Genomic DNA, 51,870 nt, shown 5'->3' with positions numbered 1-51,870 from the left:
ACGTGGCATATCTCCTCAATGGACGCCCGAGGAAGACCCTGGACTGGCGGACCCCAGCAGAAGCGATGAGAGACTTACTCACCACCAGTTGAAACCGCTGTTGTTGCAACGACCGCTGGAATCCGCCACCCGGAAACTCCCTCAAATCGCCCAGTAGATGAAACGCGGCGGCGCAAGGAGCGCCTGCTTCAACGGTCCAGCGTCGTGGCCAGCGGCTTCTCCTCCACGAAGAGCAGCATCACGGTGGCGATCAGCGCCAGCGGCACCATCCAGAGGAACAGCGGCACCAGCGCCTCGTTATAGGACTCCACGACCACCGCCTGGATCGAGTCCGGCAGCCCGCGCACCAGCTCCGGGGTCAGCGAGTTCGCGCCCACCCCGCCGGCGGCGTCGGCGGGCAGCCGTTCGGTGAGCATCTCGGTGAGCCGGGTCGCGAAGAGCGAGCCGATCACGGCCGCGCCCAGCGTGGCCCCGACCTGGCGGAAGTAGTTCTGTCCCGCCGTCGCGGTGCCCACATGGCGCAGCGCGAAGGAGTTCTGCGCGACCAGGGTCAGCAGCTGCATCGTGCAGCCCAGCCCGAGCCCGAGCACGCCGAGGTAGAGGCATTCGAGGATCACCGGGGAGTCGGCGCTGACCGTGGAGAGCAGCCCCAGGCCCAGCGCGGTGATCACGCTGCCCACCACCATCGTGCGCTTATACCGCCCGGACTTGCTCACCCTGCGGCCGACGACGACCGAGGCCACCAGCAGCGTGCCCATCATCGGGATCATCAGCATCCCCGCCTGGGCCGGGGTGTAGCCGGTGACCATCTGCAGGTAGGTGGGCATATATCCCAGCGCGCCGAACATCGCCACACCGGTGATCAGTCCGGCGACCATGGTGAGCACGAAGTTGCGGTTGCGGAAGAGCATCAGCGGCAGGATCGGTTCGGGGGTCCGGTATTCGATCCAGGTGAAGAGCAGCCCCGAGACGACCATCGCGGCGAGCAGGCCCAGGATCATCGGCGAGGTCCAGGCGAACTCTCCCCCGCCCCAGGTCGCGATCAGCACGACGGCGGTGGTGGCCACTCCCAGCAGCGCCATCCCCCACACGTCGATCCGGCCGCGCGCCTCGGGGGGTCGCGGCGGCAGCTTCAGCAGCAGCACGATCCCGATCAGCGCGAGCGCGCCGAGCGGCACGTTCATCCACAGCGTCCAGCGCCAGCCTGGACCGTCGGTGAGCCAGCCGCCCAGCAGCGGCCCGGCGACCGAGGCGAATGCGAAGACCCCGCCCATCACGCCCATATAGCGGCCGCGCTCCCGCGCCGGGACGACGTCGGCGATGGTCGCCTGGGAGAGGATCATCAGTCCACCGCCGCCGATCCCCTGGATCACCCGGGCCCCGACGAGCTGGGCCATGCTGTCCGCCGCGCCCCCAAGTGCGGAGCCGATGACGAAGGCGATGATCGCGAAGATGAACAGCGGCTTGCGCCCGAACATGTCTCCGAGCTTGCCGTAGACCGGCATCATCACCGTCGAGGCGAGGATGAACGCGGTGATCACCCAGGCCATGTGCTCCACGCCGTCGAGCTCACCGACGATGGTCGGCAGCGCGGTGGCCAGCACGGTCTGACCCAGTGCGGCCATCAGCATGGCGAGGATCAGGGCGCTGAAGATCCACTTCAGGTGTCCGGTCTCGGGCGGGGAGCTGGCGTCGGCGCCGGCCGCGTCGGGCTCCGCAGCACCGTTGGGCGCCGCGGCCTCGGCCGTGGCACTCGCCTCGGCGGTGGCACTCGCCTCGGACGGCGGGGTGAGCTTCGGCGTCGAAGAGGTCTCGGGGCTGGTCATCGGGTGGTCTCCACGACTTGTCTGAACAGGGCGATGCTCTCGCTGATGAAGGGATCCAGGCTCTCCGCGCCGGCCTCGTGATAACGGGTGAAGGCGAACTTGGTGATGCCGCCGGCGAGCGCGAGCAGCGCCTCGAAGGCGTGGGTGCCTGCTCCCTCGGGCAGGTGCATCCCGCCCTGGTCTGCCTCGGCGTGCACGGCCGAATACACGAGCCGCTCCACCTGCGCGAGCAGCTCGGCGAGCCTGGCGCGCAGCTGCGGGTGCTCCGCGATGATCGCCCGGCGCTGCGCGGCGGTCTCCTCGGGCAGGCAGGTGCGCACCACGGACACGAAGAGATGCACCACGCGGGTGAGTTCATCCTCGGTGGAGGCATGGAAGCGTTCGACGACGGCCGGGTCCAGCTCCGCTGACCGGGTCCCCAGCACCGCGTCCTCCTTCACCGGGAAGTAGTTGAAGAACGTTCGGCGGGAGACGCCCGCCCTGGCGGAGATCTCATCCACGGTGACCGCGCCGGGTCCCTCGGACGAGGCCAGGGCGAAGGCGGCCTGGTGGATGGCGTTCCAGGTGTCGCGCTGATTGCGCCTGCGCTGCGTCAGATTTTCTTGCACTAGTGCATCTTATGCACCGATACAACTTTGCACAAGTGCAAGGAGATGAGGACAAGACTCTCCACGGATCACCCCTCGGGCTGACGCAGCCCGGGCGATACTCCGAAATACTGAGGCAATGCTCGAATCACTCACACTTGCCACCGACGTCGCCACCACCGTGGACGGGGACAGCTGGGTCGCAGGCCTGCAGAACTGGACCCAGGGCCTGCCAGCGGCACTTCAGTGGCTCGGCGTCATCCTGGTCTCCGCCATTCCCTTTGTGGAGTCGTTCTTCGGAGCTCCGATCGGAATCCTCGCGGGCATGCACCCGGCGGTGGCGCTCATCGCCGCCGTCGTCGGCAATATGCTCTCGCTGATCCTGGTCGTCTACGTCGCCCACTGGGTGCGCACCGCGATCCTGCACAAGCGCCCGCAGCAGATGGACCCGGAGAAGTCCGCCAAGCGCGAGAAGGTCCGGCGGATCTTTGATCGCTTCGGCGTGCCAGGGGTCTCGATCCTCGGGCCGCTCGCGCTGCCGAGCCAGTTCACGGCCCCGCTGATGGTGTCCTTCGGCGCCTCACGTCACGCGGTGATGGCCTGGATGCTGGTCTCGGTCATCCTCTGGGGCGCCGGGTTCGCGCTGCTCACCGTCTGGGGACTCACCCTCATCGCCTAGGGAGCCCAGCGCAGAGACCGGAAGCACCTCAGCGCTGCTCCGCGTCCTTGGGGTAGCGCTGCAGCTCTCGGGATCCCTGGGTGAGGTTCTTCAGGTTCACGCTGTCGTCGAAGTTGGCCCCGATGGCGCCGGCGAAGGTGCCCAGCGAGGCCGAGAGCCAGGCGATCTCCACGTAGTTCATGAAGCCGGTCTCCTGCCTGAGGACGTCGGCCATGAACCCGGGTTCGATCAGCAGCAGCCCGACCACCAGGATCGAGACGAACAGCACGAAGTACAGCGCGGTGACGCTGGTCAGCAGGCTCACCACGGTGGAGATGTTGTACATGGCCGCTTCCCGGGCACCGCCGACGACGGCGGACCGGTCCCAGAGCCGGTTGCTGATGATCAGCCAGGCGCTGACGATGCCGACCGCGGCCACCGAGACGATGGCCAGCCGCCAGTGCGGCAGGAAGCTCGCCATCTCCCAGATCGTGGTGAAGAAGATGCCGAACGCGCCGGTGGCGGCGGCGGCGGCGAAGACGCCGGAGAGTTTGGGCAGGGACCAGAGCGGCTCGTTGGCCGCAACCATGCCCAAGGTCATCCAGAGCCGCCCGGGGAACAGCATCCCTGGGGAGATGAAGAACGTGTCGTCGCCCTTCTGCTCCTCGACATGGGCGTAATAGCCGCCGTACTGGCGCGCGGCATCCACCGACTCGTTCAACAGTGCGGTGACCACTCGATGCAGCTCCCGTCGCAGCGAATGCATGATGAACGCCGGTCCCAGCGCGGGCAGCGAGATGATGGCGAGCCTGTCCGCGAAGTGCAGCTCCGCCGTCTTGGGCCGCTCCCCGGCCATGCGGGGGATCTCGGTGACGATGACCGTCATATCGGCCTCGGCCTCGCGGGCCCAGCGCTTGGCCACGACGAGGTCCAATGTGGCATCATCGCGCAGCGGGATCAGCACCTGCTCCTGGGTGACCTCTGCGCCGCGCGCCCAGCCGGAGTTGCGGCCGCGCTGGGGCTGCTGGAGCATCTTGCGCACGAGCAGCGAGGTGCGGCCGGGGTCGGAGTAGACCACGATGCTGCCGTCACGGACGGGCAGATCCGTTGCGCTGTACTGGTCGACCTGGCCCTGGTTCTGCGTGTCCTGCTCCCCTGGCGCCGTTCCCGTGCTGTGTTCCTCATGCGTGTCTTCGTACGTCTCCTGCGATGCCATGTCATCACAGTACCGTTCGGCTCCGAGGCAGTGTCAGCGCGCTCGCGGCGCGCTGACACTGCCTCGGCGTGCTCAGGAGTCGCTGAGCATGTCCAGCACCAGAGGTTTGACCCGGGTGCCGTAGAGCTCGACGGCGCTCATCATGTGTTCGTGCGCCAGGCTGGCATTGCCGTACTTCATGCCGAAGCGGCTGTTGCCCAGCAGCTTCTGGGTGCGCGCGATCTTCTTGGCCACGGTCTCTGGGGAGCCTACATACAGGGCTCCCTGGTGGACCTCCTGCTCGAACTGCGCCCGGGACGGATGACCGTTGCCCCAGCCGCGCTCACGGCCGAGCTTCGCCATCGATTCGGCCCAGGACGGGTAGAAGACGTCGAGCGCCTCCTCGTCGGTGGGCGCCACGAATCCGTGGGAGTGAACGGCGATGCGACGGTTGCCGCTGTGACCAAACTCATCGAGCGCCTTCTGATAGAGCTGGGCCAGCGGGCGGAAACGCTCCGGGGCGCCGCCGATGATCGCCAGCTCCAGTCCCAGGCCATGCCGTGCGGCCCGGACCACCGAATTGGGGGTGCCGCCCACGGCGATCCAGGTGGGCAGACCGTGCTCGTGATCGGTCTTGGGGTAGATCTCCTGGTTCTTCAGCGGGCCGCGGGTGCTGCCCTGCCAGCTGATCGCGGTCTCGGAGCGCAGCCGGGTGAAGAGCTCGACCTTCTCCTCGAAGAGCTGCTCGTAATCGGAGAGGTCATAGCCGAAGAGCGGGTAGGACTCGATGAAGGAGCCGCGGCCCAGCGAGACCTCGGCACGGCCATTGGTGAGCCCGTCGATGGTGGCGAAGCGCTGGTAGACCCGCACCGGGTCGTCGGAGGAGAGCACGGTGACCGCAGAGGTGAGCTTGATCCGTTCGGTGGCGGCGCCGATCGCGGAGAGCACCACATCGGGTGCCGAGATCGCATAGTCCGGGCGGTGGTGCTCGCCGATGCCGATGACGTCGACCCCCGAGGCGTCGGCCATCCTGGCCTCTGCCAGGACATTGCGCAGCACCTGAGGCTGCGGGACATCCTGCTCACCGTCGAGGGTCTTGGTGACGTCTCCGAAGGTGTGCAGGCCGAGTTCGAACTGGTCGCTGTGGCGCTCTGTGCTGATGCTCATGGCTGGTGCAACACCACTCATTCCCGCTCCATTCCTCAAAATTTTAAAGACTTAGAGGTTGTTGGATCCCTCGCGGCTCAGCGCCTCAAGGCCGGAACCCTCAGCACCTCCGGGCGGGGACGCTCAGCTCATGCGCGCGGCGGCCCGGCGCACCGCGGCGGTCAGTCGATCCATCGCCGAGGTGGTGCTGGACCAGTGCTGCCAGTGCAGGGTGGTCTCCTGCAGTCCGATCTCCTCGACGATCACCAGATCCCGGTGCGTCCCCTCCATCACCCCGGGCGGCATCATCGACTCGGGAATCATCCCCCAGCCCAGCCCATAGCCGACGGCTGCGTTATAGGCCTCCACCGAGGGGACCATATGGGTCGTCGGGGTTCCGGAGACCCCAAGTCGGCGCAGACCGGTGCGCTGCAGCGAATCCCGGATGCCGTATTCCACCAGCGGGACCCGCTGCCAGTCCACCACCCCCGCCGCGGAGCGGTGCCGGTCCAGCAGCTCGGTGCTGGCCACCGGCCAGTAGCGCATGACCCCCAGCACGGTGGAGCGGCACCCGGAGACCGGCGAGGGATTCTCCGCCACCGCGGCGGCCACCGTGCCGTTGCGCAGCAGCTCGTGGGTGTGCTCCTGATCCTCGGCGTAGAAGTGCAGCTCCACGTCGTCCCAGGTGGCGGCCTCCTGCAGCACCCGCAGGAACCAGCTGGCCAGGGAATCCGCGTTCACCGCCACAGAGAGGGTCACCGTGGGCGCCGCCTCGCCGGGGATCCGGTGGAAGCCGAGGCTGCGTCGCGCCTCGTCCTCCAGCATCACGGTCTGCCGGGCGATCCGCAGCAGCTCCGCCCCGGATTCGGTCGGCACCACCGGGACCGTGCGGGTGACGAGCACGTGGCCCACTTCCTTCTCCAGCGCCTTGATCCGCTGGGAGAAGGCGGATCCGGAGATCTGCAGCAGCGCGGCGGCGGACTCGAAGGTCCCCTCATCCACCGCCGCGACGAAGGCTCGCAGGTGATCAGTGTTCATGGGTCAAGCCTACCGGCATATCTGAAGCATTACTTCAGATAGTGAAGGATCCTGAGCTGGTGCGGATGGTGGTGCAGACTCCAAGATGGAGCCATGACCATCTTCCTCACCGGACTCCTGACCTGCCTGGCCCTCATCGTCGCGATCGGCCCGCAGAGCGCCTGGCTGCTGCGCCAGGGCCTGCGTCGCGATCGCGTGCTGCTGGCGGTGGCCTGCTGCGTCTTCGGCGACATCCTGCTGATCGCGCTGGGCACCGCAGGCGTCGGCGCGGTGCTCGATCACGCGCCGTGGCTGATGGAGGTGCTGCGCTGGCTGGGCGTGTCCTACCTGACCTGGTTCGCCTACCGCTCCTTCCGCTCGGCCCGCCGCGCGGGGCAGGCGCTGAAGCCCGGGGTCCATGTCGAACTCTCCAGCCAGGACGCCGACGACGACGGCGCGCCCGGCTCCTCCGGCGCAGGCGGCACCGCCGTGAAGCAGGCGCAGCAGGTCCAGGTCACCCGGATCTCCTCGATCGCCGCCACCGGGCTCAGCGTGAGCATCCTCAATCCGCACGCCTGGGTCGACACGATGGTGGTGCTGGGCACCATGGCGAACACCTTCGGGGATCAGCGCTGGCTCTTCGCCGCCGGTGCGGTGATCGCCTCGATCGTCTGGTTCAGCTCGCTGGCCCTCGGCGGGGCGGTGCTCTCCAAGTGGCTCAACCGGCCGCGCACCTGGCAGGTGCTCGACATCTTCGTCGGTGCCATCATGGTCGTGGTCGCGGGGCTGCTGGCCTTCAGCGGCTTGTGATCCCGCGCCCAGTCAGCGCTGCCCAGTCAGCGCTGCCCAGTCAGTGCTGCCCGGTCAGTGCCGGCGCAGAACTGACTGGGCCGCGTGGAACCCGGCCATCCCGTGGGCGCCTCCGCCCGGAGGTGTCGAGGCGGAGCAGAGGTAGACCTCGGGTCCTGGGCCGCCGGAGCGTGCCAGCCCGGGAGTTCCCGGCGCCTCGCCACCGGCCTGGGGCACCCGGTAGGGATCTGCGCGCAGCACCGGCCGGGCCAGGAACTGTCGCAGCGTCGGCGCACCGGCGCTGATGGAGCCGCCCACCAGGTTCGGGTTCCACTCCTGCAGATCCGCGGGGCTCCAGAGCTTGCGTGCCTGCACCGACGCACCGAACCCGGGGGCCTGAGCTTCGATCTCGGCTTCGATCATCTTCGCGGCGCGGGGCACCGCAGACCCGGAGAGCCCGCCGGGGACATGGGCGTAGGCCCAGGCCACGGTCCGCTCATCAGGGGTCCGGGAGGGATCGGCGGCGGCGGGCTGGGTCAGCAGCACATAGGGCCGCCCGGGCAGGGTGCCGCGCACAGCGGCGGCCTCCGAAGCCGCCATCTGGGACGCTCCGCCGCCGAGGTGGACCGTGCTGGCCCGGCCCATCGACTCGTGCCGCCACGGGATCGGACCCTCGAGCAGATAGTCGATCTTCACGATGCCGGTGCCGTAGTTCCAGCTGCTCAGCGCCCGCGAATATCCGCGCGGCAGCCGCAGGCCGCTGAAGCTGCGCAGCTGGCGCGGAGTCAGGTCCAGCAGCACCGCGTCGGGGACGTGTCCGCCGGGACCGGTGCTGCCGGGCTCACGCAGATCCTCCAGGCCGAGGATCCGGCGGCCGGTGACCACGGTGCCGCCGTGGGATTCAAGCTCCGCGACCAGGGCGCGCACCACCGCGCCGGAGCCTCCGCGCGCCATCGGCCAGCCGGTCACCTGCGCGGCGGTCCCCAGCAGCAGCCCGAAGGCTGAGGTCAGCGGCCTGCGCAGGTCGGTGGTCGCATGCCCGGCGAGACCGGCGAAGAGCGCCTTGGCCGGCGCCTCGGCGAAGATCTGCTGCAGCCAGGTCGAGGGCCAGGCGCCGCGGGCACCGATCTGCAGCAGCGACTGCAGTCGACGCGCTGCCGAGTCGGACTGCAGGTTGGTCCACGGCGCGGTGATCGGGGTCATCCCTGCGCGCAGCACCTGGTCCCAGTCCCGGGCCACCGGTCCGAAGACTCGGGTCCAGGCGGCACCGTCGGGGCCGAGCCCGGCGGCGGTGGCACGCACCGAGGTCTCCAGCAGGGCTGGAGGGGCGCCGTCGTCGAGCCCGTGGGCGGCGGGGATCGAGGCGTGGACGTACTCCAGGCCGTGGCGCATGACGCCGGGGACCGGCGGCGGGCCGAAGGGGAACACGCTGGCCCCGAGGTCACTGATCACGCCCTCCCCGCCGGGCACCGCGCCGCCGAGCTCCCCGGCGAAGAGCTCGGCCGAGCGCATGGCGCCCCCGGGTGCGGCGGCGGCCTCGTAGACGGTGACCTCCCATCCGGCTTGGGCCAGCAGGCAGGCGGCGGTCAGTCCGTTCGGACCTGACCCGACGACGGCGGCTCGCTTCATGTGTGGGGACCTTTCAGCTGGGCGACCAGGGCGGCGATGTTGCGGATGAAAACGACCATCCAGGAGAAGAGCACAGCGGCTCCGATCAGCTCCAGGGAGGTCAGGTTGTAATAGCCGATGGGCTCCCACAGGGCGACGGCGAAGAGCACGGCCGCCGCGGCGAGGTAGCTGATCAGGTAGAAGGTGCGCGGGAAGCCGGGCAGCAGATAGGGCATGCCGATCAGCAAGATCAAGAAGGACAGTCCGAAGCCGGCGGTGAAGACCACGTGGATGTCATGGTGCAGGCTGATCGGCACCAGTCCGACCCCGGCGAGCGAGACGCCCATGCTGATCATCACCGTTCGCAGCATCCCGATCCGCGGCCGCCAGACGTGTCGGGTCATCGCGGCGGCGAGCCGCGCCCCCACCGGCAGCCTGCCGCTGCGCCGGCGGCGTTCCTCCTGCCGCCGCTGCAGCTCCTGCTCGCGGGTGCTGGTGATGTGGTCAGACCAGATCTCCAGGTCGCGGGTGATGAACGCGGTGAGTGTGGTGATGATCGTCCCGGAGACCACCAGCGTGGTGTTGAAGGTCCAGAAGGAGGTGAGCCCGGCCTGGCCGGTGCCCAGCTCGGAGAACATCACATGCCACCAGAAGGGGTTCTCGGCGAAGATCATCGAGACCAGCACCCCTGAGGCGGTGAAGAGCGCAAGCAGCGTGGAGAGCGTGAACGCATTGATCCGCGCGCCGGAGTTGAAGCTGAAGTACCCCGAAGTGCCGCCGACGATCGCCAGCAGCACGGCACCGGCGATGTAGTCCACGGTCAGCCCGATGAACGCCTCCTGGAAGACCCGGAAGAGTCCCAGCGCGACCATCACCGCGATCGAGGAATGGACCACCAGCAGCGCCAAGGTGTCCATCACCTGGCGGATCCGTGGCCGCTGCCCCAGCCAGATGTTGGCCAGTCTGGTGTTCAGCGAGAAGCCCAGCAGGAAGGCGAGCCCGGCGGTGACCCCGCCGACGATGGATCCATACACCTGGATCGACCCGTCTCCGGCCAGCGGCGGCCGATGATCGGTGAAGACGAAGAATCCAGCTCCCAGCCCGATGAGCGCCCCTCCGATGGCGCACCAGATGGCGCGCGACTCGATCAGCACCTGAAGCCGGGCCTGCGTCTCAGCCTGGGAACGGGTGGTCTCCGCCGGATGGGAGGCTTCCTCCACCGCGGCCTGCGCCGCGAGCCGGCGAGCTGTGCCGTGGGTGGAGGTGGAGTTGATCACAGCCCAAGCCTTGCCGCAGGGGGAGCTTCTTGCAAGCTGGTGCGGTGAACTCCCGGCGAACGGACCTCTGCTGTCAGGACCGCCGGCCTAGACTTGAGGCCCATGAGCACACCCGCATCCTCACCATCTGACCCCCGAAGCGCTCCGCGCCCACCCGAGCAGGTAGACCGCGGCGTCCACGTGGTGGCCTTCAGCGCCGAAGTCGCCGCCTCGGCGCAGGAGATCTTCGCACTGGTCGCAGATCCGCATCGTCACCACGAGATCGACGGATCCGGCACCGTCCAGAGCCAGGCGATCGGGCCGCATCAGCTGAAGACCGGCGATCGCTTCAGCGTCCGGATGCGCGTCTTCGGGGTCCCCTATACGCTGCCGCTTCGGGTGCTGACCTCACAGTGGCCGACGGCGCAGCGACCGGGGGTGCTGGAATGGGTCCAGCCCACAGGGCACCGGTGGCGCTGGGAGATGACTCCGATCCGGCCGGGCACGGACAGCACCTTGGTCACCGAGTCCTACGACGCACGTGCTCAGAACCGACTCATGCGAGCGGCCCTGACGGCGTCGAAGGTCTACTCCCGCAACGGTCGAGGGATCGAGGCCTCACTCTCCAGGCTGCAGAAACGGTTCGGCCCTGACGACTGAACGTCCTTCAGCCCGGCGGAAGGACCCCCGGCCCTGACCCCACATGGACTAACATTAGCGGCACACCAGCGCCCGCCGCCGCGAGGCCGCGGATCTCGGCCGGGTGCTATGACCTCGGGAGAGGAGATGCATGTTCGATGTGGATACTGACCGAACCCTCGTAGCGGCAGCCGACCTGGTCAATACCGGCGAAGGACTGCGCAGCGCCACGCCCGGTCTGGATCAGCTCACCACGGTGACGCAGCTCAAGGAGTATCTGAGTTCGCGGGATCCGGCCCTGCGCTGGCCACCCTCCGGCGCTGACCGGACGCAGCTGGAGAAGATCCAGCACCTGCGTGAGAAGGTCCAGCAGATCTGGAGCGCGACCCCGATCAAATCCGACGCCCCGATCCAGGTGCTCAACGAGCTCCTGCGCGGCGTGGGACTGAAGGTCGCCCGCGGCTCAGATGGCGAGTACCGCGCTGAGCCGGTGCCGGCGTCGAAGGAGCTCGCAGATGTGATGACGGCGAGTATGGCCACTGCCATCCAGCACCTGGTGGTGCGGGATGAGACGGCGCGGATGCGCACCTGCAAGGGCGAAGGCTGTGATGCGGTCATCATCGACCTCACCCGCAATCGCTCGAGGCTGTTCTGCGACTTCGGCAACTGCGCCAACCGCGCCCATGTGCGGGCCTACCGGGCCCGTCAGGCAGCACACCGCAAGACGTTCTCCACCGCACCCGAGGCGGCGGCCCCCGTCGCACACTCGAGTCGGCACGCTGTAGCGCATTCGGACACGCTGGACAGTCCGCGACTGGTCAAGCCGAGCGCGGCAGAGAAGGCGGCACAGATCGAAGTGCCCACCTCTCAGTCCGCCAGGGCGGCCAAGGAGTTCCGCGACCGGATGCGTGATGAGCTGATGGAGAAGCGTGACAAGAAATCAGCGAAGAAGCTGAAGAAGGAGAAGAAGAAGGCCAAGACGTAGCCGCACGACTGAGGGACCGTCACGGAAAACAGGAGGCTGTGACGTGCTTGTCAGTCGGGGGCATGAACCCCGGGCCGGCCGAGGAAGGTGCTGCTGCGCCGGACTCGGCGGGTGCGGGGTTCATGCGTCCCAGATTCGAGCATCCGAGATGTGACGGCGTGCCCGCTGGGGGCGCAGCGCGCCTCGAAGCGTCGAGTGCCCTCCTGAGGGGGCAGCGCGGCCAGACCTGGTGGAGGTCGAGGATCAGCGGCGGTCGTCGCGACGCCCGTAGGTCGGCTCGTCGCCGTCCTCGGGCTCCCCGGCATCGCGCCGGGCCTGGGCCGCTTCGTCAGCCTTCTTGCGGCGGGCCTTTTCGCGGCGCGTCGCCACCTGCTGGCGGTAGAGCTCCTCGGAGTTCCGATTCACACCCGAGCCCTCCGAGAGGTGCTCCGGGTTGTCCCGCGAGGCCAGGTGCAGCATCGAGATCACCAGCAGCGTGGCGATGAAGCCGATCCCGAACGCGATCAGCCCCAGGTCAAGCCGTGCCGGGTTGTCGGTGCCGCCGGAGGAGGTGATCAGCGTGACGAATCCCGCCACGAATCCCATGGCGAAGGAGAAGATCAGCGGAGCCTTGACCGTCTCGAGCAGAGATCGGCGCCCCTTATCGTCTTCAGCCACTGGGAGTTCCTCGTTCCTGAGCATCGGTATCTGGTCTCGGGTGGGCTGCGCCTGCGGCGTGGCACCACCAGGTCAATTCTACGTCCTGTAGTAGAACGGCGACGATTCAGCGACTCACTGAGTCGACGCACGCCCCCGTTTGGCGTCATGGAGCAGTCCGGCGCCGCTGATCAGCAGCACCACCGCCATGATGACCACGCCCATCCCAGCGACCCCGAGAATCCCATGGGGGTCCAGCTGGAGGCCGATCGCGAGACCGAGCGCGGTGAGCACGCCCACGGCACCCAGGATGATCTGATCCCGCGCCGGGACGAAGTCATGCCGGGCCCTGAATCCTCCGACGAGCTCGGCCACGCCCATCGCCGCGAACCCGATGGCCGCGATCACGGCGGCCGCGGCGGCGGTGTTGACGAAGATCACAGCGACCCCGGAGAGCACCCAGGCCGCGGCGCCCATGGCCAGCGGTCCGCGCAGGCTGATCGGCACCGCCTCGACCTTGGCGTAGTCCCAGACGGCCGTGGCGCCGAGCACGAAGAACCCGGCGATGGAGATCTTCAACAGCGTGACGGTCTCTTCCTGCCAGAAGATCGCGACCACGGCAAAGATCACGGTGATGACCGCGCGGAGCCAGACCGGTCGGGTCAGCTCTTCGGCGGTGGCGGCGGGGATCTTCTTCACAGGCACGCAGCAGAGTCTACCGCTGCGGCCCGGCGGCCCGACCCAGGCAGGGTGCCCGGCCCAGCGGTGCGGCTCAGCGCTGCTCGCCGGCGATCATCCAGCGCTCCCCGTAGGCCCGGACCCCGAGCGTGACCCCGCGGGCACCCATGAACACCACGGCGAATCCGGCCCAGAGCCAGACGATCGCCTCGGTGCCGCTGAAACCGGCGCTGGAGATCCACCAGAGCAGCGGCAGGTACACCGCGAGGTTCAGCAGCCCGACGACGGCGAGGTAGCGCACATCGCCGGCGCCCATGAGCACGCCGTCGAGCACGAAGACGAAGCCGGCGAGCGGCTGGGCCGCGGCCATGACCAGCAGCGCGGCGGTGACGCCGGCGGCGACGCGATCGTCCGGGGTGAACAGGGCCGGGGCGAAGGGCGCCGCCAGCGCGATCAGCCCGCCGGTGATCACGCCGAACCCGAGTCCCCAGCGGGTCATCGTGCGGGTCATCGCCTTGGCCTCCTGCACCCGGGAGGCGCCGAGCTCCTTGCCGATGAGTGCCTGCGCGGCGATGGCCAGGGCGTCGAGCACGAAGGCCAGGGTGGAGAAGATGGTGAAGGCCACCTGGTGCGCGGCGAGGGTGTGCGGTCCGAGATCGGTGGCGATCAGGACCGTGGCCACGATGGCCGCGCGCAGCGAGACCGTGCGCAGCATCATCCAGGACCCCACGCTGGCCGCCTGGCGCAGCGCGATGGGGTCCACGCCCAGGGGCACTCCGGCTGCCCGCATCCTGGGGATCAGCATCACCAGATAGGTGATCGCCATCCCCCACTGGGCGATGGAGGTGCCGAGGGCGGCTCCGGCGGTGCCCAGCCCCAGCGGGTGCACCAGGATCAGGTTCAGCACGATGTTCGCGCCGAAGCCGACGGCGGCCACCACCAGCGGGGTCCTGGTGTCCTGCAGCCCGCGCAGCATTCCGACGGCGGCGAAGACCAGCAGGATCGCCGGGACCCCGGGCAGCGACCAGAGCAGGTAGTTCCAGGCGTGGACCTGCATGTCTGCGGAGCTGCCCATGGCCAGGAGCAGCTGCTCACCGAACGCCAGTCCGGCGAAGGCCAGCACCGCCCCGAGCATCACCGCGAGCCAGAGCCCGTCGCGGCCCGCGGCGAGCGCCCGGGAGAGCCGACCGGCGCCGACGAAGCGCGCCACCGCCGGGGTGGTCGAATAGGCCAGGAAGATCATCAGTCCGGTGACGGTGTGCATCACGGTGATCCCCAGCGCCGCTCCGGCGAGCTCGTCGACGCCCAGCCGGCCGATGATCGCGGTGTCGGCCAGCAGGAACAGCGGCTCGGCCACCAGCGCCCCGAGGGCGGGGACCGCCAGGGCGAGGATCTGCCGGCCCATCGGCCGCGGATCGCGGGACGGCACAGACTCCGGTGCCGGTCTCGCCGCCATCAGCGCGGACCCTGGCGCCGGTGACCTGCGCGCCGGCTCAGGTGCAGCTGGTTCACTTGCCCCCGGCCAGCGCCAGGGTCGTCTCGGTGAGCACGCGCAGCACCGCGCCGGTGTGCCAGACCAGACCGCCGAGGTCGTCGATCCCGCTGTCCTCGAGGAACTGCTCGAGCTGGGGCTGGACGAAGTAGGCCATCACCAGCGCCATGACGTTGTTGAAGGCGTGCAGCAGCCAGGCGTAGACCAGCGAGCGCCCGGTGAGGATGTAGGCCACGGTGAACACCGAGCCCATCACCACGTAGGGCACCACCGAGACCACGGTGAGGTCCGTGGCCGCGCCGGGACTGGCGAGCATCGCCACCAGCGCCGGGATGAAGTGCAGCAGCGGGAAGGTGATCACCGAGATCGCCCCGCAGATCCAGATGTTGATATAGCGGGAGAGCTTCCCGATGAGCAGGTGGCGGAAGAAGTATTCCTCCACATAGGGGCCCAGCAGTCCCATCACCAGCACTGCGGCGAGGAACGGCACGAACGCCAGCATGGACTCGATCGCCAGCTGGTTCTCCGAGGTCTCCGGCTCCCCGCCCAGGCTCAGCACCAGCAGGGCGGTGAGGATCAGCGTGACCACCCAGGCCACGGGCACCAGCAGCAGCTTCAGCCACCACAGGTAGCCGAAGGCGCGCACCGAGCGCCACAACGCCTTGGCGGAGAGCGCGAGAGCGATGACCACCATCACCGCGTAGCCGATGACGTTGATCAGGAACAGCGCCTGCTGCTCCTGCTGCTCGACCCCGGAGCCCAGCATGGTGGAGAAGGGCGGCAGCAGGGCCAGCAGGCTCACGCCGCCGACGAGCATCACGATCACATAGACCAGCACCGCGATGAGATCGCCCCAGATGAAGCGGCCAGGCTCGGCGTCGCGCTGCCGCTTGCGCGGCGGGTGCGACGCCGGCGGCCACCCGCCCTGCGGCGGCTGGCCGGGCTGCTGACCGGGCTGCAGCGATTGGGCGTGCTGGTGAGGCGGCTCGCCGTAGGGGTGGACCGGCTGGCCGTAGTGCTGCGGCGGTCCGCCATGAAGACCGGGCTGAGGACCGTAGACATCGGGCGCCGGGTAGCGCGGATCATGGCCATAGGGGTTATGCGGAGGCTGAGTCATCACGTACCAGTTTAGTTCTGCGCGGTGATCGGGTCAGTTTTGCGAGGTGATGGGGCTGGGCGTCAGCAGGGTGGCGTTGCGCAGGTCACGCAGCTTGCGCGCCTGGGCCGCCACCGCGTGGTCCTCGTCGGTGATCGGCTCCCAGGGGGCGATCGTCCGCGCCGAGCCGGTGCCGTCCGGGGCGACCATCACCGGCAGCCCGTAGGCCACCACCGCGGGGTGCTTCTCGCGGCGGTCCCCGGCGCGGACACGGACCAGCACGTGCATGGATTTGGAACCGGTGAGCACCAGCCGGGCGTCGACCTCTACGAGGTCCCCGACGGTCACCGGCCGGTAGAAGCGGACTCCGCCTGTGAGCACCGCCGCGACCTCATGGCCGCTGTACCGCTCCGCGCAGATCTCCGCGGTCTTGTCGATCCACTTCATCACCGCGCCGCCCCGGATCTTGCCATCGGGGTACCGCTCGTCGGTGTCGGCGAGGAAGCGCATGGTCAGCGCCTCGGAGCTGCCCATGCCCTCGGGCAGGGACTGGATGGTCTCTTCCATCTGCCGGCGGTAGACCATCCGCTGGGAGGCGTCGAGGTCGCGCCGTCGCTCCAGCTCGGTCTGCGGCTCGAAGGCGGCGGCGGCAGCGGGCTCGCCGTCGTCGCCCACGGCGACATAGATCATGAAGCACTCGGTGCAGACCACCCAGCCCTCATCCTTGCGGATCAGCACCCGGGTCTGGATGTGCACCGAGGTGCGCCCGGTGTGGACCACCCGGGCCTGCACGGTGACCGGAGTCTCGCGTGGGACCGGCACGGTGAAGTGCATGTTTCCCACATAGGAGGTCACGCAGTCGGTCCGGGTCCAGGAGGCCGCACAGGCGTAGGCGGTCTTGTCGATCCAGTCCACCACCGTGCCAGCGGCCACGAAGGAGTCCGGGGAGGTGCCCGCCACCTCTCGAAATGTCAGTTCGATGCTGCTTCGCCGCGCCATGACCACGACGCTAGCACCCCCGCGTGCGAGACCCGCGCCATAGGTGGTCACCGCGCGGGTGTATATCGTGGACCCTAGAGACCTAGGATGGGGCACCGTGCCCAATCGGAGACGCCCCCGTCATTGGGCCGCCATCCGACCCTAGAACCATCTCAGCGTGAGGCAGATATGCACCCCTTTGAGAATCCGTTCCGACACAGCGCCGAAGCTAAACGCCACGCGCTGCGTCATTTCCGTGCCGTGATCTTCGATATGGACGGGGTCGTCACCGACACCGCCGGGGTGCACACGCGCGCATGGAAGGAACTCTTCGACACGGCTCTGCCGGAGATCGCCGGCTCCCCGCAGCCGGAGTTCACCGAAGAGGACTACCTGAACTTCGTCGACGGCCGACCCCGCGAGGACGGCGTGCGGTCGCTGCTGAACGCACGCAATCTCGACGTGCCCGAGGGCAGCCTCGATGATGCCCCCGACAGGCTGACGGTGAACGGGCTCGCCGCGCGCAAGCAGGGCTACTTCGAATCCGTGCTCGCCAGGGACGGTGTGGAGGTCTTTCACACCACCGTGGAACTGATCGAACAGCTGCGCAAGGACGGGATCCCCACCGCCCTGGTGACCTCCTCGCGCAATGGCCGCGAGGTGCTCACCATCGCCGGGCTGCTCGACGCGTTCACCGTGATCGTCGACGGCTCCGACGCGTTGGAGCTGGGCCTGCCGGGCAAGCCCAACCCGCATATGTTCCTCCACGCCGCAGAGCTGCTGCGCGTGGAGCCCCAGGACACCATCGTGGTCGAGGATGCGGCCTCAGGGGTCCAGGCCGGACGCGCCGGGGACTTCGGCATGGTCGTGGGGCTCAACCGCGGCGATGACCCGGCCCGGCTGAAGGAGGCCGGCGCCGACGTCGTGATCACCGATCTCGCCGTGATGAACCTCTCCTCCCGCACCACCCGCCCCTATGACTCGGACTGGGTGCTCTCCTATGACGGCTTCGATCCGAAGCTGGAACCCACCCGCGAGGTCCTGATGGCGATGGCCAACGGCTACTGGGGCACCCGCGGGCACTACCCGGGCACCGCGGCGGACGCCACCCACTACCCGGGCAGCTACATCGCCGGGGTGTTCAACCGGCTCAAGACCGACCTGATGGGCAAGACCGTGGAGACCGAGCACATGGTCAATGTGCCGGACTGGACCTTCCTGCAGGTGACCCCGGATGCCGGCACCCCGCTGCTGCCGGGCTCCCCCGAGCTGATCCACTACCACCAGGAACTCGACATGCGCCGCGGTGTGGCCACCAGGATCGCCCGCTATCAGGACCTCCATGGACGCCGCACCAAGGTGACCATGCGCCAGTTCCAGTCCCTGGCCGGCGTGCAGATCGCCGCGCTGGAGATGAAGATCGAGGCCGAGAACTGGTCCGGCAACGTCAATGTGCGCTCGATGATCGACGGCCGGGTGGCCAACCGCAACGTCGACGCCGACCGCGAGCTCGCCGGCAACCACCTGGATCCGGTGCAGTCCCGCGAGGTCGACGGCGAGACGGTGCTGCTGGAGACCCAGACGAACCAGTCCGAGGTGCGCATCGCCCTGGCGACCCGCACCTCCGTGACCACCTCCGGGTCCAGCAACCCGATGCGTCGGGCGATCCACGAGGGTGAACTCGTCGCAGGCCACGACATCTCGCTGGCGCTGGAATCCGGCAGGCCGGTGATCCTGGAGAAGATCGCGGCGGTCTCGAACTCCCACGACCAGGCGATCTCCACCGTGTGGCACAACGCGGTCAAGAAGGTCCAGCGGGCCTCGAGCTTCCGCACCATGCTGACCTACCACGAGGAGATGTGGGGCGTGCTCTGGCACCGCTTCGCCGTCTCCATCGGGGCGAACCCCTCCCGCCAGCAGATGGCGCTGAACCTGCACACCTTCCACGTGCTGCAGACCGCCTTCGGCGCCCGCCACGATCTGGACGCGACCCTGCCCGCGCGCGGGCTCACCGGCGAGGGCTACCGCGGACATCTCTTCTGGGACGAGATGTTCATGTACCCGATGCTCACCCTGCGCCGACCCGAACTGACCCGTGGGCTGCTGCTCTACCGCTACCGGCGGCTCAGCGAGGCCCGCGCGATGGCCCGCAGTGAGGGCTACGACGGCGCCATGTTCCCCTGGCAGGCCGGCTCTGACGGCCGCGAGGAGACCCCCAGCGAGCTGTGGAACCCGCGCTCCGGAATGTGGATGCCGGACAACTCCCACCGTCAGCGCCACGTCTCCCTGGCCATCGCCTACTCGGTGCTGCAGTACTTCGAGACCACGCAGGACTACACCTTCCTGGCCGACTATGGGGCTGAGATCCTGGTGGAGATCTCCCGGTTCTTCGTGTCCATGACCACCTACGACGCCGAGTCCGACCGGTTCAGCATCGACGGCGTGATGGGCCCCGACGAATACCACGACGGCACCGCCGAGGCGCCCGGCACGGGTCTGCGCGACAACGCGTACACCAACGTGCTGACCTCCTGGATGCTGCGCCACACCTCACGACTGGTGCGCGATCTCGACGGCCGCGACGATCCGCTCTCGGAATGGCTCGACATCTTCGAAGACGAGCTGGACCACTGGGAGCACATCGCCAAGCGGCTGCACGTTCCCTTCCACGAGGACAACGTGATCAGCCAGTTCGAGGGCTACGAGGCGCTGGAGGAGTTCGACTGGGAGGGCTACCGCGCCAGATACGGCAACATCGGGCGGCTGGACCTGATCCTGCAGGCCGAAGGTGACTCGACCAACCGGTACAAGCTCTCCAAGCAGGCCGACGTGCTCATGCTCTGCTACATCTTCTCCGCCGATGAGCTCATCGAGACGCTGAACCACATGGGCTATGAGCTCTCCATGGAAGACTTCGGCCGCACGGTCGAGTACTACCTGGCCCGGTCTTCCCACGGCTCCACGCTCTCCCGGCTGGTCCACGGCTGGGTGGCGGCCCGGTTCGACCGCTCCGGCTCCTGGAACCTGTTCAAGGAGGCGCTGGAGGCCGACCTCGCCGACACCCAGGGCGGCACCACCCGCGAGGGCGTGCACCTGGGCGCGATGGCGGGCACCGTGGACATGGTGCTGCGCTGCTATGGCGGCGTGGAGACCCGCGCCGACGCGCTGTGGCTGCACCCGCTGCTGCCCGATGAGCTGCCCGCGCTGACCTTCCGGATGCGCTACCGCAACCAGCCCATCGTGGTCTCGATCAACCACGAGGTCGTCGAGCTCAAGCTCTCCGAGGGCTCGGCCGAGCCGATCGACGTCAACGTCGAGGGCACCCCGAAGACCATGGCCCCGGGTGAGACCTGGACGGTGAAGCTGGCGCACTCCGCACGAGTGCATCAGCGCCAGCCCGCCGAGGTCTGAGCCGCTGGGAATACAGAACACGAGGAACGAAGACGTCGGCCCACCCGGTTCTCCCGGGTGGGCCGTCGTCGTTCTTCGCGACGTCCCGGGCATGTTCAGCAGACCAGAAATCCTCCTCGGACCCCTTCCGGAAACCACGAGATCCCGTATTGTATGGACAGGTTCTACTGCGTTTGTGCAACTGTTCAAACCACGCCGCAGCCTGCTTGCACTATGCGGCACAGGGTCCAGCAGAATGCGCGGGCAGGGAGTCCTCAGGCGTCTCATCCTTGAACAGGAGGGTTCCCATGAAACAGAGTCCGGCTGAGTCACAGAGTCCGGCTGAGTCACGAAGTCCGGCCGAGTCACGAAGTCCGGCCGAGCACCCCGGCGGCGCCGACCTCGCCCCTGAGGTGATCGCCCCGCCACAGCTCGGCACCGACGCCAGGGACCTTCCGACCCGGGCTGAGCGCCGTCGTCTCGCCGAAGCGGGACGACCCTTCATCGCCGTGGCGCCGGAGAAGCCGCAGGGCGGACTGCGCAGATTCCTCTATACGGCCACGGGCGGGGTGATCAACATCGGGCCCAGCCAGAAGGAGCTCCAGGAGCAGGAGCTGATCGAGCGGATCGCCCGGCCGCTGCAGGGCAGTCACAACACCGCCGTGCTCTCGCTCAAGGGCGGCATCGGAAAGACCTCCACCACGGTGGGGATCGGCATGACCCTGGCGCACCACCGCGGCGACATCCCCTGCGCCATCGACGCCAACCCGGATTCCGGGGACCTGGTGGAGCGCGCCCTGGGCGAACGTGCCACCCAGGCGCACCAGCCGCCGAGCATCACCGATCTGCTGGAGAACCTCGACCACGTCAACTCGCTGACCGCGCTGCAGGGGTACCTGCAGCAGGCCGGGCGGCTGCACGTGCTCGCCGGGGAGCAGGACCCGGCCCTCTCGGACAGCCTCACCGCCGAGGAATGGCGCAGGATCCATGCGGAGTTCGCGAAGTACTATTCGGTGGTCGTCACCGACTGCGGGACCGGGGTCACCCACAACGCCATGGAGGGGATCCTGCACACCGCGGACAACATCGTCATCGCCGCGGGCTTCGCGGTCTCCGGGGCCCAGCGCGCGCTGCAGACGCTGAACTGGCTGGCGAACCACGGTTATCAGCAGCTGGCCCGGGAATCCATCGTGGTGATCACCGACAAGGAGCGCGTCTCAGACCGGGTGGACAAGCAGGCCATCCAGGAGAGCCTGCGCGGCTACTGCGGCAAGCTGGTGGTGGTGCCCTTCGACCGCGCCGTGGTGGACGGGGACCGGATCAACCTGGACATGCTCCAGGCGGAGACCCGCCGGGCGTACATGAACATCGCCGCTGCCATGGTGGACGGGTACAAGTAGCTTTCGCGGTAGAGCTTCAAGCACGACGACGGCGGCCGCCCACCTGGTTCCAGGTGCGCGGCCGCCGTCGTCTGTGTTGCAGAGGTCGATCAGCCGAAGAGGCCGACCAGGGTGAAGTAGAAGACCGAGGGGCCCAGCAGGGCGCCGAGTCCGGTGTAGAAGGTCGCGGTCATCGCCCCGTACGGGACCAGCCGCTTGTCCGTGGCGGCGAGTCCGCCGGCCACTCCCGAGGTGGTGCCCATCAGCCCGCCGTAGGCCATCGCCGACTTCGGGTTGTTCAGCCCGATGAACGGCGCGATCATCGGAGTGCCCACCATGACCACCACGGCCTTGATCAGGCCGGCGGCCACCGAGAGTGCGATCACCTCGGAGCTGGCGCCCACCGCGGTGCCGGTGACCGGTCCCACGATGTAGGTCGCGGCCCCGGATCCGATGGTCGCCATCGATTCGGGGTCGGTGTAGCCGAACGCGGCGGCCACCGCGGCGCCCACCACGAAGGAGACGACGATGCCTGCCAGCAGGGCCAGCCCGCCGGCGGCGCCGGCCTTCTTGATCTCATCCAGGTCCACGCCGTAGGCGGTGGCCACGATGGCGAAGTCGCGCAGCATCGCGCCGCCCATCAGGCCCAGGCCGCTGAAGATGGCGATATCGGCCATGCCGGCCTCGCCTCCGGTGTTGATGCCGCCGAAGTAGGCGAGCACCAGGCCGAGCATGATGGCGATGGCGGAGCCCTGCAGGCGTCCTCGGGTCAGCGTCTTGGACAGCCAGCCCGAGATCATCATCAGCGCGCCGACCACCACGAAGGCGAAGAGCAGTCCGTTGCGTTCGAGCACATCAGCAATGATGTCCATCTCAGGCCTCCTGCTTCTCTGCCTCGGTCATCGCGGGCAGCGGTTCAGACTGTCCTCCGATGCGCGAGATCACCGGCACCAGCGCTGCACCTGCGGTGAGCGCGCCGAGACCGGCGAGCGCTGCCATCGGTCCGCCGCCGATCGCGTCGGCGACGTTCTGGGTGGCCGCCATGGCGATCACGATCGGGATGTACAGGGCGGACCAGAACAGCACGCCCTGTTCGGTCGGCTTGGGGAACAGGCCTCGTTTGCGCAGCCTGTCGGTGGCCACGACGAGCAGGATCATGGCGAAGCCCACCCCGCCGACATTGGCGTCGACCCCTACTGCGACCCCGAGGGCGTCACCGATCAGCTTTCCCACGAGCAAGCACAGCGCCAGCGCTGCGACTCCATAGAGAACCATCGTCTACTCCTGACTTGCGGTTGAAGTTTCTTGAGCGAGCATTCAGCTGTTGAACAGCTCTGTGTACTGCTTGCGCAGCTCGGCCTTCTGGACCTTGCCCATCACGTTGCGCGGCAGTTCCTCCACGAAGCGGACGGCGCGAGGCTGCTTGAAGCGGGCCAGCTCGCCGGCGAGCGACTGCAGGATCTTCGCCTCATCGGGGGCGTCGCCTCCGGCGGGGACCACCACGGCGACCAGGCCCTCGCCCAGATCCGGGTGGGGCACCCCGATCACGGCGGATTCGGTGACGCCGGGGTGGTCATCGATGAGTCCCTCCACCTCTTTGGGGTAGATGTTGAACCCTCCGGAGATGACCAGATCCTTGTCGCGGCCCACGATGCTCAGGTAGCCCTGGTCATCGATCACTCCGAGGTCGCCGGTGATGAAGAAGCCGTCCTCGCGGAGCTCCTCGGCGGTCTTCTCCGGCATGTTCCAGTACCCGACGAAGACGTTGGGGCCGCGGACCTCGATGATGCCGACCTCGCCCTGAGGCAGCGTCGCCTGGGTCTCCCGGTCCACGATCCGCACCTCGACGCCGGGCAGCGGATGCCCCACGGTGCCGGGGCGTCGCGGTCCCCCGCGGTAGGGGTTCGAGGTGTTCATCCCGGTCTCGGTCATCCCGTAGCGCTCGAGGATGGCGTGGCCGGTGCGGGCCTCGAAGGCCTCGTGATCGCTGGCCAGCAGCGGAGCGGAGCCGGAGACGAAGAGCCGGATCCCGGAGCAGGCTTCCGCGCTGAGCCGGTCCGTGCTGAGCAGCCGGGTATAGAAGGTGGGCACGCCCATCAGCACGGTGGCGCCCGGCATCGCGTCGAGCACCGCGTCGGCGTCGAACTTGGGCAGCCAGATCATCGAGGCTCCCGAGACCAGGGTCATGTTGACCGCCACGAAGAGCCCGTGGATGTGGAAGATCGGCAGCGCGTGGATCAGCACGTCTTCTCCGGTGTACTCCCAGGACTGGATCAGTGAGGCGCAGTTCGCCGCGAGATTGCCCTGGGTCAGCACCGCACCCTTGGAGCGGCCGGTGGTCCCGGAGGTGTAGAGGATCGCGCCGGGGTCTGAAGGGCGCATCTGGGTGATCTCGGCGTACTCCTGCTCGGCGGCGAGCAGCGTGCCCTCTTCGGACGTGCCGAGGGTCTCGACGACGATGCCGTCCTTGCCGCGCTGTTCATGCTCGCGGGCCTGACTCGGGTCACAGACGAGCACCCTCGGGGCGGCGTCGGACATGAAGTAGTCCATCTCGGCCCCGGTGTAGGCGGTGTTCAGCGGCAGGTACACCCCGCCCACCTGCAGCGTGGCCAGATAGAGCGCGATGGCCTGCGGGGACTTCTCCACCTGCGCGGCCACCCGGTCACCGGGGACGACGCCGTCGCCGATCAGCTTCGTGGCGATCCGGCGCGAGGTGTGGAGCACCTGCGCGTAGGTGAGCGTGCGCCCACCTGGAAGATGGAAGAGCGGCTTCTCCGGGTGCGCCTGCGCCTGCTGGATGAAGCTCTGGTAGATGCCGTCGGGGTGGTTGTCCACTGGTGAGGTTCCCTTCTCGCTGCGGTTGTCTTCTCTGCTGCTGTCTGTGCTGGTGGTGGCTTTGCTGGTGTGTGGGCCGTTCAGGTCTGTGCTGTCTGGAAGCAGCGCCGTGACGTGGTCACCCAGGGCGATCACCCCGTGCCGGACGTAGTTCTCGTGGCGCTGCTCCACCAGGGATGGTTCGTAGCGGTAGTTGATCATCGCCCCGTAGGACTGGTCCCACATGTAGTCCGCGCCGCTGGCCGGCCAGTGCAGCTGCCAGGCCGTGGCGCCGTTGCCCAGGTGGAAGCGGGCCACCGGATCCAGCGGCTGCCCATCCGACCGGCGTTCGACGGCGATGTAGCGTGCCAGCGCTGCGCAGAGCCGCTCGCGCAGCTCCGCGGCGGCGGCCTCGCCCGGGCTGGACGCACCCCTCATGCTCGCTGCGCCGCGCGCATCTGCCGGTCCCGTGAGCTCCGCAAGGTCGACGTGAAGCGCGGCGAGCTCCGCGGATGTCGCGGTGCGGGCCTGCTCGCGCAGCCAGCGCCGGAAACCGGGGATCGGTGAGAGCGTGACGAAATGCCCCAGATGCGGCAGCTCGGTGGAGACCTGGTCGATGACCTGCTTGATCAGCAGGCTCCCGAAGGAGATGCCGGCCAGGCCATCCAGGGAGTTGTTGATCGAGTACAGCACCGCGGTGTCGGCCTTGGCCGGGGAGAGCGCCTCGGTCGGGGTCAGCAGCGGCTCGACGGCACCGGGCACCCCCTTGACCAGCGCCACTTCGACGAAGATCAGCGGGAGGTTCCCGGTGGCGGGGTGGAAGAACGCGTAGCAGGTGCGGTCCTTGGGACGGAGACGTCGCTTGAGCTCGTTGAGGTCCCGCATCGGGTGGACCTTCTCGTAGCGCAGCAGGTGGTTCTTCATCTCCCGCGAGGCGTCCCAGCCGACCTGTTCCATGCGCAGGAACCCGCGATTGAACCAGGAGCTCAGCAGGTGCCGGAAGTCTCGGTCCAGAGGCGTGAGATCCGCGCGGTCTCGCAGGATCCGGCGCAGGTCGGCGCGCATGTTGACCAGGTGCAGGGTGCCGTCGGGGGCGTGGTTGAGCCGGCGCAGCAGCGCCTGGCGCCGCGGTTCGCTGGCCTCGAACAGGTCGGCCAGCTCGACCTGACCCTCGCTGGAGTCCCACTTCGCGTAGGCGCGGCGCAGCGCGTCTGGCTCCACTGCATAGGCATGGAGCATGTGCGCGAAGAACTCGGTCCGGGCGTCGTCGTCGAGTTCGCGGTATGTGGCCAGGGCCCGTTCGGCCACGGCTCGCATGGACGCCTCGCCCAGGTCCCCCATCAGCGCTGCGCAGGCAGCGGTGAGCTGCTCGAGGGGTGCGGACGCTGGTGCTTCGGCGCCCTGCTGGGTCTTGTGCCCGCCGAGGCTGCGCAGCAGATCGGCCAGGAGCCAGCCTTGAGTGGTCGCCATGATCCCTCCCTACGTGTATATCAATGACTGTGATGTATATAACAGGGACTATAGGGCATGAACGTGATCCACGCCACAATTTGCTCCTGGCGATATGCTCGTCGCAGGAGGTGTCATGGTCAGAGTCCCGGAATCCCAGCGTGTGCGTGATGCGCTGGAGAACGCCATCGTCGATGGACAATACGGTCCCGGCGAGCGGCTGGACCCTGCCAAGCTGCAGCAGGAATTCGGCTGTTCGCGCACCCCGGTGCGCGAGGCGCTGCAGGCGCTCGAGCGCTCCGGACTGGTGCGAATCCGCCCCAAGCAGGGCACCTATGTGACCGAGCTGAGCCTGCCCGAGCTGGCCGAGCGCTTTGAGCTGATGGCTGAGCTCGAGGGCATGGCCGCACGGCTGGCGTCACGACGCATCGAGCGCGAGCCCCTGGCGGAGCTGGGCGAGGCGCTGAGAGAATGTGAGCGCTTCGAGGCTCTGGGGGACGCCGATGGCTACTACTACGCCAACGCCTGGTTCCACGGGATCATCTACGACTCCTGCGGCAACGGGTATCTGCGGCAGCAGGCGCACGACCTGCGCCGGGTGCTGCAGCCCTACCGGCGGCTCCAGCTCCGCGCCCCCGACCGCATGCGCCGCTCTCTGGCCGAGCACCTCGCGATCGTGAACGCGATCGGCACCGGAGATGGTGAGACTGCGGAGGACACCGCCCGGGACCACGTCTTGGTGCAGGTCAAGGAGTTCAGCCAGCTCGTGCAGACCTGGACCAGACTGCGCGAAGCCCGCGCCGATCACGCCCAGACCCAGCTCCACTGAAAGGAACCAGATGTCACCGGAGCGAAGTCCCGAATTCATCGAGGCCATCTCACGCGGGTTGTCCGTCATCACGGCATTCACCCCTGAATACCCCAGCCTGACCCTGAGCCAGGTGGCCAAGGCCACCGATCTGGCGCGTCCCACCGCACGGCGGATCCTGATGACGCTGCAGGAGCTGGAATATGTCCGAGCGGAGAACGGCCTGTTCGCCCTGACCCCGCGGGTGATGGAGCTGGGCATGGCCTACGTGAGCTCCCTGGGACTCTGGGACGTGGCCAAGCCCCACCTGGAGGCGCTGGTCACCCACACCCACGAATCGGCCTCGATGTCTCAGCTGGACGGTCCCGACATCGTCTATGTGGCCCGGGTGGCGGTGCCCAAGCTGATCGGCCTGCGGGTGGACATCGGCACCCGCTTCCCGGCCCCGCCGACCTCCCAGGGCAAGGTGCTCCTCGCGGACATGGAGCGCCGGGCGATCCTGCAGCGACTCTCGGAACCCTCCCGCTCCTCGGTCATCCCTGTGGTGCAGTGGGACCAGAAGTCATTCCTGGAGGAGCTGGACCGCGTGCAGCGGCAGGGCTATGCGCTGGCCGATGAAGAGCTGGCCCGCGGCATCCGCTCGATCGCCGTGCCGGTCCGCGATGCCCACGGCCGGGTGCTGGCGTCGATGAACACCACGGTGCACGCCGCCGAGACCAGCGTGGAGACCCTGCTGACGAAGCACCTGCCGCCGCTGCGCGAGGCGGCGGCCGCAGTCACCGAGGACTGGACCCGCTGGCAGTCGCTGCCCAGCCACACCCGCGAGCGCGACGCCGCCGACGTCGGACGGCTCCCGCTGCTGGCCTCACCGGAGGCCTGATCGACTCGGCCTGAACTGCCAGTGCTGAGCCGCTGTGCGGGGAGGGTTGCGCACGGGTCACATCGCCACGGAGGGGTAGTCCCGTCCGGTCCAGTGGTCCAGCTTCTGCGCCATCTCGGTCTGGAACGCCAAGGGGCCTCTGGCGGCGGCGTACTCCTCGTCGAAGAGCGCGATGAACAGGGTGAGGTTCAAGAAGAAGTGGGCGCCGTGCTCGAAGAGCCACACGTAGTCATGGGTGGCCAGCGCCTCGCGCTCCTCAGCGGTGAACTCCAACCAGCTGGTCTGCTCCACGGGGTTCAGCCAGCGCCCGACGTCCTTCTCCCAGCGCTCCACGGTGGCCCGTGGATCATCCCGATAGCTGGCCACCCACTCGGGGTCCCGGTCGATGGTGAAGAGAAACTTGTTGACGTAGTACTTGCTCATGCTCGCTCCTCGTTCAGGCGCCGACGGCCGGGGCAGTGTGTTCTGTGCGGAACTGCTCCCAGGCCGGATCGGTGGCGTAGATCGGCCCGGTGCTGGCCTGGGCGGTCTGGGCCGCCCGGGCGGCGGCGTCGAGCTGGTCCTGGGTCCTGTTCGGGTACCAGGTCATGTACATCTCCCGGGTGTGGAACAGGTCCAGGTGATCGACGTAGTCGGCGTGGACTCCGGGACCGGCGATGCCCATCATGAGCAGCAGGTCCATGAAGCCATGGGTCGCGTTGCCCGCCCCGGCCATCGACTCATGGGTGACGTTGGCAAGGATCGCGTCGATGTTGCCGGTGGAGAGCCATTCGATGGCATCGGCGTCGAAGAGCGGATCCGGCCCGTGCTCGCCGAACTGGCGCGGCCCGCCGAGCTCCAGCGAGAGGTGCCCGGTGCCGATGGCGGCGACCTTCTTGTCGCTGGGGAAGCTGTCGATGATCTCCCTGATCGCCCGTCCCACCTGGTAGAAGCGGCGCGGGGAGGGCAGCGGGGGCACGAAGATGTTCGTGTAGATCGGCACGATCGGCAGATCCGCCTGGGGACGGACCGTGATGATCGGGCAGATGATGGAGTGATCGATCTTCAGCTCATGACTGACCGAGAAGTCGAATTCCTTGACCAGCAGCTCCTCGTGCATGTAGCGAGAGAGCTCGAGGTCTCCGGCCAGGGTGTACTTCGGGATCCCGAACTCGCGCTCCTCGTTGTAGAAGGTGGCGTCATAGGTCTCCTGCTTGCCGATCAGGAACTGCGGATAGTTGTCCAGCCAGAGCTGGTGGAAGTGATCCGCACCGACCATCACCAGGATGTCCGGCTCCGCGGCGGTGAGCGTCTCCCGGTAGGCCTCGACCTTGCGCTGCCAGTCGGCGGCATAGGGCGGGCGCTGATCCTGAGGGGAGGTGGTGGCCTTGTAGTAGAACGGGTGGTGGGTGCTCGCCAGCACCGCTGTCAGCTCTGCCATGCTCAGTTCTCCTTGGAATCGTCCGGGGTCAGCGGAACGAACGTCGCATTCCGGTCCACGTGCATGTAGATGTCGTTGGCGATCGGGTTCCGCCGCTCCTCCGCGATCTGCCCCAGCAGCCCGGCGGTGCGGGCGAGCAGGGCGAACCCGCGCAGGAAGTCCACCGGAAGCCCCAGGTCAGCCAGGGCTGCCCCGCAGACCCCGGCGCCGTTGAGCGGAAGCTTCTTGCCCAGCACCTCTTCGCTGACCCGGCCCATGGCCTCGAACAGGCGCAGGTGCTCCCCGCGGGTGCCGCCCTCTTCGGCGATCTGGATCAGCCGCGGGGTGCGTGGGTCTCCCTGCTTGTGCACCGGATGGCCCAGGCCGGGGACGATCTGCTTGGCGGCCCGCGCCCGGGTGATGGCCTTCCGCGCCAGAGAGTCAAAGTCGGCGTCGGTGCTGCGCTCGCCGTCGTCCGCTTCCAGGACCTGGTGCAGGAACCTGCCGGTGTCCTCGGTGACGCCGAGGAAGCGGGAGCCGCCGCCGAGCAGACCCGCGGCGATCGCGCCCTGGATGGACTCCGGGGCTGAGAGGTAGGTCAGCCGGGCGGCGATCGCGGTGGGGGTGAAGCCATGATCGGCCAGCGCGACCAGCACCGCCTCGAAGGTCCGCAGCTCACCGGGGGTGGGCCGGCGGGTGGCGGTCATCCAGAACGCCAGCTCGGCGAACCCGACCTTGCCCATCAGGTCCTCGGAGAGGGACTGGCCCATGAGGCTGATCTCTTCGGTGGTGGAGGTCCCCAGCGAGGTGGGGTAGCTGGGCGTCTGATTCGTGTTCTCGGCGGCGCTCATCGCTGCGTCCCTTCTTCGGTCGTCAGCCAGGCTTTGATCTCCTCGGTGTGTTCGCCGAGCTTCGGCGGAGCCAGCTCATAGCGCGGGGTCATGGTGTTGAAGCTCAGCGGGTGCCGGACCCCAGGAACGGCGCTGTCGCCGCTGCCCACCTGCACCACCGGCTCCAGGCCCAGCGCTTCCGCGTATTCGACCCCCTGTCTGATGGAGTTGATCGGGCCGCAGGGCACGCCGACGTCGTTGAGCTTCTCGAAGAGCTCCTGGGCGGTGTGCTTGGCCAGCTCCGCCTCCAGGATCGGGCGGAGCTCGTCGCGGCGGTCGGTGCGGTCCCCGACGTCGGCGAAGCGCTCGTCCTGCGCGATCTCCGGGATCCCCAGCACCTTGCAGAGCCTGCCGAACTGGGTGTTGTTGCCGGCGGCGATGATCACGTCGTCATCGGCGGTGGGCATGGCCTCGTAGGGGTAGAGCGAGGGGTGGGCGTTGCCCATCCGCATCGGGGTGGTGCCGCCGCCCACGTAGGCGTGGGTCTGGTTCACCAGACCGGACATCGCCGAGGCCATCAGGGAAGCCTCCACATGGGCGCCGTCGCCGGTGTGGTCGCGCTGGCGCAGCGCAGCGAGGATGCCGATGGTCGAATGCAGTCCGGCCATCACGTCGAACACGCTGATCCCGGCGCGGTAGGGCGGGCCGTCCGGGGACCCGGTGAGGCTCATCAGCCCCGACATCGCCTGCACGATCAGGTCATAGCCGGGGTACTTGGCACCCTCGCCCTGGGTGCCGAAGCCGGTGATGGAGGAGTAGACGACGCTGGGGTTGGTCTTCGACACCGAGTCGTAGTCCAACCCGAACTTCTTGAGTCCGCCGGGCTTGAAGTTCTCGATGACGACGTCGGCGCGCCCGGCCAGACGCTGCGCAACGCAGAGATCGTCGCCGTCCTTGAAGTCCAGCACGATCGACTTCTTGTTGCGGTTGATCGCCGCGTAATAGGTGGAGACCCCGTCCGGGCGACGCGGCGGGACCCAGGTGCGCGTGTCATCTCCCCCGGTGCCCTCGACCTTGATCACCTCGGCACCGAGGTCTGCCAGCAGCATGGTGGCGTAGGGTCCCGCGAGCACCCGGGAGAAGTCAGCGATCAGGATCCCGTCCAGCGGAAGCCGGCCGCCTCCCCGCGGGGTCTGCGCGGCCTCCTCGCTTCCGGGCTGCGCGCCCAGGGCGCTGGTCTCATCTGGATGGTGCTGGCTCATCACGGAGTCCCCTTTCTGCGATTCCCACCCAGGCCGCGTCACCACCCTGCGTGTCGTCATGCGGACACCCGTCCGCTTATATCCTGGCCAGTTTCACACCGCTTGGGCGGGGCCGTCAACCCCGGGCGCGCCTGGTCGAGATCCCCTCGAGCGGGGTCCGTGAGATCGGAGTCACAAAGTAATCGGACTCTTGTCCACTGTGCGAACGCGCGCTATCGTGAGGGCCATCACAGAGATCTTCACAGGAGGCTGACATGAGTTCTGAAGCCGCATCCAACGGCACTGGCGCGCCCGTTCTCTTCAAGAACGGGATCGTGCTGACCATGGACAAGCAGCACAGCGTCTTGACCAGGGGCGACGTCCTGGTGCTGGGTGACACCATCGCGGCCATCGGCCCTGATCTCGAGGTGCCTGAGCACGCCCAGGTGATCGACGCCGCGGGCGGGATGATCACCCCCGGCTTCATCGACACGCATCGGCACATGTGGCAGACCGCCATGCGGGGCTACGGGGCCGACTGGACGCTGACCCAGTACTTCGTCTGGAACTACCTCGAGCATGGCAAGAAGTTCCGCCCCGAGGACATCTACGCCGGCAATCTGCTCTCCGCCGTGGAAGCCATCGACTCCGGGGTCACCACCTCGGTGGACTGGTCCCACGGGCTCTCCACCGTGGATCATGCCGACGCGGCCGTGGACGCCCTCGAAGAGGTCGCCGGCCGCTTCGTCTTCGCCTACGGCAACATCCACGCAGGGCCCTGGGAGTGGTCCGCCTCGCCGGAGTTCCACGACTTCGTGGACCGCCGGATCCCTCGCTCCGGCGGCCAGCTCGGCGATGACATGCTCGGCTTCCAGATGGCCTTCGACGTCACGGGCGACCCGGAGTTCCCCGAGAAGAAGGCCTTCGAGGTCGCCCGGGACCTAGGCGTGGGCGTCACCACCCACGCCGGCGTCTGGGGCGCGACGAACGACGACGGCATCCGGCTCATGCACGAGCACGGGTTCATGAACGAGAAGACCGTCTACGTCCACGCGGCGACGCTGAACCAGGACTCCTATCAGCGCATTGCAGCCACCGGAGGCGCGGCCTCGGTCTCGGCGGAGTCCGAGTCCAGCTGCGGGCAGGGCTATCCCTCCTCCTGGCAGCTGCGCAAGCATGGCATCCCGGTCTCCCTCTCGGTGGACACCTCGGTCTGGTGGAGCGCGGATCCGTTCGCGGCGATGCGCTCCACGCTGAGCTCGGACCGGGCGCGGGAGCACTTCGAGCACCATGCCACCGGCGAGACCTGCACCAATCTCGGCCTGCGCGCCGACCAGGTGGTCGGCTGGGCCACCCATGGTGGGGCCGAGGCGCTGGGGATGGAGAAGTCCATCGGCTCCCTCGAGGTCGGCAAGAAGGCCGACATCGTGCTGATCAAGAACGACGACTCCCCTGCGATGTTCCCGATCCTGAACCCGCACGGACACGTGGTCTTCCAGGCCCAGCGCGGGGATGTGCACACCGTGATGGTCAACGGCCGGATCGTGAAGCACCAGCACAAGCTGGTGGATGTGGATCTCGCCAAGGTGCGCCGCACCGTCGAGGCGACCGTGGAGCACATCGCCTCGGAGCTGGGCCAGCAGGAATGGGAGGCCGGGATGAGCCCCGAGGTTCCCGAGACCAAGATCCTGGACAACCCGTACACCTACACCGAATATCGCACCGAGAAGACCCATGCCGCGCAGGGGCGGGGTCCTGACGCCTGAGGGGGCGCAGTGCCCGCACGTGATCCTTCGCGCCGATCACATGCGGGCAAGACTGGGGCTGCGCTCGAGGGGAGCGCAGCCCCAGTCGTGTGCATCGAGGGTGGCGAGGCTCATCGGGCCGCGGCGCGCCGGACCACCAGCGCAAAGGGCACCGCCGCCGCCAGTGCCGCGAGCACGATGAGGACCCCCACCCAGCTGGCAGGCTCATGGATCAGCGTGGTCCAGGCCTCTCCGGAGAGCTGGGCGTCCAGCGAATAGGCCCCGGCGCCGGTGAAGCCCAGCACCGCGGCGGCCGCTGCCAACACGTAGGGGTACTCCCCGCCGCCGGCGATGTTCCAGAACTTCCCGGAGTTCAGCTGCAGGGTCACCCCGGCGACCACCATGGTCCCGGCCGCCAGCAGCGCCCCGACCGGGGTGAGGAAGCCGAACAGCAGCAGGGATGCGGCGATCAGCTCGGAGAGCCCGGCCGCGAGCACCATGCCGCGGCCCGGATGCAGCCCCAGGCTGGCGAAGATCTCCCCCTGGCGGTGCAGACCCTGGCCGCCGAACCAGCCCGCGAGCTTCTGGGTGGCGTGGGTGAAGAGGACCAGCGCCAGCACCAGGCGCAGCAGAAGCAGACCGATCTCCATGATCACCTTTCATCGGGCGGACGAGTGTCCGCTAAAGTCAGTGTCGTCCGGCAGGCCTGCCTCGTCAAGGGCCTCGGCACGTCTCGGCTGCTCTCGCGTAACATGAGGTGCCTCACACGAGATGACCCAGTCATGCGAGGAAGGGGGACACCGTCACAAGCTCAGCCGGACAGGATCCCCGCGCCCATGACCCCCGTGCCACCGAGCCGGCAAGTCTGTGGAAGCGGTTCAACGCCGGACTCCACGAGTTCTACGTGGCCCCCTACCGGCGGGTCTTCGCCCGCGCCAAGCGCGATGAGGAAGACCTGTTCATGATGCTGGTGCTCTCCGAGGCGCTGGGCCTGCCGAACCCCGCCTCCGGGATGACGCTGGAGCTGCTGCCCGAGATGCTGGACCGGATGCATGAATGGCACACCCGTCAGGGACTGGACCACTCCCCGATGGACGGACTCGGCTGCTGCTGAAAGGACTCGGTACAGATGCTGCTGGACCTGATTGAACGACGCCGCGTGATCTTTCTCGGCGGCAAGGGCGGAGTCGGCAAGACCGTCACCGCCTCGGCAGCGGCGCTGCACCAGGCCACCGCCGGCAGGCGGGTGCTGCTGGTCTCCACCGACCCCGCGCACAACCTGGGCCACCTGTGGGACCAGGCCGTGGGTGATGACCCGGTGGAGCTCTACCGCGATGACGCCAGCGGCGGAGTGCTGCGCGGCGTCGAGATCGATCCCCAGCGCACCATCGATGAGCACCTGGCAGAGGTCGGAGCCAACCTGCGGGACTTCATGCCCGAACACCTCCACCCCCAGGTGGCCGCTCACCTGAAGCTCTCCGCCCACTCACCGGGCACCCATGAATCAGCCATCCTGGAGCGGATCGCGGTGCTCATCGAGTACGGCCTGGACTCCCACGACCTCATCGTGTTCGACACCGCCCCCTCCGGCCACACAGCCCGGCTGATGGCACTGCCAAAGATCATGTCCACCTGGATGTCGGGCCTGCTGACCCGGCGCAGCAAGGCCGAGCGCTTCGGCGCGGCGGTGCGGGTCCTCGACGGTGACGACGACCCGGCGAAGACCTCTCCGACGAATCGCGACCAGCGGATCCGGCAGGTGCTGACCCGCCGCAAGGCGCGCTTCGAGATGATGCGCGAGGTCCTCGCCAACCCCAGGGCCTGCAGCTTCGTGATCGTGCTGACCCCCGAGCGACTTCCGGTGCTGGAGTCCACGGAGCTCTGCGCACAGCTGCGTGAGGCCGGCGTCGACGTCGGCGGGCTGGTGGTCAACCGCCTCTCCCCCACCGACGCCGGGGAGTACCTGGCCCAGCGGCGGCAGCAGGAACAGCGCCACCTCGACTCGCTGACCGAGCTGCTCCCCGGGGTCCCGGTGGACACGCTGCCGCTGCTCTCCGGCGACCTGGTGGGCCGGGCAGCGATCCAACGCCTGGCGCACGAGCTGAGCTGACGCAGCGGCGCTGCTCAGTCCCGTGCGTGCCGGCGGAGGTATTCGCGGATCCGGGCGGCGGCGTCGTCGGTGATGTGATGCTCCTCGTCGCGGTAGACGTTCAGCGTGGTCACCCCGACCAGTCCCTCGAACGCCGCGGCGGTGTCCTTCACCCGGTGCAGCGGCACCCAGGGATCCTCATCGGCGCAGAAGAGCTCCACCGCGAGCCCGCTCAGCCCAGGTGCTGCCGCCCGGGTGAAGCTGCGCGGCCGGGGGCCCAGATATCCGCCGGTGTGCAGCAGGGCGCCGTCCACCGCCGGCTGGACCGTGAGGAGGTGCTCGGCCAGCAGGCAGGCGCCCTGGGAGAAGCCGAAGACGATCACCGGGGCGCCGCCTGCGCCGCGTGCCTGGAGGAGTTCGGCGAGCTGAGCCTCCAGCACCCCCAGTGCCTGGTCCAGCTGCGGCTGATTGGACTCGCGGGGTTCCATGAACCTCCCCGGGTACCAGGAGTGCTCAGCCGCCGTCGGCAGCCACCAGCAGATGCCCTCCAGTGACAGGCGCGCGGCGAGGTCGATGAAGAGCTGCGGGCTCTGGGTGCGGCCGTGGACCCCGTACACCACCAGCCGTGCGGCCTCGGCGGCGACGCCGTGGTGCACGAGGTTCATCTGGTCATGGGTGGCCACGGCGGATCAGTCGTCCACGCGCAGCGGCTCGAGCTGGGACATGATGTGCTCGCGCTCGTGCTCGAACTGCGCGGGCAGCATGAACTTCCGGCCCAGCTCCTCGGGGGACTCGTCGCAGTCCCAGCCGCCGTCGGCGTGGGTGACCGCGAGCTCGAACAGCGCCCCACCGGGTGTGCGCACGTAGTGGGACTTGAAGTAGGTGCGGTCCTTCAGCTCGGAGATGTCGGTGTAGCCGGCGCCCTCGATCTCGAACTTCGAGGCCTCCTGGTTCTCCAGGGTGTCGAAGTTCCAGGCGAAGTGGTGATAAGTTCCTGCCGCGAAGCGCCAGGTGCCCTGATCATCGGTGCGATTGCCGCGCAGCTCCACCCAGTTGCCGAACTCATCGGAGCCGACCTTGAACCGGGCGACGTCGCCGGCTTCGGCGATCTCCCCGCCGAGGAAGAACACGTCCTTGGCGAAGTCCACCATCCGGTCCTGGTCATAGACGTGGATGCCCATGCCGTGGATCCCGTGCACCGCGTGCTCCGGCGGCACCCCGTGGCCGGGGTGGCCCACGCGGGAGTCGCCGTGGACGCCCACGAGCACGTATTCGAGCCCACAGGGGTGGTTGAACGCCAGGCGCCGCTCGCCGAAGAGCTCCGACTGCTGGTGTTCGATCTGCATGGAGCTCAGTCGCTGCGCCCAGAAGTCCATCGAGCCGGCGGGCACCGCGAGCATCACCTCGCGGGCCTGGTTGGTGCCGCGGGTGCCGAAGCGGCCCTGCTGCGCCCAGGGGAAGGTGGTGACCACGGCGGAGGGGTCGCCGTCGGCGTTGGAGTAATAGAGGTGGTAGATCGGGATGGAGCCGTCGTAGAGCACCGTCTTCTTGATGAAGCGCATGCCTAAGACCTTGGTGTGGAAGTCCACATCCTCCTGCGCCCTGCCGACGGAGAGCGTCACGTGGTGGGAGCCGAGCAGATACGTCATGATGATGCCCTTCCATGGAGGTGACCGCTGCGATCTGGGACTGAGTTGATCTGGGAATGGAGTGATCTGGCGTCGTCGTCGCGCTGGGAGGGCCCGGCCAGCGTGGCGGGATCATCGCCGGCCCACGCGGCGCGGATCAGCCGGACGGCGTCGTCTGGAGTCATCGCGCGCGGGTTGCTCGCCGGGACGACGCCGAGGATCAGCTCCGCAGCACGTCCAAGGTCCGCTTCCTTCAGTCCGTGTTCGCGCAGCGCACGCGGGGCGTCGACCCTGCTGCGCAGCCGTTCCAGTCCGGCGGTCGGGTCCGCGACACCGAGCGCCGCCGCGATGCGCTCCCCAGCCTCAGGTGCTGACGGCAGGTTGAACGCGAGCACGTAGGGCAGCATCACGGCGTGGGTCTGGGCGTGGGGCAGGCCGAAGGATCCCCCCAGCACGTGGCAGATCTTGTGGTGCAGGCCTGAGCCCGCTGAGGCGAAGGCCGTGGCGGCGAGATACGCGCCGTACTGGAGCTGCTGGCTCCCCTCGGGGCTGTGGATCGACCCCTCGGCGAGCTGCGCCATCCCCCGATTCAGGGCGCGGATGGCTTCTGCGGACCAGAGGCTGTTCAACGGATCCGCGCGGGGGGCCCAGAAGGAGTCGATGCAATGGGCCAGCGCATTCATCCCGGAGGCGCTGGCCAGCTCGGCCGGAAGATCACGGACCAGCTCGACGTCGTAGACCACGCTTCGGGGCAGGACCACGTCGTCGGTGCCGGTGGCCTTGACCCCGGCCTCGGTGACGCCCCAGATATTGGTCGCCTCCGAGCCGGCGTAGGTGGTGGGCACCGCGATGATCGGGGCGCGGGTCTTCAGGGCGACCGCCTTGCCGAGCCCGATGGCGGAGCCGCCGCCGACGCAGAGGATCACATCGGCCTGGGCCTGTGTCGCGGCGTCGCAGGCCCGCTCCACGTCCTCCACCGGGACGTGCTGACGGGCGCCGTCGAGCCGGTGGGCGATACGCAGCGTGGCATGGAGCGCGTCGGCGGCGACCTCGGCGCTGCCCGAGGCGATGAGCAGAATCTGCTGGGCGCCCATCCGCTTCGTCTCGCTGCGCACATCGGCGGCCAGGTTCCCGGCGCCGAAGTGCACCCGCTGACCCAGCGTATGGTGGCTGAAGCTCATGGTCATGTGGTCTCTTCTCCCGCGGCGGCGTCAGGACTGCAGACGCTGTGAGGGCGCCGCAAACTTCGGACAGCTGTCCGAGGGCCATTATGTGGCGGGAACCACATCGACTGTCAAGGGTTTGCCGGTTCGAGGCAGTGGTGTTGATTGCCTTCAGTCCTGGTCAGCGCCGATCACCCTGACCGTTTCCTGCACCGTTCAGCCCGCTCGACGGAACGCGGTCTCGATCTGCTCCAGCGTGCGCTCCTTGGTCTCGGGGACCTTCTTCCAGGTGAAGATGAAGGCGGTGAAGCAGATGACGGCGAACCCGGCGAAGATCCAGCCCACCCCGAAGGCGGCGAGCGCCGTGGGGAACAGCAGCGAGACCAGGCCGTTGGCCAGCCAGTGCGCGGTGGTCACCACGCCCATCGCGGCCGCGCGCACGCCCAGCGGGAAGATCTCCCCGAGCACCACCCAGACCAGGGCGCCCCAGCTGACCTGGAACATGAAGATGAACACCGCCAGGCAGGACAGGGTGGCGATGCCCAGCGCGCCGAGTCCGTCGGGAGCCGGCATGACCAGGTTCACCACGGCGAGCACCGCGAGCGCCAGCGAGGTGCCCAGCGCGCCGACCAGCAGCATCGGGCGGCGCCCCCAGCGGTCGGTGTAGGTGATCGCGACCCAGACCGCGGCGATGTTGAGCGCACCGATGATCAGGTTGGAGCCGATCGCTCCCTCATCGGAGAAGCCGACGTTCTGCAGCGTGGTGGGCGCGTAGTAGAGCACCGCGTTGATGCCCATGACCTGCTGATAGACCCCCAGCCCGAACCCCACCCCGAGGATCGAGAGCACCCAGGGGCGGCGCAGCGCGCGCAGGCCTGAGACGCCGTCGCGCTTCTCCGCCTCATGGACCTCGTGGATCTCACCGAGTTCCCGGCGGGCCTCCTCGGGAGTGCGGTCGCGCAGCAGCATCGTTTCGGCCTCGGCCTCCCGGCCGCGGTGGACCAGCCAGCGCGGGGTCTCGCGCACCACGGTCAGCCCCAGCGCGAAGAGCACCGAGGGGATCACCGAGAGTCCCAGCATCCAGCGCCAGGACTCCACCGGGGCGAAGGCCACTCCGACGACGAACCCGAGGAACTGACCGATCACGATCGCCAGCACATAGGAGGCGGTGACTCGTCCGCGGATCCGCGCCGGAGCGATCTCGGAGAGATACACCGGGAGTACGACGGCGGCCAGACCGGTGCCCAGCCCGACCACGAGCCGGGCGGCGAACAGCACCTCAGCGTTGGGTGCGAAGGCCATGCCCAGCGGGGCGATCAGGAACAGCGCAGCGGTGACCAGCAGCACGGCTCGTCTGCCGTAGCGGTCGGAGAGCTGACCGCCGAGGCAGGCGCCGATGGCGGCGCCGACCATCAGGCCGGTGACGATCCCGCCTTCAGCCCAGCTGCTGAGCTCGAAGTCCCGGCGCAGGTATACCAGCGCCGCGGAGATCACTCCGGTGTCATAGCCCCAGTTCAGTCCGCCGAGGGCGCCGAAGAGATAGATCAGGGTGGAGCCTCGGCGTCGCTGCGTGGCCGTGGGTGCTGCTGTGCTCATGCTGTTCCGTTCTGCTGCTGTGCTCCAGGTCCCAGGCGCTGACCTGCGCATGGAACGCAAGTCAGACTAGTCTGCGAAGCCACCGGTGGCAGAATGTCGAGCATGCGCATCACCGAGGGGACCCTGGATCATCCGGCTGTGCGGGAGCTCATCGCCGAGCACCTGCGCGATATGCATGCCACCTCCCCGCCGGAGAGCATCCATGCGCTGGACCTCGATGCCCTGACCGGGCCCGGGATGACGTTCTGGAGCGCGTGGTTCGACCCCGAGGAGGTGCTTGCCGGGTGCGCCGCGCTCAAGGAGCTGGATCCCGCGCACGGGGAGATCAAGACGATGCGCACCTGCGCCGCGGCGCGCGGGCGGGGCGTGGCCGACACGATGGTGGAGCATCTGGTGAGCGTGGCGAGTGCTCGCGGCTACGCCAGGCTGAGCCTGGAGACCGGCGTGGAGGACTATTTCGCCGCCGCGCGCAGGCTCTACCGGCGGCACGGGTTCACCGAGTGCCCGCCGTTTGGCAGCTACGTGCCGGATCCGAACAGCGTGTTCATGACCCGGATGCTGGGCTGATCAGCACGGTTCTGGGTCACCGCGGTTCTGAGTCAGTGCGGTTCTGAGTCAGCGCAGCTCTGCGGCGATGGTCTCCTTGAGGATCTCGCTGGTCCCGCCGAAGATCGTGAGCAGCCGCACCGCGAGGTAGGCCTGCGCCACCGGGTAGTCCAGGATGTAGCCGTAGCCGCCGTGGAGCTGCAGGCACGCATCCACCGCTGTCTTGGCCTGCTCGCTGGCCCAGAGCTTCGCCTTCGACGCGTTGATCAGGTCCAGCTCTCCGGCATTGAAGTCCGCCACGGCCGCGGCGACATAGCGCTGGGTGGCTTCGAGTCCCACCTGCAGCTCGGCGAGCTGGAACCGGGTGTGCTGGTATTCGCTCACCGGCTGGCCGAAGGTCTGCCGCTCTGCGACGTAGCCGCGGGTCTGGCGCAGCACCTCGGCGGTGATCACCGCGGCTGAGGTGGCGATGCCGAGCCGGCCCTGGGGCAGGATCGCCTTGGCGTGCTGCAGCCCCCGGCCCGCTTCACCGATCAGGTTCGCCGCGGGGATCTGCACCCCGGCGAAGAACAGCTCGGCGGTGTCGGAGGCCTTGAGCCCCATCTTCTCGAGCTGGCGTCCGGGCTGGTATCCGGGGTTGTCCTGCTTCTCGACCAGGAACAGGCTGAAGGAGCTCTCGGTCCCGCGCTGGCGGACATCGGAGCCGTCGGTGCGGGCCAGCACCAGGGCGCCGTCGCCGGAGATCCCGTTGCCGATGAAGGTCTTCTGCCCGTCGAGGGTCCAGCCGCCGTCGTCGTTCTTGACTGCCTTGGTGCGCACCGCGCGCAGGTCTGATCCGGCGCCGGGCTCGGTGAACGCCACCGAGGAGACGAAGGATCCGTCCATGAAGCGGGGCAGCCAGGCCGCCTGCTGATCGGCGGAGCCGAACTTCAGCAGCGCCGGGAGCACCCAGTCGTCGTGGAGGTGGAGGGCCAGCGAAACCGCGAGCGCGTCGGCGCGGGCCAGCTCCTCATCGAGGATCATCCGGAACCGGTAGTCGCCGAGCCCCATGCCCCCGTGCTCCTCGTCCACAGCGAGCCCCAGCAGCCCGTTCTCCGCGGCGGCGAGCCACAGCGAGCGGTCGATCATGTGCGCGGACTCCCAGCCCTGGTGATGCGGGGTGACCTCGCGGGCGACGAATTCGCGCACCACCTCGCGGAACTCCTCGTGGATCTCCTCGTAGAAACCTGCAAACATCGTGGGCGGGTCACCTTTCGGGCGGTGCGGGGAGCCTGCGCTGAGACTCAGGCGAGCTGGCGAGGCGGTGCGGTGCGGCGAGGCTCAGGCGACTTTGCCGATGGACTCGAAGCGGGTGAGGATGCGCTGGACCTGGATGATCACCGGCATGTCGATCATCTCACCGCGGAAGCTGAACGCGCCGGCGAGCTCCGGGTCCGCCCGATGTCCGGCGCCGGGCGCCAGTCCGGCGGCGTTCTCGAAGGCGGCGATGACGCCTTTGGCCCATTCCAGGTCGCTGGCGGTGGGCGTATAGGCCTTGCGGATCGGGGCGATCTGCTTGGGGTGGATGCAGGCCTTGCCGATGAACCCGGAGGCGCAGGCGTCCTCGGTCTCCACGGCCAGGCGCTGCAGGTCAGGGACCCGGGTGAAGACGGCGTCGATGATCGGCACCCCCACGGCGCCGGCGGTGAGCAGCAGCCGGTTGCGGGTGAAGCGGATGATCTCGCGCTGCGAGCCGTCGTTGTTGCGCGAGGTGGTCCCGCCGATGCCGGCGATCAGGTCCTCGGTCCCCCAGAGCAGCGCCACGGTGGCCGGGTGCTGGGCCAGGGCCAGGTCGTTGAGCACCCCCACCGGGGTCTCGATCTGCGGGATCAGCCCGACGCCGGGCAGCGCTGCGGCGACCTGGTCGAGGACCTCGGTCCGTTCGGCCTTGGCGATGACCACATGGCTGATCTCGGTGCCGGAGATCGCGCGCAGGTCCTCCTCCAGCTCACCCGAGGCCGGCGCGTTGACCCGCACCAGGGTCCGCCGCGGGTCGAGAGACTGGTCTCCCCAGTTCAGCGCCTGCACCATGTTGTTCCGGGCGATGTCCTTCTCCCCGGAGATCACGGCATCCTCGAGATCGATGATCACGGCGTCAGCAGACCCGGCGGCCTTCACGAAGAACTCGGGGCGACTGGCCGGGCAGAACATCAGGGCGGGGCCCAGCGCGAAGCGAGCCTTGGTGGGGTGAGGCATGTTTCTTCTCCGAGCGTGATCGGCGTGGTGAGCGTGGGCGTGCCGGGACTCCCGTGAGGCCGGCTCTGCTGCGGTGCGGCCGCGCGGGGTCATCCCCTGCGCCGGCGCAGCTCCTCGATCATCTGCGGGATGACATCATGCAGGTCCCCCACCACGCCGAAGTCGGCGATCTCGAAGACCGGGGCGTCCTCATCCTTGTTGATCGCCACGATGGTGCCCGCGGTCTGCATGCCGGCGCGCTGCTGGATCGCCCCGGAGATGCCTGCGGAGATGTAGAGCTGCGGGGAGACGGTGACCCCGGTCTGGCCCACCTGGGCGGCGTGTTCGATCCAGCCGGCGTCGGTGGCTGCGCGAGAGGCGCCCAGTCCCGCGCCGAGCTCGTCCGCGAGCTCCTCCAACGCGGTGAAGTCACCTTCGACGCCGCGGCCGCCGGCGACGACCACGCGCGCCTCGGCCAGGGCGGGGCGTGCGGAGACGCTCAGAGCGGTGCGTTCGAGGATCTCGACGCCGCCGACGGAGGGCCGCACCGGCAGCACCGTGCCGTCGGGCTGATCCCCGGCGTGCAGGAGCGCGTCGACGCGCTGCGGGTCGAGGTTGTTCGGCTTGAAGGTCGCGACCAGCGGCCGGCCCGGGGCGGGGATGAGCTGCGACATCGTGGTGTAGGAGCCGGCCAGCTCTGACTTCGTGGCGACCAGCTCGCCGTTGAGCGCCCCGACGCCGCAGATGATCCCGGTGTCCAGCCGGACGGCGAGTCGGGCCAGGGCGTCGGTGATGTCTGCGGTGGAGGAGCCCAGGATGACCTCGGCGCCGCATTCGGCGACGGCGGTCTCGAGCAGGTCCACCACGGCGACCTCGGGGGCGGGCAGGCTGCTCTCGGCGAAGTAGACCTCGCCGATGTCGCTGATCGCCAGCGCCGGGGTGGGATCCCCCTGGTAGGCGCCGACGGCCACATGGACATCGCCCAGCGACTGCGCCTGGGCGATCAGCTCGCGCTGTGCCGGGCTCAGCGCGTCGCCGAGCTCATCGAAGAAGACCAGGACATTGCTCACAACAGACGCTCCTTCGCCAGGAATTCGACGACCTTCAGGCCGGCGTCCCCTTCATCGATGATGATCTCTCCCGCTGTGCGCGGCGGGCGCGCCGTGGTGGTCAGCACGCGGACCTTCGCGGTGACCTCCTCGGGGCGCAGCCCGATGTCGGCGAGGTTCCATCGGGTCAGCGGCTTCTTCTTCGCCGCCATGATGGCCTTGAAGTTGGGGTAGCGCGGGTCGTTGGCCTGATCGGTGACCGAGACGACGGCGGGCATCCGCACCGCGACCTTCTGCGACTCGGTGCCGCCGGAGCGGGTGACGAGCAGCCGGTCCGGCGCCAGCTCCAGGCTGGTGGCGTAGGTGACCACGTGGGCGCCAAGACGTTCAGCCAGCTGGGCGGGGATCGCGCCGGACTCACCCTCCTCGGAGGCCATGCCGGTGAGCACCAGGTACTCGGGCTCGCCGGAGTCGAACTCGCCGGCTCCCGCGACGGCCTCAACGGCGGCCTTCAGCGCCACGGAGCTGGCCCAGATGTCTGCCCCGATCAGGGCCTCGTCGGTGAGCTGGTAGGCGTCGTCGGCGCCGATCTGCAGGGCCTTCTTCACGGCGGTGCTGGATCCGGCGGGGCCCATGGTCAGCGCGGTGACCCGGACCTCACGGTCCTGGGCGGCCTCGCGCAGCTGCAGCGCGGCCTCCAGCGGGTATTCATCCAGTTCGCTGAGCACGCCCTCGGAGCGGTCGATGCGCCCCTCGGCGTCGTACCGGCGCTCCAGCTGGGCATCGGGGACCCATTTGACCAGGGTGATGATGTGCAGGGGTGCATTCACCATGCGGTGCTCCCGCCTCACTCTCGAAATGTGTGGAGTATCAGACCTTGTCCATGGTCGCATGAAACGCGGTTCCTGGCAGGGTCGTGAAGCCCTGCGACACCGGCCTAGAACCCCGCCCGCCCCACCATCCTGGGTGGTTGAGTTCTCCGGTGGATACGTTCCCGCCAGAAAACTCAACCAGCCGGGAGGGATTGGGGTCCACGGGCGGGTGGATATCGGCTTGTTTGACTATATGATCACTCTGTTCAGGAGCAGATCCTGGTGCCGCCCCGTTCCGCGCAGTGGACGCCTCACACTGGAGACGAATGCCATGGGGACCTCCCAGCATTGGCGGACCATCACCACGGTCCTGACCACCACCGTATTGGCCGCCACTCTGATCGGCGCCTCCGCGCCGCCCCCAGCGACGACGACGCAGCTCACCCACTCCGTGCTCAGCGCCTCCGCGCCGGCAGCGGTCCAGGTGACCGGGGCCCCGGCGTCGTCGATGATCTCAGCCGCGTTCTCAGCCGCGCCCGCCGTCGCGCCCGCCGTCGCGCCCACCACGAGCCGCCCAGCGGCGAAGACCCTGCGGGCTCCCACTCCTGCGATCTCCGGTGCGGCCGCCGTGGGCAAGAAGCTCATCACGAGGCCGGGCGCCTGGACCAGCGGGACCTCGCTGAGCTACCGCTGGCATGCCGAGGGCAGGGCGATCAGCGGCGCGACGCGAAGCACCTTCACCCCGAGCGCCGCGCAGCAGGGAAAACGGATCACCGTGCAGGTGACCGGAAAGCTCTCCGGATACGCCACGGCGTCGAAGACCTCGGCGGCCACGTTGAAGGTGGCGCGATCCTCCGCCCCTCGGGTGACCGGCTCGGCCGTCACCGGGAAGACCGTCTCGGCCAGCGTCGGGACCTGGACGCCCTCGACGTCGTTCTCCTACCAGTGGCGCGCCGACGGCACCTCGATCAAGGGGGCGACCAGCCGAACCTATACGGTCGCCAACGCCCACCAGGGCAAGAAGCTCTCGGTGCGGGTGACCGGCAAGAAGTCCGGGCACACCACGCTGACCCGTACCTCGGCGTCGACCGCGGCGGTGAAGAAGGCGACCAGCGTGCAGATCACGTCCTCGACCTTCCACTGCCCGAAGGGCTACCCGGTCAAGGGCAACGCGGACTCCGGGATCTACCACGTGCCCAGCGGGGCCTACTACACCCGGACCAAGCCCGAGGAGTGCTTCGCAACCGAAGCCGCCGCCCGGTCCGCCGGGTACCGCAAGTCCAAGCGCTGAGCCCCACTCCTCCCGGGCGGTTGAGTAATCCGGTCACAACATAACCACCGGAGAACTCAACCACCCGGGAAGGGTGGGCAGCATCAGCGGGCGCGGGGGACCAGGCGTTCGAGCTGGGTCACGTGCTTGGGCTGGAGCTCCGCGAGGTTCGGCACCTCCAGCAGCTTCATGGTGCGCTCGACCTGATCAGCCAGGATCTCGATCGTCCGATCCACCCCGGCCCGACCACCGGCCATCAGTCCGTAGAGATACGCCCGCCCGATCAGGGTGAACTTCGCGCCCAAAGCGATCGAGGCCACGATGTCCGCGCCGTTCATGATCCCGGTATCGATGGTCACCTCGAGATCCTCCCCGACCTCACGCACCACCTCGGGCAACAGGTGGAACGGCACCGGGGCTCGGTCCAGCTGCCGGCCGCCGTGGTTCGAGAGCACGATCCCATCCGCCCCGAGGCCCGCGAGCTTCTTCGCGTCTTCGACGTTCTGGACCCCCTTGACCACCAGCTTGCCCGGGAACAGGTCCCGGATGATCTTCAGGTCATCGAAGCTGATCGAGGGGTCCATCGCCTTGTCCAGCATCTCCCCCACCGTGCCCCCGGTGGAGGTCAGCGAGGCGAACTCCAGCGGCGGGGTGGTCAGGAAGTCATACCACCACCAGGGCCGCGGGATCGCGTTGAGAACGGTGCCCAGGCTCAGCTGCGGCGGGATCGAGAACCCGTTGCGCTTGTCCCGGAGCCGGGCCCCGGCCACCGGGGTGTCCACGGTGAAGAACAGCGTGTCGAACCCGGCCTTGCCAGCGCGTTCGGTGAGGTCATAGGAGATCTCGCGGTCCTTCATCACATAGAGCTGGAACCAGTTGCGTCCGTGCGGGTTCGCCTCCTTGACCGCCTCGATGGACGTGGTGCCCAGCGTGGAGAGGGTGAACGGGATCCCCGCCGCCCCGGCCGCGGTGGCCCCGGCGATCTCGCCCTCGGTCTGCATCAGCCGGGTGAACCCGGTCGGGGCGATCCCGAAGGGCAGCGCGGAGGTCCCGCCGAAGATCTCACAGGAGGTGTCGACCTGCGAGACATCGCGCAGGATCGAAGGGTTGAACTCGATGTCCTGGAACGCCTCCCGCGCCCGGGTCAGCGAGAACTCGCCTTCGGCGGCGCCGTCGGTGTAGTCGAATGCGGCCTTCGGGGTGCGCCGCTTGGCGATCTTGTGCAGATCCTCGATGGTCAGCGCTGCGGCGAGCCGTCGGCGGGAGGCGTTGAAGTCGAACTTCTTGAACTTCATCAGCGGCGCGATGTCGCGCGGCTTGGGCAGTTGACGCTGAACCATTGAATGCTCCTAGGCCGGTCTCAGGACTGTGGGCGGTACGTGATGACGCGCATCTGATGTCGTACTTGGCTCTCACGATGCCACCGAACCGGCCAGAAGCCCACCACCTGGTCATCTACAGGTGACCCCCCTCAGTACGACACCCGCTCATCGAGGATCCAGCGGGACCGCACTCGGGCGATCCGCCCGGGAGGCGATGCTCACCGGTGCTTCGGTCTCGGCGGCGGTGAACACCCCGGCCATCACTTCGAGCACATGCAGACCCAGGGCGCGGCCGAGCGTGGGACCGCGATCGAGCCTTCGGTGCTGTGGACCTCGATCGGGGCGGCCGGCAGGCCGCGAGCTGGGCTGGTGAACTTCGGTCGACTCGGTCAACCGGGCTCCTCGGCGGCGACTGCATGTGATCCCTCCGTCTTCAGGCGCGCTCTGCGTCACCGCGCAACGAATGCCATTTGAACCTCCGGGGGCCCGGCTCGGCCCGGGTGCTTCGACCCGGAGGTTCCGCGCGGGTGCTCAGTCAAGGTCGCTCAGGCGAGGGTGCTCAGTCGAGGTCGCTCAGGGCTGAGCTGTCACCGATGTTCTGCGTCGAGATCACACTGAGCGTGCCGTTGGTCTCGAGCACGACGGCGGCGATGCTGCTCAGGTCTCCCGAGCCGCTGCTGCGAATGGCCTGGTGCACCTCCGAGGCCGAGAGCCGGTTCCGGCGCAGCTGTTCCTGCTGCATCTGCCCCTCGTGGAACACCACGGCGGGACGGGCCGTGATGAGCGTCCGGAACTTCGGGGCTCGGGCAGAGATCCAGGCAAGGACGAACTGCAGACTCGCGAGCAGAACCAGCGCCAGCGCACCTTCGGACCAGGAGACGTCGCTGCTGAGCAGGATGGTCGCCAGCACGGAGCCGAGAGCCACCGTGACGATGAAGTCGAAGGCATTGAGCTGGCTCAGCGTCCGCTTCCCCGACAGGCGGATCACCAGGATCAGCACCGCGTAGGCGGCCATGCCGATCAGCAGCACCCGGCCCAGGTCTGACCACGTATCGAACCACATGTGCGTCTCACTCTCCGGCGTCGGCGACGCCCTGGTTGGCTGGTGCCCTGCGGTCGGTGATGTCCTAGCTGCGCGGCTCCGAGCCGAAGAGCAGCTCGTTCAGGAACGCATTGCGGAACGTGCCCTGCGGGTCGAGCCTCTCAGCCAGGCGCGTGAAGTCCCCGACCCGCGGGTAGAAGCTGGCGATGTCGGTGGTGGCGAAGCGTTTGCCCCAGTGCGGCCGGGCTCCGAGCGGCAGCAGCTGCTCCTCCAGGCGTGGCAGCAGCGCGGCCACCTCCGCTTCACGCTGGAGCCAGGTGAAGTGGAACCCGACGGTCTCCCGGCCTGAGGCGCCGCTCATCCACTGCTCATCGGCTGTCATCGTGCGGATCTCGCTGATCAGCAGCAGCGGCTCGATCTCCGCGGCGAGGGCGCGCATCCTGCGCAGCCCCTCCACGGCGTGCTCGCGTGGAAGCAGGTACTCGCTCTGCAGCTCATCGCCGTTGCTGGGGGTGAAGTCCAGCCGGAAGTGCGGGAGGCGCTGGTCCCAGCTGCCCCACCGCCCACCCTGCTCGGTGGCGAACTCCGGGGGGCCTCCGGCCAGCCCGATGTCCTCGCGCCGGGCGGCGACGCCGAGCACCTCCGCCGGAGGCTCTTCGGTGGACTTCATCCAGACCAGTCCGAAGTCCTCCCCGGCCCAGCGGGTGAACAGGCTCACGCTGTAGGCCGCCTTGGTCAGCTCCTCGAAGTTCTCCAGCACGCCCTCCCAGCTGACCCCGTCATAGATGTCCTGGCGCACCTCAAAGCTGGGGACGACGTCGAGGGTCAGCGTGGTGACCACGCCCAGGGCACCGAGGCTGACCACCGCGCCGTCGAAGTCTGCGTCGCCGCGGCTGAAGGTGTGCACGCTGCCGTCGGCGAGGACCAGGTCCAGGCTGCGCACCGAGGAGGCCAGCGGGGGGTTGCGGTCACCGGAACCGTGCGTGCCGGTGGCCACCGAACCTGCCACGGTGATGTGCGGCAGCGAGGCCATGTTCGGCAGTGCCCATCCCTCGGCCTGCAGCGCGGCGGCGAGGTCTCCGTAGCGGGTGGCCGCGTCGAAGGTGACGGTGCGCGCCTGCGCGTCCAGGGTGAAGATCCGCGGCATGGCAGTGAGCTCGATCAGGGTGCCGGTGGTGTCTGCCACGGAGCTGAAGCTGTGCCGGCTGCCCAAGGCCTTGACCTGTGCGGACTCAGCGACCAGAGGGGCAAGCTCCTCCAGGGAGCGTGGACGTTCCAACCGGGCCGCGGAGTACGTCAGGTTCCCGGCCCAGTTGACCTGGGGTTCCTGCGCGGAGCTGCGCAGATGGCTGACTGCGGGGCGGCCTGCCACGCTGACCTCGGCGGTGATCACTCGGCCGTCGTGGTCGGCGGGTTTTTCCAGGCCTTCGGTGGCGGAGGTGACCATCACCCGGTACGGCGGTGCCGCGCTGAGCGCGATGCTGGTGGGCTGCCGCACCGGGACCGGGATCCGTTCGAGCAGCTCCCCCTCCGCGGAGTAGCGGTGCAGGGCGGAGGCGCCCCAGACGGCGGACCAGAGGCAGTCCTCGGCGTCGACGGTCATCCCGTCGGGGCCGCCCTCGCTGATGTGGATGAAGTCCTCGCCGGCGTCGAGCTCACCGGTGGAGATGTCCACCCGGTAGCGGCGGATCCACCCGGTGGGGGTGTCGGAGAGGTACATGGTCTTGCCGTCGGCGCTGAAGGCCGGTCCGTTGGGGATGGCCAGGTCCTCGAGCACGATGTGGATGGACCCATCGGGGTCCAGGCGCAGCAGGAAGCCCTGCCCGGCCTCGCCGTCATAGGCCATGGCGCCGGCCCAGAAGCGGCCGTGCGGGTCGGCGACGGCGTCGTTCATCCGCAGCGGCACCGAGGACCGGTCCGCGGCAGGTTCACCCAGCGTTTCGACGACCTCCAGCTCACCGGTGGCTGAGCGGTCCAGCAGGGCCAGGCCCTTGCCGAGCGCGGCGACCCAGCGGCCGTCGGGGGCGCAGCTGTGCTGACGCACCGGGGCCACCGCGCCGAGCGGCTCCTGGACACGCCCCTGCAGGGTCAGTCCGGCGCCGGGTTCGGCCGAGGTGGAGTACAGGCAGCCGTCCATGATGTCGACAAGCACGAAGGGGTGCTGGGCGGTGCCCGGCTGCTCCTGCTGCGGGACCGGGCTGATGCCGGTCTCCAGGAAGCGCGCACCCTCGCCGAGGAAGAGTCGCCGCTCGTCCACCGGGGCCCAACCGCTGACTACTACCGATGTGTGCCGTGCGGAATCGATGTTCATTCCCTCATACTTCCAGAAGCAGGCGGCGTCACAGTGAGGAACCTCGCCCAGTCGCCGTCGAGTGTGGGGGGGGGGGGGGGGGCCGCCAGCACCGCCGGGGAACCGGCCCTCGTCCCCCCCCCCCCTGCCGCGCCGTTGGGTGCGCGGGGGCCCCCCCCCCCCCGCCCCGCCCCCCCCCCCCCCCCCCCCCCCACACTCGATGGCCTCACCGGGTCTACCTCCGAGCGGCGTCAGTTGCTCACAGATGACCGCTTCTTGCTCCAGACATCGAAGGCCACGGCCAGCACCAGCACCACGCCGCGGACGACGTTCTGGGTGGACTGGTCGATCCCCAGGATCTGCATGCCGTTGGACATCACGGCCATGATCAGGCCGCCGATGATGGCGCCCTGGACCTTGCCGACGCCGCCGGTGACCGCCGCGCCGCCGATGAACGCCGCAGCGATCGCGTCGAGCTCGAACATGTTGCCAGCCGCCGGCTGCGCCGAGTTGGACCGCGCCGAGTAGACGATGCCGGCGATGGCCGCCAGCACGCCCATGTTGACGAAGAGCATGAAGTTCACCCGCTTGGTCTTCACGCCGGAGAGCTTGGCGGCCTCGAGGTTGCCGCCCATGGCGTAGATGTGGCGCCCGAAGACGGTGCGCTGGGTGACGAATCCGTAGATCAGCACCAGTGCGGCGAGCAGGATCAGCACGATCGGCATGCCGCGCGCATTGGCCAGCTGCCAGCCGAAGGCCATGATCACAGCAGTCACCAGGAGCACCTTCACGGCGAAGAGCCACAGCGCCTCCACAGGCTGCTTGTACTCGAGCTTGCGCATCCGCACCCGCCACTGCTGGACACCGAAGCCGACTGCTGCCAGCGCGAAGATCAGCAGGGTGAACACGTCATAGCCGGGACCACCGAGCAGGCCGTTGAGGAAGCCGCCGGAGATCTGCCGGTACTCGTTGGGGAACGGGGAGAGCGAGACGTTGTCCAGCACCTGCATGGCGAGCCCGCGGAAGATCAGCATGCCGGCCAGGGTCACGATGAACGCCGGGATCCCCACGATCGCCACCCAGAAGCCCTGCCAGATGCCCACCAGGACACCGGTGATGAGTGCGGCGATGATGCCGACCCACCAGGGCATTCCCTCACGGATCACGACGACGGCGGCCACCGCCCCGGTGAGCGCCACCACCGAACCTACGGAGAGGTCGATGTGACCGGCGACGATGATCATCACCATGCCGATCGCCAGGATCAGGATGTACGAGTACTGCAGCACAAGGTTCGTGATGTTCCCAGGGCTCAGCAGCGTGCCACCGGTGAGCACCGTGAAGAGCAGGACGATGAACACGAAGGCGATGTAGATGCCGCTCTGACGCAGATTCCGCGTCATGAGCTCGATGAGATTAGATGTACCGGTCATGCCTCAGTCCCTCTCCATAGTCATGAGCTCCATGAGGCGCTCCTGGGTGGCGTCTTCCACGGGAAGCTGCCCGGTGATGCGGCCTGCGGACAGCGTGTAGACGCGGTCACACATGCCCAGCACCTCGGGCAGCTCTGAGGAGATGACGATGATCGCCTTCCCCGAGGCAGCCAGTTTGTTGATGATCGAATAGATCTCGTACTTCGCGCCGACGTCGATGCCTCGGGTCGGCTCGTCCAGGATCAGCAGCTCGGGCTCGGTGTAGAGCCACTTGCTCAGCACCACCTTCTGCTGGTTGCCTCCGGAGAGCTTGCCGATGACCGACATGACCGTCGGTGCCTTGATGTTCATCGAGGTGCGGTAGCGCTCGGCGACCGCGATCTCCTCGTTGTCGTTGATCCACCCTCGCGGGGCGACCCGCTTCAGCGCCGCCGCGGTGATATTGCGGCGAATGTCATCGATCAGGTTGAGCCCGTAGCGCTTGCGATCCTCGCTGACGTAGGCGATGCCCGCCTTGATCGCGTCCGCGACGCTGTCCACCTTGACCGGCTTCTTGTGCATATAGACGGTGCCGCTGATGTCGCGCCCGTAGGACTTCCCGAAGACGCTCATCGCCAGCTCGGTGCGGCCGGCGCCCATGAGGCCGGCGATGCCGACGACCTCCCCGGCGCGGACGTTCAGCGAGGCACCGTCGACGACCTTGCGTTCCCGCTGCGTCGGGTGGCTGACGTGCCAGTCCTCCACTCGAAAGACCTCCTCGCCCAGCGTCACATCGCGCCCCGGGTACATGTTCTCCATGTCCCGGCCGACCATGCCGCGGATGATCCGGCGAGTGAGATCCTCACCGTTGCGAGTGGCTTCGGCCATGTCGATGGTCTCCACGGTGCTGCCATCA

The 51,870-nt window shown here is 68.4% G+C and carries 47 protein-coding genes (1 of these 47 running past the window's edge); 13 read left to right on the top strand and 34 right to left on the bottom strand.

The window, feature by feature from the left end:
• Positions 1 to 188: 188 nt before the first annotated feature.
• Together LTH96_RS10975 and LTH96_RS10970 are read right to left on the bottom strand one after the other, a co-directional pair.
• On the bottom strand, positions 189 to 1,826 hold the full coding sequence (locus LTH96_RS10975; protein WP_241465777.1) for an MDR family MFS transporter: 1,638 nt from the start codon (positions 1,824 to 1,826) through the stop codon (positions 189 to 191).
• Positions 1,823 to 2,434, bottom strand: a complete 612-nt coding sequence (locus LTH96_RS10970; protein ID WP_241465776.1) for a TetR family transcriptional regulator — start codon at positions 2,432 to 2,434, stop codon at positions 1,823 to 1,825. Before LTH96_RS10970 ends, LTH96_RS10975 begins: the two co-directional genes overlap by 4 nt.
• 118 nt (positions 2,435 to 2,552) lie before the next feature.
• Here LTH96_RS10970 and LTH96_RS10965 point away from each other — a divergent pair, with 118 nt between their 5' ends.
• Positions 2,553 to 3,092 carry a small multi-drug export protein gene (locus LTH96_RS10965; protein WP_241465775.1) on the top strand — a complete coding sequence of 180 codons (540 nt, stop codon included), beginning with the start codon at positions 2,553 to 2,555 and terminating at the stop codon, positions 3,090 to 3,092.
• A gap of 28 nt (positions 3,093 to 3,120) precedes the next feature.
• On the opposite strand, the gene LTH96_RS10960 is transcribed toward LTH96_RS10965, so the two are convergent.
• From LTH96_RS10960 to LTH96_RS10950, 3 genes are all read right to left on the bottom strand, one after another.
• Complete coding sequence (locus tag LTH96_RS10960; RefSeq protein ID WP_241465774.1) at positions 3,121 to 4,287, bottom strand: hypothetical protein; 1,167 nt, start codon at positions 4,285 to 4,287, stop codon at positions 3,121 to 3,123.
• A gap of 72 nt (positions 4,288 to 4,359) precedes the next feature.
• Positions 4,360 to 5,433 (bottom strand): LLM class flavin-dependent oxidoreductase, encoded by a 1,074-nt coding sequence (locus LTH96_RS10955; RefSeq protein ID WP_241465772.1) that lies wholly within the window; start codon positions 5,431 to 5,433, stop codon positions 4,360 to 4,362.
• A 123-nt stretch (positions 5,434 to 5,556) separates the two neighbouring features.
• Positions 5,557 to 6,450 carry an ArgP/LysG family DNA-binding transcriptional regulator gene (locus LTH96_RS10950; protein ID WP_241465770.1) on the bottom strand — a complete coding sequence of 298 codons (894 nt, stop codon included), beginning with the start codon at positions 6,448 to 6,450 and terminating at the stop codon, positions 5,557 to 5,559.
• Positions 6,451 to 6,543: 93 nt separating this feature from the next.
• Between LTH96_RS10950 and LTH96_RS10945 the strand changes: the two genes are divergently transcribed.
• On the top strand, positions 6,544 to 7,239 hold the full coding sequence (locus LTH96_RS10945) for a LysE/ArgO family amino acid transporter (RefSeq protein WP_241465768.1): 696 nt from the start codon (positions 6,544 to 6,546) through the stop codon (positions 7,237 to 7,239).
• Between the two features lie 54 nt (positions 7,240 to 7,293).
• Here LTH96_RS10945 and LTH96_RS10940 read toward each other — a convergent pair whose 3' ends face one another.
• Both LTH96_RS10940 and LTH96_RS10935 read right to left on the bottom strand, forming a co-directional pair.
• Positions 7,294 to 8,847, bottom strand: coding sequence for an NAD(P)/FAD-dependent oxidoreductase (locus LTH96_RS10940; RefSeq protein ID WP_241465767.1), 1,554 nt, complete (start codon positions 8,845 to 8,847; stop codon positions 7,294 to 7,296).
• A complete protein-coding gene (locus LTH96_RS10935; RefSeq protein WP_241465766.1) occupies positions 8,844 to 10,103 on the bottom strand; it encodes a hypothetical protein in 1,260 nt (419 codons plus the stop codon). The genes LTH96_RS10940 and LTH96_RS10935 overlap by 4 nt, the downstream gene beginning before the upstream one ends.
• A gap of 102 nt (positions 10,104 to 10,205) precedes the next feature.
• On the opposite strand from LTH96_RS10935, the gene LTH96_RS10930 reads away from it, so the two are divergent.
• A complete protein-coding gene (locus LTH96_RS10930) occupies positions 10,206 to 10,742 on the top strand; it encodes a dimethyladenosine transferase (protein WP_241465765.1) in 537 nt (178 codons plus the stop codon).
• A 130-nt stretch (positions 10,743 to 10,872) separates the two neighbouring features.
• Positions 10,873 to 11,706, top strand: a complete 834-nt coding sequence (locus LTH96_RS10925; RefSeq protein ID WP_241465763.1) for a CGNR zinc finger domain-containing protein — start codon at positions 10,873 to 10,875, stop codon at positions 11,704 to 11,706.
• 243 nt (positions 11,707 to 11,949) lie between these two features.
• Here the strand turns inward: LTH96_RS10925 and LTH96_RS10920 are convergent, their stop codons facing one another.
• From LTH96_RS10920 to LTH96_RS10900, 5 genes are all read right to left on the bottom strand, one after another.
• Positions 11,950 to 12,363, bottom strand: coding sequence for a hypothetical protein (locus LTH96_RS10920; RefSeq protein ID WP_241465761.1), 414 nt, complete (start codon positions 12,361 to 12,363; stop codon positions 11,950 to 11,952).
• Between the two features lie 114 nt (positions 12,364 to 12,477).
• On the bottom strand, positions 12,478 to 13,047 hold the full coding sequence (locus LTH96_RS10915; RefSeq protein WP_241465760.1) for a hypothetical protein: 570 nt from the start codon (positions 13,045 to 13,047) through the stop codon (positions 12,478 to 12,480).
• 67 nt (positions 13,048 to 13,114) lie between these two features.
• Positions 13,115 to 14,476, bottom strand: coding sequence for an MATE family efflux transporter (locus LTH96_RS10910; protein ID WP_241465759.1), 1,362 nt, complete (start codon positions 14,474 to 14,476; stop codon positions 13,115 to 13,117).
• Positions 14,477 to 14,528: 52 nt separating this feature from the next.
• Positions 14,529 to 15,629 (bottom strand): type II CAAX prenyl endopeptidase Rce1 family protein, encoded by a 1,101-nt coding sequence (locus LTH96_RS10905; RefSeq protein WP_241465757.1) that lies wholly within the window; start codon positions 15,627 to 15,629, stop codon positions 14,529 to 14,531.
• A 33-nt stretch (positions 15,630 to 15,662) separates the two neighbouring features.
• The gene (locus LTH96_RS10900) at positions 15,663 to 16,607 is read right to left on the bottom strand and encodes an acyl-CoA thioesterase (RefSeq protein WP_241465756.1); all 945 of its coding nucleotides are present in this window, start codon (positions 16,605 to 16,607) and stop codon (positions 15,663 to 15,665) included.
• A 168-nt stretch (positions 16,608 to 16,775) separates the two neighbouring features.
• Between LTH96_RS10900 and LTH96_RS10895 the strand changes: the two genes are divergently transcribed.
• Positions 16,776 to 19,997 carry a beta-phosphoglucomutase family hydrolase gene (locus LTH96_RS10895; protein ID WP_241465755.1) on the top strand — a complete coding sequence of 1,074 codons (3,222 nt, stop codon included), beginning with the start codon at positions 16,776 to 16,778 and terminating at the stop codon, positions 19,995 to 19,997.
• Positions 19,998 to 20,284: 287 nt separating this feature from the next.
• On the top strand, positions 20,285 to 21,376 hold the full coding sequence (locus LTH96_RS10890) for a MinD/ParA family protein (protein ID WP_241465754.1): 1,092 nt from the start codon (positions 20,285 to 20,287) through the stop codon (positions 21,374 to 21,376).
• 89 nt (positions 21,377 to 21,465) lie between these two features.
• Here the strand turns inward: LTH96_RS10890 and madM are convergent, their stop codons facing one another.
• Genes madM through LTH96_RS10875 form a run of 3 tightly spaced genes read right to left on the bottom strand, consistent with a single transcriptional unit; the run spans position 21,466 to position 25,639 of the window.
• Positions 21,466 to 22,227, bottom strand: a complete 762-nt coding sequence (madM, locus tag LTH96_RS10885) for a malonate transporter subunit MadM (RefSeq protein WP_241465753.1) — start codon at positions 22,225 to 22,227, stop codon at positions 21,466 to 21,468.
• Between the two features lies 1 nt (position 22,228).
• A complete protein-coding gene (madL, locus tag LTH96_RS10880; RefSeq protein WP_241465751.1) occupies positions 22,229 to 22,630 on the bottom strand; it encodes a malonate transporter subunit MadL in 402 nt (133 codons plus the stop codon).
• Positions 22,631 to 22,672: 42 nt separating this feature from the next.
• Entirely contained in the window at positions 22,673 to 25,639 is a 2,967-nt protein-coding gene (locus tag LTH96_RS10875) for an AMP-binding protein (RefSeq protein WP_241465750.1), read from the bottom strand.
• 115 nt (positions 25,640 to 25,754) lie between these two features.
• On the opposite strand from LTH96_RS10875, the gene LTH96_RS10870 reads away from it, so the two are divergent.
• Positions 25,755 to 26,447: a GntR family transcriptional regulator gene (locus tag LTH96_RS10870; protein ID WP_241465749.1), complete on the top strand. Its 693-nt coding sequence runs from the start codon at positions 25,755 to 25,757 to the stop codon at positions 26,445 to 26,447.
• Between the two features lie 10 nt (positions 26,448 to 26,457).
• Positions 26,458 to 27,306 (top strand): IclR family transcriptional regulator C-terminal domain-containing protein, encoded by an 849-nt coding sequence (locus tag LTH96_RS10865; RefSeq protein WP_241465748.1) that lies wholly within the window; start codon positions 26,458 to 26,460, stop codon positions 27,304 to 27,306.
• A gap of 57 nt (positions 27,307 to 27,363) precedes the next feature.
• Here LTH96_RS10865 and LTH96_RS10860 read toward each other — a convergent pair whose 3' ends face one another.
• From LTH96_RS10860 to LTH96_RS10845, 4 genes are read right to left on the bottom strand one after another with little or no spacing between them, the layout of a single operon-like run.
• Positions 27,364 to 27,729, bottom strand: a complete 366-nt coding sequence (locus LTH96_RS10860; protein ID WP_241465747.1) for a hypothetical protein — start codon at positions 27,727 to 27,729, stop codon at positions 27,364 to 27,366.
• Positions 27,730 to 27,742: 13 nt separating this feature from the next.
• Entirely contained in the window at positions 27,743 to 28,726 is a 984-nt protein-coding gene (locus LTH96_RS10855) for a hypothetical protein (RefSeq protein ID WP_241465746.1), read from the bottom strand.
• Between the two features lie 2 nt (positions 28,727 to 28,728).
• On the bottom strand, positions 28,729 to 29,556 hold the full coding sequence (locus tag LTH96_RS10850; RefSeq protein ID WP_241465745.1) for a citryl-CoA lyase: 828 nt from the start codon (positions 29,554 to 29,556) through the stop codon (positions 28,729 to 28,731).
• Complete coding sequence (locus tag LTH96_RS10845; RefSeq protein WP_241465744.1) at positions 29,553 to 30,797, bottom strand: CaiB/BaiF CoA-transferase family protein; 1,245 nt, start codon at positions 30,795 to 30,797, stop codon at positions 29,553 to 29,555. Before LTH96_RS10845 ends, LTH96_RS10850 begins: the two co-directional genes overlap by 4 nt.
• 254 nt (positions 30,798 to 31,051) lie before the next feature.
• On the opposite strand from LTH96_RS10845, the gene LTH96_RS10840 reads away from it, so the two are divergent.
• The gene (locus tag LTH96_RS10840) at positions 31,052 to 32,542 is read left to right on the top strand and encodes an amidohydrolase family protein (RefSeq protein WP_241465742.1); all 1,491 of its coding nucleotides are present in this window, start codon (positions 31,052 to 31,054) and stop codon (positions 32,540 to 32,542) included.
• 110 nt (positions 32,543 to 32,652) lie between these two features.
• Here the strand turns inward: LTH96_RS10840 and LTH96_RS10835 are convergent, their stop codons facing one another.
• Positions 32,653 to 33,171 (bottom strand): DoxX family protein, encoded by a 519-nt coding sequence (locus LTH96_RS10835; RefSeq protein WP_241465741.1) that lies wholly within the window; start codon positions 33,169 to 33,171, stop codon positions 32,653 to 32,655.
• 215 nt (positions 33,172 to 33,386) lie between these two features.
• Here LTH96_RS10835 and LTH96_RS10830 point away from each other — a divergent pair, with 215 nt between their 5' ends.
• Both LTH96_RS10830 and LTH96_RS10825 read left to right on the top strand, forming a co-directional pair.
• Entirely contained in the window at positions 33,387 to 33,635 is a 249-nt protein-coding gene (locus LTH96_RS10830; protein WP_241465795.1) for a cory-CC-star protein, read from the top strand.
• Positions 33,636 to 33,650: 15 nt separating this feature from the next.
• Positions 33,651 to 34,631, top strand: a complete 981-nt coding sequence (locus LTH96_RS10825; RefSeq protein ID WP_241465740.1) for an ArsA family ATPase — start codon at positions 33,651 to 33,653, stop codon at positions 34,629 to 34,631.
• A 14-nt stretch (positions 34,632 to 34,645) separates the two neighbouring features.
• Here the strand turns inward: LTH96_RS10825 and LTH96_RS10820 are convergent, their stop codons facing one another.
• The 4 genes from LTH96_RS10820 to LTH96_RS10805 all read right to left on the bottom strand — a co-directional run bounded on the left by LTH96_RS10820 (position 34,646) and on the right by LTH96_RS10805 (position 38,997).
• Positions 34,646 to 35,293 carry a PE-PPE domain-containing protein gene (locus LTH96_RS10820; protein WP_241465739.1) on the bottom strand — a complete coding sequence of 216 codons (648 nt, stop codon included), beginning with the start codon at positions 35,291 to 35,293 and terminating at the stop codon, positions 34,646 to 34,648.
• A 6-nt stretch (positions 35,294 to 35,299) separates the two neighbouring features.
• On the bottom strand, positions 35,300 to 36,259 hold the full coding sequence (locus LTH96_RS10815; protein ID WP_241465738.1) for a VOC family protein: 960 nt from the start codon (positions 36,257 to 36,259) through the stop codon (positions 35,300 to 35,302).
• A complete protein-coding gene (locus tag LTH96_RS10810) occupies positions 36,256 to 37,425 on the bottom strand; it encodes a maleylacetate reductase (protein WP_241465736.1) in 1,170 nt (389 codons plus the stop codon). The genes LTH96_RS10815 and LTH96_RS10810 overlap by 4 nt, the downstream gene beginning before the upstream one ends.
• A gap of 192 nt (positions 37,426 to 37,617) precedes the next feature.
• Positions 37,618 to 38,997, bottom strand: coding sequence for a sugar porter family MFS transporter (locus LTH96_RS10805; RefSeq protein ID WP_241465735.1), 1,380 nt, complete (start codon positions 38,995 to 38,997; stop codon positions 37,618 to 37,620).
• A gap of 102 nt (positions 38,998 to 39,099) precedes the next feature.
• Between LTH96_RS10805 and LTH96_RS10800 the strand changes: the two genes are divergently transcribed.
• Positions 39,100 to 39,564: a GNAT family N-acetyltransferase gene (locus LTH96_RS10800; RefSeq protein WP_241465734.1), complete on the top strand. Its 465-nt coding sequence runs from the start codon at positions 39,100 to 39,102 to the stop codon at positions 39,562 to 39,564.
• 48 nt (positions 39,565 to 39,612) lie between these two features.
• Here LTH96_RS10800 and LTH96_RS10795 read toward each other — a convergent pair whose 3' ends face one another.
• The 4 genes from LTH96_RS10795 to LTH96_RS10780 form a co-directional block, all read right to left on the bottom strand.
• The gene (locus tag LTH96_RS10795) at positions 39,613 to 40,779 is read right to left on the bottom strand and encodes an acyl-CoA dehydrogenase family protein (protein ID WP_241465733.1); all 1,167 of its coding nucleotides are present in this window, start codon (positions 40,777 to 40,779) and stop codon (positions 39,613 to 39,615) included.
• An 84-nt stretch (positions 40,780 to 40,863) separates the two neighbouring features.
• Complete coding sequence (locus LTH96_RS10790; RefSeq protein WP_241465731.1) at positions 40,864 to 41,778, bottom strand: CoA ester lyase; 915 nt, start codon at positions 41,776 to 41,778, stop codon at positions 40,864 to 40,866.
• Positions 41,779 to 41,867: 89 nt separating this feature from the next.
• Complete coding sequence (locus LTH96_RS10785; RefSeq protein WP_241465730.1) at positions 41,868 to 42,827, bottom strand: electron transfer flavoprotein subunit alpha/FixB family protein; 960 nt, start codon at positions 42,825 to 42,827, stop codon at positions 41,868 to 41,870.
• Entirely contained in the window at positions 42,824 to 43,639 is an 816-nt protein-coding gene (locus LTH96_RS10780; RefSeq protein WP_241465728.1) for an electron transfer flavoprotein subunit beta/FixA family protein, read from the bottom strand. Before LTH96_RS10780 ends, LTH96_RS10785 begins: the two co-directional genes overlap by 4 nt.
• Before the next feature lie 310 nt (positions 43,640 to 43,949).
• Between LTH96_RS10780 and LTH96_RS10775 the strand changes: the two genes are divergently transcribed.
• Entirely contained in the window at positions 43,950 to 44,909 is a 960-nt protein-coding gene (locus LTH96_RS10775; protein ID WP_241465727.1) for a hypothetical protein, read from the top strand.
• Between the two features lie 83 nt (positions 44,910 to 44,992).
• Here the strand turns inward: LTH96_RS10775 and LTH96_RS10770 are convergent, their stop codons facing one another.
• From LTH96_RS10770 to mmsA, 6 genes are all read right to left on the bottom strand, one after another.
• On the bottom strand, positions 44,993 to 46,228 hold the full coding sequence (locus LTH96_RS10770) for an alpha-hydroxy acid oxidase (RefSeq protein WP_241465726.1): 1,236 nt from the start codon (positions 46,226 to 46,228) through the stop codon (positions 44,993 to 44,995).
• 147 nt (positions 46,229 to 46,375) lie between these two features.
• Entirely contained in the window at positions 46,376 to 46,603 is a 228-nt protein-coding gene (locus LTH96_RS10765; RefSeq protein ID WP_241465725.1) for a hypothetical protein, read from the bottom strand.
• 166 nt (positions 46,604 to 46,769) lie between these two features.
• Positions 46,770 to 47,273, bottom strand: coding sequence for a DUF421 domain-containing protein (locus LTH96_RS10760; protein WP_241465724.1), 504 nt, complete (start codon positions 47,271 to 47,273; stop codon positions 46,770 to 46,772).
• A 64-nt stretch (positions 47,274 to 47,337) separates the two neighbouring features.
• Entirely contained in the window at positions 47,338 to 49,563 is a 2,226-nt protein-coding gene (locus LTH96_RS13340) for an SMP-30/gluconolactonase/LRE family protein (protein ID WP_370644435.1), read from the bottom strand.
• Positions 49,564 to 49,793: 230 nt separating this feature from the next.
• On the bottom strand, positions 49,794 to 50,975 hold the full coding sequence (gene mmsB, locus LTH96_RS10745) for a multiple monosaccharide ABC transporter permease (RefSeq protein WP_241465723.1): 1,182 nt from the start codon (positions 50,973 to 50,975) through the stop codon (positions 49,794 to 49,796).
• A 3-nt stretch (positions 50,976 to 50,978) separates the two neighbouring features.
• Positions 50,979 to 51,870: the 3' portion of a multiple monosaccharide ABC transporter ATP-binding protein gene (gene mmsA, locus LTH96_RS10740; RefSeq protein ID WP_241465722.1), read on the bottom strand. The gene runs 650 nt beyond the window's last position; only the last 892 of its 1,542 coding nucleotides appear in the window; its start codon lies off the right edge, out of view; the stop codon is at positions 50,979 to 50,981.

This window comes from Nesterenkonia sp. LB17 (genome assembly GCF_022565915.1).
Classification (GTDB): domain Bacteria; phylum Actinomycetota; class Actinomycetes; order Actinomycetales; family Micrococcaceae; genus Nesterenkonia.
Note: the sequence above shows the minus strand (reverse complement) of the source record. Positions and strands in the feature narration are given on the sequence as shown.

Bases quoted from the DNA above. Each gene is read 5' to 3' on its own strand.
- LTH96_RS10940 (WP_241465767.1), bottom strand. From the start codon at position 8,847: ATGAAGCGAGCCGCCGTCGTCGGGTCAGGTCCGAACGGACTGACCGCC.
- LTH96_RS10900 (WP_241465756.1), bottom strand. From the start codon at position 16,607: ATGGCGCGGCGAAGCAGCATCGAACTGACATTTCGAGAGGTGGCGGGC.
- LTH96_RS10825 (WP_241465740.1), top strand. From the start codon at position 33,651: ATGCTGCTGGACCTGATTGAACGACGCCGCGTGATCTTTCTCGGCGGC.
- LTH96_RS10950 (WP_241465770.1), bottom strand. From the start codon at position 6,450: ATGAACACTGATCACCTGCGAGCCTTCGTCGCGGCGGTGGATGAGGGG.
- LTH96_RS10875 (WP_241465750.1), bottom strand. From the start codon at position 25,639: ATGGCGACCACTCAAGGCTGGCTCCTGGCCGATCTGCTGCGCAGCCTC.
- LTH96_RS10760 (WP_241465724.1), bottom strand. From the start codon at position 47,273: ATGTGGTTCGATACGTGGTCAGACCTGGGCCGGGTGCTGCTGATCGGC.
- LTH96_RS10815 (WP_241465738.1), bottom strand. From the start codon at position 36,259: ATGACGTATCTGCTCGGCTCCCACCACGTGACGCTCTCCGTCGGCAGG.
- LTH96_RS10895 (WP_241465755.1), top strand. From the start codon at position 16,776: ATGCACCCCTTTGAGAATCCGTTCCGACACAGCGCCGAAGCTAAACGC.
- LTH96_RS10770 (WP_241465726.1), bottom strand. From the start codon at position 46,228: ATGGTTCAGCGTCAACTGCCCAAGCCGCGCGACATCGCGCCGCTGATG.
- LTH96_RS10805 (WP_241465735.1), bottom strand. From the start codon at position 38,997: ATGAGCACAGCAGCACCCACGGCCACGCAGCGACGCCGAGGCTCCACC.
- LTH96_RS10835 (WP_241465741.1), bottom strand. From the start codon at position 33,171: ATGGAGATCGGTCTGCTTCTGCTGCGCCTGGTGCTGGCGCTGGTCCTC.
- LTH96_RS10850 (WP_241465745.1), bottom strand. From the start codon at position 29,556: ATGAGCGCCGCCGAGAACACGAATCAGACGCCCAGCTACCCCACCTCG.
- LTH96_RS10855 (WP_241465746.1), bottom strand. From the start codon at position 28,726: ATGGCAGAGCTGACAGCGGTGCTGGCGAGCACCCACCACCCGTTCTAC.
- LTH96_RS10775 (WP_241465727.1), top strand. From the start codon at position 43,950: ATGGGGACCTCCCAGCATTGGCGGACCATCACCACGGTCCTGACCACC.
- mmsB (WP_241465723.1), bottom strand. From the start codon at position 50,975: ATGACCGGTACATCTAATCTCATCGAGCTCATGACGCGGAATCTGCGT.
- LTH96_RS10955 (WP_241465772.1), bottom strand. From the start codon at position 5,433: ATGAGCATCAGCACAGAGCGCCACAGCGACCAGTTCGAACTCGGCCTG.
- LTH96_RS10810 (WP_241465736.1), bottom strand. From the start codon at position 37,425: ATGACCATGAGCTTCAGCCACCATACGCTGGGTCAGCGGGTGCACTTC.
- LTH96_RS10840 (WP_241465742.1), top strand. From the start codon at position 31,052: ATGAGTTCTGAAGCCGCATCCAACGGCACTGGCGCGCCCGTTCTCTTC.
- LTH96_RS10800 (WP_241465734.1), top strand. From the start codon at position 39,100: ATGCGCATCACCGAGGGGACCCTGGATCATCCGGCTGTGCGGGAGCTC.
- LTH96_RS10945 (WP_241465768.1), top strand. From the start codon at position 6,544: ATGACCATCTTCCTCACCGGACTCCTGACCTGCCTGGCCCTCATCGTC.
- LTH96_RS10865 (WP_241465748.1), top strand. From the start codon at position 26,458: ATGTCACCGGAGCGAAGTCCCGAATTCATCGAGGCCATCTCACGCGGG.
- LTH96_RS10890 (WP_241465754.1), top strand. From the start codon at position 20,285: ATGAAACAGAGTCCGGCTGAGTCACAGAGTCCGGCTGAGTCACGAAGT.
- LTH96_RS10870 (WP_241465749.1), top strand. From the start codon at position 25,755: ATGGTCAGAGTCCCGGAATCCCAGCGTGTGCGTGATGCGCTGGAGAAC.
- LTH96_RS10965 (WP_241465775.1), top strand. From the start codon at position 2,553: ATGCTCGAATCACTCACACTTGCCACCGACGTCGCCACCACCGTGGAC.
- LTH96_RS13340 (WP_370644435.1), bottom strand. From the start codon at position 49,563: ATGAACATCGATTCCGCACGGCACACATCGGTAGTAGTCAGCGGTTGG.
- madL (WP_241465751.1), bottom strand. From the start codon at position 22,630: ATGGTTCTCTATGGAGTCGCAGCGCTGGCGCTGTGCTTGCTCGTGGGA.
- LTH96_RS10975 (WP_241465777.1), bottom strand. From the start codon at position 1,826: ATGACCAGCCCCGAGACCTCTTCGACGCCGAAGCTCACCCCGCCGTCC.
- LTH96_RS10780 (WP_241465728.1), bottom strand. From the start codon at position 43,639: ATGGTGAATGCACCCCTGCACATCATCACCCTGGTCAAATGGGTCCCC.
- madM (WP_241465753.1), bottom strand. From the start codon at position 22,227: ATGGACATCATTGCTGATGTGCTCGAACGCAACGGACTGCTCTTCGCC.
- LTH96_RS10930 (WP_241465765.1), top strand. From the start codon at position 10,206: ATGAGCACACCCGCATCCTCACCATCTGACCCCCGAAGCGCTCCGCGC.
- LTH96_RS10910 (WP_241465759.1), bottom strand. From the start codon at position 14,476: ATGGCGGCGAGACCGGCACCGGAGTCTGTGCCGTCCCGCGATCCGCGG.
- LTH96_RS10905 (WP_241465757.1), bottom strand. From the start codon at position 15,629: ATGACTCAGCCTCCGCATAACCCCTATGGCCATGATCCGCGCTACCCG.
- LTH96_RS10925 (WP_241465763.1), top strand. From the start codon at position 10,873: ATGTTCGATGTGGATACTGACCGAACCCTCGTAGCGGCAGCCGACCTG.
- LTH96_RS10960 (WP_241465774.1), bottom strand. From the start codon at position 4,287: ATGGCATCGCAGGAGACGTACGAAGACACGCATGAGGAACACAGCACG.
- LTH96_RS10795 (WP_241465733.1), bottom strand. From the start codon at position 40,779: ATGTTTGCAGGTTTCTACGAGGAGATCCACGAGGAGTTCCGCGAGGTG.
- LTH96_RS10845 (WP_241465744.1), bottom strand. From the start codon at position 30,797: ATGAGCCAGCACCATCCAGATGAGACCAGCGCCCTGGGCGCGCAGCCC.
- LTH96_RS10790 (WP_241465731.1), bottom strand. From the start codon at position 41,778: ATGCCTCACCCCACCAAGGCTCGCTTCGCGCTGGGCCCCGCCCTGATG.
- LTH96_RS10860 (WP_241465747.1), bottom strand. From the start codon at position 27,729: ATGAGCAAGTACTACGTCAACAAGTTTCTCTTCACCATCGACCGGGAC.